This window comes from Streptosporangium sp. NPDC001681, assembly GCF_040298085.1.
Taxonomy (GTDB): domain Bacteria; phylum Actinomycetota; class Actinomycetes; order Streptosporangiales; family Streptosporangiaceae; genus Streptosporangium.
The window spans coordinates 1-56,373 of sequence record NZ_JBEOZN010000042.1 but is presented as its reverse complement, the minus strand read 5'-3'; the positions used below and the strand labels follow the sequence as shown (position 1 = coordinate 56,373).

General features: G+C 69.2%; 55 protein-coding genes (1 of these 55 only partly in view). 26 read left to right on the top strand and 29 right to left on the bottom strand.

The window, feature by feature from the left end:
- Nucleotides 1-1,148, top strand: partial view of an NADH-quinone oxidoreductase subunit D gene (locus ABT130_RS20615; protein ID WP_350925603.1) — the 3' portion only. The gene continues 34 nt to the left of window position 1, outside the view; 1,148 of the gene's 1,182 nt are visible here — the last part of the coding sequence; the start codon falls outside the window, past its left edge; it ends in the stop codon at nucleotides 1,146-1,148.
- Between the two features lie 17 nt (nucleotides 1,149-1,165).
- Complete coding sequence (locus ABT130_RS20610; protein ID WP_350957386.1) at nucleotides 1,166-2,332, top strand: acyltransferase family protein; 1,167 nt, start codon at nucleotides 1,166-1,168, stop codon at nucleotides 2,330-2,332.
- Nucleotides 2,333-2,341: 9 nt separating this feature from the next.
- On the opposite strand, the gene ABT130_RS20605 is transcribed toward ABT130_RS20610, so the two are convergent.
- The 11 genes from ABT130_RS20605 to dacB form a co-directional block, all read right to left on the bottom strand.
- Nucleotides 2,342-2,794, bottom strand: a complete 453-nt coding sequence (locus ABT130_RS20605; RefSeq protein ID WP_350925599.1) for a DUF3180 domain-containing protein — start codon at nucleotides 2,792-2,794, stop codon at nucleotides 2,342-2,344.
- Nucleotides 2,791-3,288, bottom strand: a complete 498-nt coding sequence (gene folK, locus ABT130_RS20600) for a 2-amino-4-hydroxy-6-hydroxymethyldihydropteridine diphosphokinase (protein WP_350957384.1) — start codon at nucleotides 3,286-3,288, stop codon at nucleotides 2,791-2,793. Before folK ends, ABT130_RS20605 begins: the two co-directional genes overlap by 4 nt.
- Nucleotides 3,285-3,647: a dihydroneopterin aldolase gene (gene folB / locus ABT130_RS20595; RefSeq protein ID WP_350925727.1), complete on the bottom strand. Its 363-nt coding sequence runs from the start codon at nucleotides 3,645-3,647 to the stop codon at nucleotides 3,285-3,287. Before folB ends, folK begins: the two co-directional genes overlap by 4 nt.
- 185 nt (nucleotides 3,648-3,832) lie before the next feature.
- Nucleotides 3,833-4,273 (bottom strand): nuclear transport factor 2 family protein, encoded by a 441-nt coding sequence (locus ABT130_RS20590; RefSeq protein WP_030905684.1) that lies wholly within the window; start codon nucleotides 4,271-4,273, stop codon nucleotides 3,833-3,835.
- A complete protein-coding gene (gene folP, locus ABT130_RS20585) occupies nucleotides 4,270-5,121 on the bottom strand; it encodes a dihydropteroate synthase (RefSeq protein ID WP_350925594.1) in 852 nt (283 codons plus the stop codon). Before folP ends, ABT130_RS20590 begins: the two co-directional genes overlap by 4 nt.
- A gap of 311 nt (nucleotides 5,122-5,432) precedes the next feature.
- Nucleotides 5,433-6,014: a GTP cyclohydrolase I FolE gene (gene folE / locus ABT130_RS20580; RefSeq protein ID WP_350925592.1), complete on the bottom strand. Its 582-nt coding sequence runs from the start codon at nucleotides 6,012-6,014 to the stop codon at nucleotides 5,433-5,435.
- Between the two features lie 2 nt (nucleotides 6,015-6,016).
- The gene (ftsH, locus tag ABT130_RS20575; protein WP_350925590.1) at nucleotides 6,017-8,026 is read right to left on the bottom strand and encodes an ATP-dependent zinc metalloprotease FtsH; all 2,010 of its coding nucleotides are present in this window, start codon (nucleotides 8,024-8,026) and stop codon (nucleotides 6,017-6,019) included.
- A 279-nt stretch (nucleotides 8,027-8,305) separates the two neighbouring features.
- Nucleotides 8,306-8,863, bottom strand: coding sequence for a hypoxanthine phosphoribosyltransferase (gene hpt / locus ABT130_RS20570; RefSeq protein WP_350925588.1), 558 nt, complete (start codon nucleotides 8,861-8,863; stop codon nucleotides 8,306-8,308).
- Between the two features lie 12 nt (nucleotides 8,864-8,875).
- A complete protein-coding gene (tilS, locus tag ABT130_RS20565; protein WP_350957382.1) occupies nucleotides 8,876-9,889 on the bottom strand; it encodes a tRNA lysidine(34) synthetase TilS in 1,014 nt (337 codons plus the stop codon).
- A 96-nt stretch (nucleotides 9,890-9,985) separates the two neighbouring features.
- Nucleotides 9,986-11,080 carry an Rv3626c family coenzyme F420 biosynthesis-associated protein gene (locus ABT130_RS20560; RefSeq protein WP_350957403.1) on the bottom strand — a complete coding sequence of 365 codons (1,095 nt, stop codon included), beginning with the start codon at nucleotides 11,078-11,080 and terminating at the stop codon, nucleotides 9,986-9,988.
- Nucleotides 11,081-11,131: 51 nt separating this feature from the next.
- The gene (dacB, locus tag ABT130_RS20555) at nucleotides 11,132-12,493 is read right to left on the bottom strand and encodes a D-alanyl-D-alanine carboxypeptidase/D-alanyl-D-alanine endopeptidase (protein WP_350957379.1); all 1,362 of its coding nucleotides are present in this window, start codon (nucleotides 12,491-12,493) and stop codon (nucleotides 11,132-11,134) included.
- Nucleotides 12,494-12,620: 127 nt separating this feature from the next.
- On the opposite strand from dacB, the gene ABT130_RS20550 reads away from it, so the two are divergent.
- Nucleotides 12,621-13,118 carry an inorganic diphosphatase gene (locus ABT130_RS20550; RefSeq protein ID WP_350925582.1) on the top strand — a complete coding sequence of 166 codons (498 nt, stop codon included), beginning with the start codon at nucleotides 12,621-12,623 and terminating at the stop codon, nucleotides 13,116-13,118.
- Nucleotides 13,119-13,180: 62 nt separating this feature from the next.
- Here the strand turns inward: ABT130_RS20550 and ABT130_RS20545 are convergent, their stop codons facing one another.
- The 6 genes from ABT130_RS20545 to ABT130_RS20520 all read right to left on the bottom strand — a co-directional run bounded on the left by ABT130_RS20545 (nucleotide 13,181) and on the right by ABT130_RS20520 (nucleotide 21,052).
- Nucleotides 13,181-14,470: a C40 family peptidase gene (locus ABT130_RS20545; RefSeq protein ID WP_350925580.1), complete on the bottom strand. Its 1,290-nt coding sequence runs from the start codon at nucleotides 14,468-14,470 to the stop codon at nucleotides 13,181-13,183.
- Nucleotides 14,471-14,687: 217 nt separating this feature from the next.
- On the bottom strand, nucleotides 14,688-16,514 hold the full coding sequence (locus ABT130_RS20540; protein ID WP_350957376.1) for an RNA polymerase sigma factor: 1,827 nt from the start codon (nucleotides 16,512-16,514) through the stop codon (nucleotides 14,688-14,690).
- Nucleotides 16,515-16,699: 185 nt separating this feature from the next.
- Nucleotides 16,700-17,518, bottom strand: a complete 819-nt coding sequence (locus ABT130_RS20535) for a hypothetical protein (protein WP_350925576.1) — start codon at nucleotides 17,516-17,518, stop codon at nucleotides 16,700-16,702.
- A 63-nt stretch (nucleotides 17,519-17,581) separates the two neighbouring features.
- Nucleotides 17,582-19,192 (bottom strand): ABC-F family ATP-binding cassette domain-containing protein, encoded by a 1,611-nt coding sequence (locus ABT130_RS20530; RefSeq protein WP_350957373.1) that lies wholly within the window; start codon nucleotides 19,190-19,192, stop codon nucleotides 17,582-17,584.
- Nucleotides 19,193-19,349: 157 nt separating this feature from the next.
- Entirely contained in the window at nucleotides 19,350-20,528 is a 1,179-nt protein-coding gene (locus ABT130_RS20525; RefSeq protein WP_350957370.1) for a hypothetical protein, read from the bottom strand.
- Nucleotides 20,525-21,052 (bottom strand): SigE family RNA polymerase sigma factor, encoded by a 528-nt coding sequence (locus ABT130_RS20520; RefSeq protein ID WP_350957401.1) that lies wholly within the window; start codon nucleotides 21,050-21,052, stop codon nucleotides 20,525-20,527. Before ABT130_RS20520 ends, ABT130_RS20525 begins: the two co-directional genes overlap by 4 nt.
- A gap of 543 nt (nucleotides 21,053-21,595) precedes the next feature.
- On the opposite strand from ABT130_RS20520, the gene ABT130_RS20515 reads away from it, so the two are divergent.
- The 5 genes from ABT130_RS20515 (at nucleotide 21,596) to ABT130_RS20495 (ending at nucleotide 28,590) form a co-directional block, all read left to right on the top strand.
- Nucleotides 21,596-22,183, top strand: coding sequence for an RNA polymerase sigma factor (locus ABT130_RS20515; protein WP_350957368.1), 588 nt, complete (start codon nucleotides 21,596-21,598; stop codon nucleotides 22,181-22,183).
- The gene (locus ABT130_RS20510) at nucleotides 22,180-23,124 is read left to right on the top strand and encodes a CU044_5270 family protein (RefSeq protein WP_350957365.1); all 945 of its coding nucleotides are present in this window, start codon (nucleotides 22,180-22,182) and stop codon (nucleotides 23,122-23,124) included. Before ABT130_RS20515 ends, ABT130_RS20510 begins: the two co-directional genes overlap by 4 nt.
- 279 nt (nucleotides 23,125-23,403) lie before the next feature.
- On the top strand, nucleotides 23,404-24,669 hold the full coding sequence (locus ABT130_RS20505) for a Fic family protein (protein ID WP_350957362.1): 1,266 nt from the start codon (nucleotides 23,404-23,406) through the stop codon (nucleotides 24,667-24,669).
- A 238-nt stretch (nucleotides 24,670-24,907) separates the two neighbouring features.
- Nucleotides 24,908-26,740 (top strand): ABC transporter ATP-binding protein, encoded by a 1,833-nt coding sequence (locus ABT130_RS20500; RefSeq protein ID WP_350957359.1) that lies wholly within the window; start codon nucleotides 24,908-24,910, stop codon nucleotides 26,738-26,740.
- Nucleotides 26,740-28,590, top strand: a complete 1,851-nt coding sequence (locus ABT130_RS20495; protein ID WP_350957356.1) for an ABC transporter ATP-binding protein — start codon at nucleotides 26,740-26,742, stop codon at nucleotides 28,588-28,590. Before ABT130_RS20500 ends, ABT130_RS20495 begins: the two co-directional genes overlap by 1 nt.
- Before the next feature lie 69 nt (nucleotides 28,591-28,659).
- Here ABT130_RS20495 and ABT130_RS20490 read toward each other — a convergent pair whose 3' ends face one another.
- On the bottom strand, nucleotides 28,660-29,589 hold the full coding sequence (locus ABT130_RS20490; protein WP_350957353.1) for a superoxide dismutase: 930 nt from the start codon (nucleotides 29,587-29,589) through the stop codon (nucleotides 28,660-28,662).
- Between the two features lie 284 nt (nucleotides 29,590-29,873).
- Here ABT130_RS20490 and ABT130_RS20485 point away from each other — a divergent pair, with 284 nt between their 5' ends.
- Nucleotides 29,874-30,365, top strand: a complete 492-nt coding sequence (locus ABT130_RS20485) for a hypothetical protein (RefSeq protein WP_350925560.1) — start codon at nucleotides 29,874-29,876, stop codon at nucleotides 30,363-30,365.
- Nucleotides 30,362-31,294: an oxidoreductase gene (locus tag ABT130_RS20480; RefSeq protein WP_350957351.1), complete on the top strand. Its 933-nt coding sequence runs from the start codon at nucleotides 30,362-30,364 to the stop codon at nucleotides 31,292-31,294. The genes ABT130_RS20485 and ABT130_RS20480 overlap by 4 nt, the downstream gene beginning before the upstream one ends.
- 27 nt (nucleotides 31,295-31,321) lie before the next feature.
- On the opposite strand, the gene ABT130_RS20475 is transcribed toward ABT130_RS20480, so the two are convergent.
- A complete protein-coding gene (locus ABT130_RS20475) occupies nucleotides 31,322-31,771 on the bottom strand; it encodes a MarR family winged helix-turn-helix transcriptional regulator (RefSeq protein ID WP_350957348.1) in 450 nt (149 codons plus the stop codon).
- Between the two features lie 69 nt (nucleotides 31,772-31,840).
- Between ABT130_RS20475 and ABT130_RS20470 the strand changes: the two genes are divergently transcribed.
- The 8 genes from ABT130_RS20470 (at nucleotide 31,841) to ABT130_RS20435 (ending at nucleotide 37,903) form a co-directional block, all read left to right on the top strand.
- Entirely contained in the window at nucleotides 31,841-32,311 is a 471-nt protein-coding gene (locus ABT130_RS20470) for a MarR family winged helix-turn-helix transcriptional regulator (protein WP_350925554.1), read from the top strand.
- 166 nt (nucleotides 32,312-32,477) lie between these two features.
- The gene (locus ABT130_RS20465; protein ID WP_350957345.1) at nucleotides 32,478-33,275 is read left to right on the top strand and encodes a tetratricopeptide repeat protein; all 798 of its coding nucleotides are present in this window, start codon (nucleotides 32,478-32,480) and stop codon (nucleotides 33,273-33,275) included.
- Between the two features lie 159 nt (nucleotides 33,276-33,434).
- Complete coding sequence (locus ABT130_RS20460; RefSeq protein ID WP_350957342.1) at nucleotides 33,435-34,007, top strand: hypothetical protein; 573 nt, start codon at nucleotides 33,435-33,437, stop codon at nucleotides 34,005-34,007.
- Between the two features lie 177 nt (nucleotides 34,008-34,184).
- The gene (locus ABT130_RS20455) at nucleotides 34,185-34,985 is read left to right on the top strand and encodes a GNAT family N-acetyltransferase (protein WP_350957340.1); all 801 of its coding nucleotides are present in this window, start codon (nucleotides 34,185-34,187) and stop codon (nucleotides 34,983-34,985) included.
- 293 nt (nucleotides 34,986-35,278) lie between these two features.
- Nucleotides 35,279-35,878, top strand: coding sequence for a DUF1707 SHOCT-like domain-containing protein (locus ABT130_RS20450; protein WP_350957337.1), 600 nt, complete (start codon nucleotides 35,279-35,281; stop codon nucleotides 35,876-35,878).
- A gap of 97 nt (nucleotides 35,879-35,975) precedes the next feature.
- A complete protein-coding gene (gene add / locus ABT130_RS20445; RefSeq protein WP_350957335.1) occupies nucleotides 35,976-36,953 on the top strand; it encodes an adenosine deaminase in 978 nt (325 codons plus the stop codon).
- Nucleotides 36,954-37,089: 136 nt separating this feature from the next.
- Complete coding sequence (locus ABT130_RS20440; RefSeq protein ID WP_350957333.1) at nucleotides 37,090-37,647, top strand: dihydrofolate reductase family protein; 558 nt, start codon at nucleotides 37,090-37,092, stop codon at nucleotides 37,645-37,647.
- Between the two features lie 121 nt (nucleotides 37,648-37,768).
- Complete coding sequence (locus tag ABT130_RS20435) at nucleotides 37,769-37,903, top strand: recombinase family protein (RefSeq protein ID WP_350957331.1); 135 nt, start codon at nucleotides 37,769-37,771, stop codon at nucleotides 37,901-37,903.
- Nucleotides 37,904-37,986: 83 nt separating this feature from the next.
- On the opposite strand, the gene ABT130_RS20430 is transcribed toward ABT130_RS20435, so the two are convergent.
- Both ABT130_RS20430 and ABT130_RS20425 read right to left on the bottom strand, forming a co-directional pair.
- A complete protein-coding gene (locus ABT130_RS20430) occupies nucleotides 37,987-38,481 on the bottom strand; it encodes a TIGR03618 family F420-dependent PPOX class oxidoreductase (protein ID WP_350957328.1) in 495 nt (164 codons plus the stop codon).
- Between the two features lie 188 nt (nucleotides 38,482-38,669).
- Nucleotides 38,670-39,320 (bottom strand): DUF6461 domain-containing protein, encoded by a 651-nt coding sequence (locus ABT130_RS20425; protein ID WP_350957325.1) that lies wholly within the window; start codon nucleotides 39,318-39,320, stop codon nucleotides 38,670-38,672.
- Nucleotides 39,321-39,462: 142 nt separating this feature from the next.
- On the opposite strand from ABT130_RS20425, the gene ABT130_RS20420 reads away from it, so the two are divergent.
- Complete coding sequence (locus ABT130_RS20420; RefSeq protein WP_350957322.1) at nucleotides 39,463-40,209, top strand: CPBP family intramembrane glutamic endopeptidase; 747 nt, start codon at nucleotides 39,463-39,465, stop codon at nucleotides 40,207-40,209.
- Here ABT130_RS20420 and ABT130_RS20415 read toward each other — a convergent pair.
- Complete coding sequence (locus ABT130_RS20415) at nucleotides 40,179-40,916, bottom strand: MerR family transcriptional regulator (RefSeq protein ID WP_350957320.1); 738 nt, start codon at nucleotides 40,914-40,916, stop codon at nucleotides 40,179-40,181. The genes ABT130_RS20420 and ABT130_RS20415 overlap by 31 nt on opposite strands.
- Nucleotides 40,917-41,280: 364 nt before the next feature.
- Between ABT130_RS20415 and ABT130_RS20410 the strand changes: the two genes are divergently transcribed.
- Nucleotides 41,281-42,528, top strand: a complete 1,248-nt coding sequence (locus ABT130_RS20410) for an alkyl sulfatase dimerization domain-containing protein (protein ID WP_350957317.1) — start codon at nucleotides 41,281-41,283, stop codon at nucleotides 42,526-42,528.
- An 87-nt stretch (nucleotides 42,529-42,615) separates the two neighbouring features.
- On the opposite strand, the gene ABT130_RS20405 is transcribed toward ABT130_RS20410, so the two are convergent.
- The 4 genes from ABT130_RS20405 to ABT130_RS20390 all read right to left on the bottom strand — a co-directional run bounded on the left by ABT130_RS20405 (nucleotide 42,616) and on the right by ABT130_RS20390 (nucleotide 46,782).
- Complete coding sequence (locus ABT130_RS20405) at nucleotides 42,616-44,127, bottom strand: flavin-containing monooxygenase (protein ID WP_350957314.1); 1,512 nt, start codon at nucleotides 44,125-44,127, stop codon at nucleotides 42,616-42,618.
- Nucleotides 44,128-44,192: 65 nt separating this feature from the next.
- Nucleotides 44,193-44,957 (bottom strand): amino acid ABC transporter ATP-binding protein, encoded by a 765-nt coding sequence (locus ABT130_RS20400; RefSeq protein ID WP_350925526.1) that lies wholly within the window; start codon nucleotides 44,955-44,957, stop codon nucleotides 44,193-44,195.
- Nucleotides 44,954-45,898 carry an amino acid ABC transporter permease gene (locus ABT130_RS20395; protein ID WP_350957311.1) on the bottom strand — a complete coding sequence of 315 codons (945 nt, stop codon included), beginning with the start codon at nucleotides 45,896-45,898 and terminating at the stop codon, nucleotides 44,954-44,956. Before ABT130_RS20395 ends, ABT130_RS20400 begins: the two co-directional genes overlap by 4 nt.
- Nucleotides 45,899-45,924: 26 nt before the next feature.
- Nucleotides 45,925-46,782, bottom strand: coding sequence for a transporter substrate-binding domain-containing protein (locus ABT130_RS20390; RefSeq protein WP_350957308.1), 858 nt, complete (start codon nucleotides 46,780-46,782; stop codon nucleotides 45,925-45,927).
- A 166-nt stretch (nucleotides 46,783-46,948) separates the two neighbouring features.
- Here ABT130_RS20390 and ABT130_RS20385 point away from each other — a divergent pair, with 166 nt between their 5' ends.
- Together ABT130_RS20385 and ABT130_RS20380 are read left to right on the top strand one after the other, a co-directional pair.
- The gene (locus ABT130_RS20385) at nucleotides 46,949-48,568 is read left to right on the top strand and encodes a PucR family transcriptional regulator (protein WP_350957305.1); all 1,620 of its coding nucleotides are present in this window, start codon (nucleotides 46,949-46,951) and stop codon (nucleotides 48,566-48,568) included.
- A gap of 380 nt (nucleotides 48,569-48,948) precedes the next feature.
- The gene (locus ABT130_RS20380; RefSeq protein ID WP_350957302.1) at nucleotides 48,949-49,530 is read left to right on the top strand and encodes a P-loop nucleotide/nucleoside kinase family protein; all 582 of its coding nucleotides are present in this window, start codon (nucleotides 48,949-48,951) and stop codon (nucleotides 49,528-49,530) included.
- Between the two features lie 363 nt (nucleotides 49,531-49,893).
- On the opposite strand, the gene ABT130_RS20375 is transcribed toward ABT130_RS20380, so the two are convergent.
- Nucleotides 49,894-50,592 (bottom strand): endonuclease/exonuclease/phosphatase family protein, encoded by a 699-nt coding sequence (locus ABT130_RS20375; protein ID WP_350957299.1) that lies wholly within the window; start codon nucleotides 50,590-50,592, stop codon nucleotides 49,894-49,896.
- A gap of 173 nt (nucleotides 50,593-50,765) precedes the next feature.
- Complete coding sequence (locus tag ABT130_RS20370) at nucleotides 50,766-51,638, bottom strand: alpha/beta fold hydrolase (RefSeq protein ID WP_350957296.1); 873 nt, start codon at nucleotides 51,636-51,638, stop codon at nucleotides 50,766-50,768.
- 585 nt (nucleotides 51,639-52,223) lie between these two features.
- On the opposite strand from ABT130_RS20370, the gene ABT130_RS20365 reads away from it, so the two are divergent.
- A complete protein-coding gene (locus ABT130_RS20365) occupies nucleotides 52,224-52,892 on the top strand; it encodes a GNAT family N-acetyltransferase (protein ID WP_350957293.1) in 669 nt (222 codons plus the stop codon).
- A gap of 149 nt (nucleotides 52,893-53,041) precedes the next feature.
- Here the strand turns inward: ABT130_RS20365 and ABT130_RS20360 are convergent, their stop codons facing one another.
- The gene (locus ABT130_RS20360; RefSeq protein WP_350957290.1) at nucleotides 53,042-54,061 is read right to left on the bottom strand and encodes a PLP-dependent cysteine synthase family protein; all 1,020 of its coding nucleotides are present in this window, start codon (nucleotides 54,059-54,061) and stop codon (nucleotides 53,042-53,044) included.
- A gap of 63 nt (nucleotides 54,062-54,124) precedes the next feature.
- Here ABT130_RS20360 and ABT130_RS20355 point away from each other — a divergent pair, with 63 nt between their 5' ends.
- From ABT130_RS20355 to ABT130_RS20345, 3 genes are all read left to right on the top strand, one after another.
- On the top strand, nucleotides 54,125-54,802 hold the full coding sequence (locus ABT130_RS20355; RefSeq protein WP_350957287.1) for a winged helix-turn-helix transcriptional regulator: 678 nt from the start codon (nucleotides 54,125-54,127) through the stop codon (nucleotides 54,800-54,802).
- Between the two features lie 326 nt (nucleotides 54,803-55,128).
- Entirely contained in the window at nucleotides 55,129-55,872 is a 744-nt protein-coding gene (locus ABT130_RS20350; RefSeq protein ID WP_350957284.1) for a dienelactone hydrolase family protein, read from the top strand.
- A gap of 14 nt (nucleotides 55,873-55,886) precedes the next feature.
- The gene (locus ABT130_RS20345; RefSeq protein ID WP_030905835.1) at nucleotides 55,887-56,159 is read left to right on the top strand and encodes a DUF6295 family protein; all 273 of its coding nucleotides are present in this window, start codon (nucleotides 55,887-55,889) and stop codon (nucleotides 56,157-56,159) included.
- Nucleotides 56,160-56,373 lie beyond the last annotated feature (214 nt).

Sequence of the window (56,373 nt, the reverse complement as noted above, 5' to 3'; positions counted from 1 at the left end):
TGGGGGCGGGTGCCGCCGCCGTGCGGGAAGCGCGCGGCAAGGAGCTCGCGACCGAGGACATGATCCTCAACATCGGGCCGCAGCATCCGTCCACGCACGGGGTGCTGCGGCTGCGGCTCACCCTGGACGGGGAGCGGATCAGCTCGGCCGAGCCGATCGTGGGCTACATGCACCGAGGCGCGGAGAAGCTGTTCGAGGTGCGTGACTACCGGCAGATCATCGTGCTGGCCAACCGGCACGACTGGCTGTCGGCGTTCGCCAACGAGCTGGGCGTCGTCCTCGCGGTGGAGCGGATGCTCGGCATGGAGGTGCCGGTCAGGGCGGTCTGGACACGCACGCTGATGGCCGAGCTCAACCGGGTGCTCAGCCACCTGATGTTCCTCGGCTCCTACCCGCTGGAACTCGGCGCGATCACCCCGGTGTTCTACGCGTTCCGGGAGCGCGAGACCCTCCAGGCCGTGATGGAGGAGATCGCCGGCGGGCGGATGCACTACATGTTCAACCGGGTCGGCGGCCTGAAGGAGGAGCTGCCCGAGGGGTGGCTGGGCCGGGTCGCGACGGCCGTGGCCGACGTGCGGCGACGGCTGCCGGACATCGAGAACCTGATCGCCGGAAACGAGATCTTCCTCGCCCGTACCCGCGGGGTGGGCGTGCTGGACCGCGAGACGGTCATGCAGTACGGCGTGAGCGGCCCGATCGCCCGCGCCTCCGGCGTCGACCTCGACCTGCGCAGGGACGAGCCCTACCTCGCCTACGGCGAGCTGCCGGTGAAGGTGGTCACCCGCTCCGCCGGAGACTGCCATGCCAGGTTCGAGGTGCTGCTGGAGCAGGTGAAGGTCTCCCTGGACCTGGCGGACGCCTGCGTGCGGCGGCTCCGCGAACTGCCCCAGGGGCCGATCAACCAGCGCCTGCCCAAGGTGCTGAAGGTCCCCGAGGGCCACACCTACGCCTGGACGGAGAACCCGCTCGGCCTCAACGGCTACTATCTGGTCTCGCGCGGGGAGAAGACACCGTGGCGGATGAAGCTCCGGTCCGCCTCCTTCAACAACGTCCAGGTGCTGCGCGAGATGCTCCCCGGCAACCTGGTCTCCGACATGGTCGCCATCCTGGGCTCGATGTTCTTCGTCGTCGGCGACATCGACAAGTGAGGCACGGTCAGGAGCACATGATCGAACCCGGCAGGGACCAGGAGAAGGCGACTCCCCCGATGACACCCGCGTCCCCCGCTGATCCCGGCGGTTCTCCGACCGGAGGCAGGCCACCGCGGGACCGGTACGTCGACTGGTTGCGCGCGTTCAGCCTGCTCGTCGTGGTGCTCTGGCACTGGGCTTTCACGATCCTCCAGTGGGGGCCGGACGGCCCCTCGCCGACGAGCCCGCTGGGCTTCACCTCGGGGCTGTGGATCCTGACCTGGCTGCTGCAGGTGTTGCCGCTCTTCTTCTACGTGGGCGGGTACGTCCACCTACTGTCCTGGAACCGCGCCCACGAGCACGGGATGGGCATCGGCACCTTCGTGTGGCGGCGCATCCGCGGCCTCGCGATCCCGACGCTGGCGCTGGCCGGAACCTGGATCGTGCTGGGCGTGGTCGTGACCTGGGCGTTCGGGATCAAGTGGATGAACCGGGTGGTCCTGCTCGTCATCAGCCCGCTCTGGTTCATCGGCGTCTACCTCATGCTGATCGCCCTGCTCCCGGTCGCGCTCTGGCTGCACCGGCGCTTCGACGTGCTGATCCTGATCTGGCTGGCCGGGGCCGCGCTCGTCGTCGACGTGCTGCGACTGCGCTATGGGTACGAGGCCGTGGGCTGGCTCAACATGATCATTGTCTGGGGGCTGGCCCACCAGGCCGGGTTCTTCTACGCGAGGGTGGTGGCGCTTCCCCGCCGCTTCGACGTCGCCATCCTGTGGACCGGGCTGTTCGCGCTCTTCGGCCTGGTCTACTCGGACATCTACCCGGGTTCGATGGTCGGCGTGCCCGGCGACAAGCTGTCCAACATGGCACCGCCCACCTTCGTCATCGTGGCGTTGTTGATCTTCCAGATCGGCCTGGTGGAGGTGCTGAGGCCGGCCATGGAGCGCCTGCTCGACCGTCCCAGGTGGCAGCGCGTGAACGAGACGGTCAACCGGTTCGCGCTCCCGCTCTTCCTCTTCCACACGACCGGCATGGCCATCTGGGTGGCGCTGACCTGGTGGCTGGCGGGCAGCGGGCCGGGCAGCCGGGGCCGGCCCGACCTGCTCTGGTGGCTGGAACGCCCCCTGGCCGTCGCCGGAGCACTGGTGTGCACCCTCCCGGTCATCATGCTCTTCGGCCGGAAGTGGGCCAGGGGGCGCTGACGCGTCCGCTCAGCGGTCGTCGTCCGCGGAGTCCTTGGGCACCTTGCAGCAGTACTCCAGGTACAGGGCCGCGCAGACCAGCAGCACGCACACCAGCATCGACCCGCCGGTGATGAAGAAGTCCTGACGGGGCACCCTCTGGTCGAGCAGTTCGGCGGTGTAGAGGGTGAATCCGGCGAAGAGTCCGGCGAAGACCGCCCCGGCGTACGCGGAGGCCTTGGCCAGGGCCGCCAGCCGGGCCACCGCCAGGGGATCGACGGGCTTGGTGTCGGGCCTGCGCTCGATCCTGGCCTTCGTCATCCACCCGCTGTAGGCCTCGCCGATCGCCAGCACGAGCACCGTCGGGATCGCCGTCCACGGCACGGTCGGCAGGGACACGTAGAGCGGCTTGAGCAGCGCCCAGGTGAGGATGGTGACCACGACGAAGAGCCCGACGAGGACGCCGGGACGGCTGGGCCTCACCCGGACCCCTGGAGGGCCAGCTCGGGGCGGGGCCGCACGTAGTCCTGGTCGAGACCGGCCAGCAGATCGGCCACCCGGCGCCCGGACAGGACGGCGTCCGGATCGGCCCGCACCCACGGGACCAGCACGAACGCCCGCTCGTGCGCCCTGGGATGCGGCAGGGTCAGGTCCGGGTCGTCCATGACGACGTCTCCCACGGTGATCAGATCGACGTCCAGGGTGCGCGCTCCCCAGCGCTCCACCCGGACCCGGCCGAAGGCGTTCTCCACACCTTGAGCACGATCGAGGAGGGCCAGGGGTTCCAGCACGCTCTCGGCGATCACCACCGCGTTGAGGTAGGCGCCCTGCTCCGGGCCGCCGACCGGGTCGGTCTCGTAGACCGGCGACACCGCGACGAGCGTGAGCCCCGGCTCGGCGAGGAGGGCGTCCAGCCCACCCCGCAGGGTGCCGAAACGGTCGCCCAGGTTGCTGCCGAGCGCCAGGACCACCCTCATGCCCGGCTCCGGGTGATCGTCACGATCACGTCGTCGAACGGCAGCGGGATCGGCGCGGCGGGCTTGTGCACGCTCACCTCCGCCGACCGGACGAGCTCGCGGGCCAGGCAGACATCGGCCAGGCGCTGAGCCAGGGTCTCGATCAGGTCGACCGGCTCGCCCGCCACGACCCTCGCCAGATCCTCGGCGAGCTCGCCGTAGTGAACCGTCCTGCCGAGGTCGTCGCCGGCCGCCGCGGGCGCCGTGTCGAGGAAGAGCGTGACGTCGACGACGAACTCCTGGCCGAGCTCCCGCTCCGCCGCCAGCACGCCGTGCCGCCCGCGCACCCGCAGCCCCTTCAGGCTGATCCGGTCCGCCACCCGGTCCGACGGCAGGCCGTACGCCGCACCTGCCGGATCCCCCGGTGGGTCCTGGAGTGAATCGCCGATCAGGTCGGCGACGCCGTCGTTGATCCGCAGGGGCTCCTGGTCGTGGGATCCGTCACCGGCCCGTACCCCGGCCGCCCTGGAACCGTTCCCGCCGGGCCGTTCGCCGGTGCGCTCGCTCACGCCACCTCCTCTTCCTCTTCGTCGTCGTCACCCTGCAGCACGGGCGAGCCGTGGTGCAGCCAGAGCCGCCACCCCGCGGACGTACGCACGAAGGTGTTGCTCGCCACCACCTTGCCCGCGGCGAAGCTGGAATCACCCTCGTCTCCCGCGGTGAGGATGTTCTCCTCACAGGTGAGGATGGCGACGTCGCCCAGGACCATGACCCGGACGTCGGTCAGCACGAACTGGATGTAGGGCGTGTTGGCCATGATGAGCGCCCATGAGCGCAGCACCTCCTGCCGGCCGTTCACGATCGGCCACCCGGGGTGCACGCAGCTCACCTGCTCGCCATCGATGTCCTCGGCCCAGATCTCGGTCATCTTGTCGAGGTCGGCGTCCTCGATGGCGGTGTAGAAGGCCTGGTTGACCGTCTCGACGGCGGTGGTGTCGACGCTCATGGTCTCGCTCTCTGAACTGCGGCAGCCACACGGACGGCGTCCGCGTTCGGGCGGACATCGTGCACGCGCACGCACCAGGCCCCCGCCTGGGCGACGAGGGCGGTCACGGCGAGCGTGGCGTCGTCACTGCGGCTGAAAGGACGAGGCGTGCCGTCCGGGGCGGCCAGCAGGCGCCCCAGGAACCGTTTCCGCGAGGCCCCGACGAGCAGCGGATAGCCCAGCTCGGCGAGCCGGTCGAGGCCCGCGATCAGAGCCCAGTTGTGGTCGGGGTTCTTGGAGAAACCCAACCCCGGGTCGAGCACGATCTGTTCCTCCGCCACCCCCTCGGCCAGCACGGACTCGACCCGCTTGGTGAGCTCCTGGCAGACCTCGGTCACCACGTCGCCGTACACGGCCCTGTCCTGCATGGCGTGGCTGTGCCCCCGCCAGTGCATCACCACGTACGGCACGCCGGAGGCGGCCACGACCCTGGGCATCGCCGGGTCGGCCAGCCCTCCGCTGACGTCGTTGACCAGCTTCGCCCCGGCCTCCACCGCCACCTGGGCCACCTCGGCCCGCATGGTGTCGACGCTGACGGCGACCCCCGCGCGGCTCAGCTCCCTGATGACCGGCTCGACCCTGGCCACCTCCTCCTCCAGCGGCACCCTCGCGGCGCCCGGCCTGGTGGACTCGCCCCCCACATCGACGATGTCGGCCCCCTGCTCGACCAACTCCAGGCCGTGACGCACGGCCTCCGCGGGGTCGAACCATCGGCCGCCGTCGGAGAAGGAGTCGGGAGTCACGTTGACCACGCCCATCACGAGACACCGGCCCACGTCCGGCAGCCCGGGCACACTCCACGTAGTCATGCGGACAAGCCTAGGCGTTGTGCACCGTCCGCCCGTCTCGCGGGTCCGGCTTGTGCCACCACGAATTCGTACACCCGTCACGGAGCGGACGGCCTTCGGTCGGGGTATCCGGCCTGCATGCGTCCTCCTCCGGGGGGACCCTGGGGCGTGTCCGCCGCGATCCGAAGATCACAGAGCACCCGGTCCTGCCGGGTATGGCGATATTAGCCGGATCAAGGTTGGCTTGGGGGATTTCTCTGGGCGGTAACGCGGAACCCCGTCCGTGCCGCCGAAGGGCGGTCCGGACGGGGTTCCGTGGATGCTCTGCGAGATCAGCGGATGATCAGGGCCATCGCCTCGGCGCGGGTCCTGTCGCTGTCGCGGAAGCTTCCGCGCACCGCCGAGGTGATCGTCTTGGCACCGGGCTTGCGGACGCCCCGCATGGTCATGCAGAGGTGCTCACACTCGATCACGACGATGACCCCGCGCGGCTCCAGCACGTCCATGAGCGCGTCGGCGATCTGGGAGGTCATCCGCTCCTGCACCTGGGGACGCCTGGCATAGACGTCGACCAGGCGGGCGAGCTTGGACAGGCCGGTGACCTGCCCCTTCTCGTTGGGGATGTAGCCGACGTGGGCCACGCCGTGGAACGGCACGAGGTGGTGCTCGCAGGTCGAGTAGACCTCGATGTCGCGAACCAGCACCATCTCGTCGTGGTCGACGTCGAAGACCGTGGTCAGGACGTCCTCGGGGGTCTGCCCCAGCCCGGCGAACTGCTCCGCGTAGGCACGGGCGACCCGGGCCGGGGTGTCCCGGAGACCGTCGCGGTCGGGATCCTCACCGATGGCGATGAGGATCTCGCGGACCGCACTCTCCAGCCGGACCGTGTCGACCGGAAGTGGCTTGACACTCACACTCAGTTCCCGTCCCTCTGCACGGAGTCGGGCTGGCCCGATCCGTTGGGAAGGATACCGTTACCCTCGGTCACCTGCTCACCGGGGGGAAGCGAGCCGTTGCCCGACTGCTCCTTGCGGGACAGGATCGGCGGGCGGTTGGAGGGCAGCCGCTTGCCGTAACCCGAGTAGGAGGGCCTCTTCTCCTTGACGACGACCGGGGCGAAGATCTGCAGGACCTGCTCGCGGGAGAGGGTCTCCTTCTCCATCAGCTCCAGCACCAGGTTGTCGAGCACGTCGCGGTATTCGACGAGGATCTCCCAGGCCTGGTCGTGGCCCGACTCGATGAGGCGGCGGACCTCCTCGTCGATCGTGGAGGCGATCTTCTCGGAGTAGTCGCGCTCATGACCCATCTCACGTCCGAGGAAGACCTCGGCGTTGCCGCTGCCGAACTTGCGGGCGCCGAGCTGCTCGCTCATGCCGTACTCGGTGACCATGCGGCGGGCGATGGAGGTGGCCTTCTCGATGTCGTTGGAGGCACCGGTGGTGGGCTCGTGGAAGACGAGCTCCTCAGCCGTGCGGCCACCGAGCAGCATCGCGAGCTGGTCCATCATCTCCGAGCGGGTCGCGAGGAACTTGTCCTCCATCGGCAGCGTCATCGTGTAGCCGAGGGCGCGTCCGCGGGACAGGATCGTGATCTTGTGGACCGGGTCGGAGTTGGGCAGCGCGTGCGCGACCAGGGCGTGACCGCCCTCGTGGTACGCGATGATCTTCTTTTCCTGGTCCGACATGACGCGGGACTTGCGCTCGGGACCGGCCATCACACGGTCGATGGACTCCTCAAGGAGCTCCATCGTGATCAGCTTCTGGTCGGCCCGCGCGGTGAGCAGCGCGGCCTCGTTGATCACGTTGGCCAGGTCGGCGCCGGTGAAACCGGGCGTCCTGCGGGCGATGATGTCGAGGTCGACGCCCTCGGCGAACGGCTTGCCGCGACCGTGCACCTTGAGGATGCCCTTGCGGCCCTCCAGGTCGGGGCGGTCGACGGTGACCTGGCGGTCGAAACGGCCGGGGCGCAGCAGCGCCGGGTCGAGGATGTCGGGCCGGTTGGTCGCGGCGATCAGGATCACGCCGCCCTTGACGTCGAAGCCGTCCATCTCGACGAGGAGCTGGTTCAGCGTCTGCTCGCGCTCGTCGTGACCACCACCGAGACCGGCGCCGCGGTGGCGGCCCACCGCGTCGATCTCGTCGATGAAGATGATCGCCGGGGCGTTCGCCTTGGCCTGCTCGAACAGGTCGCGGACTCGCGAGGCGCCGACGCCGACGAACATCTCCACGAAGTCGGAACCGGAGATGGAGTAGAACGGCACCCCGGCCTCACCGGCGACGGCCCTGGCGAGCAGGGTCTTACCGGTTCCCGGCGGGCCGTAGAGCAGCACACCCTTGGGGATCTTGGCGCCGATCGCCTGGAACTTGGCCGGGGCCTGCAGGAACTCCTTGATCTCCTGGAGTTCCTCGATGGCCTCGTCGGCACCCGCGACGTCGGCGAAGGTGGTCTTCGGAGTGTCCTTGGTGATGAGTTTGGCCTTCGACTTACCGAAGTTCATCACCCGGGAGCCGCCGCCCTGCATCTGGTTCATGATGAACAGGAAGATCAGCACGATGAAGACGATCGGCAGGAAGCTCACCAGGAGGCTGAGGAGGAAGTTCTCCTTGGGCACGTCGACGTTGTAGCCCTTGTCCAGCTTCTTCGCCCCGACCGCGGTCTGGAGCTGGTCGGCGAGCTGAACGCCCTGGCCGGTCACCCACGAGGAGTAGTAGCGCTTGCCGTCGGTCAGCGTGACCTCGATGCGCTGTTCCTTGTCGATGATCTTCGCGTTGGAGACCTTGCCCTCATCGATCCAGCTGATGATCTGAGAGGTGTCTCTCTTCTCGAAGTTGCCGTCGCCGCCCCACATGGTGGTGACGAGAAGCAGCAGAACGACGATGCCCAGGATCCACAGCAGTGGCCCACGTGTAAATCGCTTGAGATCCATCCGATGCGGAACCCCGGCGGGCCCGTCCCTTCCTGACCAGAGCCTGGCAACCCCGGGCGGACCCGGGGTTCGCGGTATCCCTAACCGCTCCAACTGACTGTCCGAAAGCGGCGGAGGCCACCTCTTCGGTCGTCCGAAGGTACACCGGCGTGGCGTGCGGGGTCACCGCGCGGACAGCACCGGCTTTCCCTACCAACGTACGTCAGGTAGGTCCGTGTTCCCCGCCGCTATGGGCAATGTCGCGTTTGTGAATGACACACTTCGCGCAGGGCGTACTTTTCACTCCGCTCCATACACGTGCGGCGCGAGAGTTCCGATGAAGGGGAGGTTGCGGTAGCGCTCGGCGTAGTCGAGGCCATAACCGATGACGAACTCGTTGGGAATGTCAAAACCGACGTACTTGACGTCGATCGGCACCTTGACCGCGTCCGGCTTGCGCAGCGCTGCGCAGATCTCCACCGAGGCGGGGTTGCGCGACTTCAGGTTGTGCACCAGCCACGACAGGGTCAGGCCCGAGTCGATGATGTCCTCGACGACCAGCACGTGACGGCCGGCGATGTCGGTGTCGAGATCCTTGAGCACCCGCACGACGCCCGACGACCTGGTGCCCGCTCCGTAGGACGACACCGCCATCCAGTCCATCTGCACCGGCACGTGCAGGGCCCTCGCCAGGTCCGCCATCACCATGACCGCGCCCTTGAGCACGCCCACGATCAGCAGATCCCTGCCCGCGTAGTCCTCGTCTATCCGGCTCGCGAGCTCCTTGATCTTGGCCTGGAGCTCTTCCTCGGGGATGAGGACCTTCGAGAGGTCCTTGCCCATGTCGGCTGCGTCCACCTGGGATTTTCCTTACGAAACGGGGCTGATTGACTGTCTGGCGAGTATCAGGGTGTCATACCGGCGGATCGCCCCCACCCCCCCGGGCACCTCTATCCGCCGCTGTCCCCGCCACTGTGTGACCAGACGGTCCACCTGCAGGACGTGCGAGGCCGCGAGAGTGCCGGGCGGCGCCCCCGCGTCGATCGCCGCTCTCCGCAGCACCCTGCGGCGCACGGCCGCGGGAAGGCGTTCCAGGTCCCGTACGGCCATCGTCACCACTCCGATATCGCTAAGAGCGCAATCGCGTACCGCGACGCGGGCGTAGACCTCGGCGGCCCAGGCGTCGAGCGCGTCGGCGTCGTCACGGCAGAGGTCGGCGGTCCTGGCAAGCGCCTCGGCGACGCCGGGGCCGAGTTCGTCCTCCAGGGCGGGGAGCAGCCGCTCGCGGACCCGGACCCGGGCGTAGCGGGCGTCGAGGTTGTGCGGGTCGTCCCACGGGGACAGGCCGAGCGCCGCGCAGGCCGCCACCGTCGTCGCGCGGCCGAGCTCCAGCAGCGGCCGCCGGTAGACACCGGTCCGCGCGGGCATCCCGGCCAGCGACCGGGTACCGCTCCCCCTGGCCAGCCTGAGCAGCACGGTCTCCGCCTGGTCGTCCCTGGTGTGCCCGAGCAGCACGACCGCCGCCCCGAGCCGCTCGGCGGCCTGTGACAGAGCCGCGTACCTGGCCGCTCTGGCCGCCGCCTCAGGACCTCCCGAGGTGCCGACGGAGACCGCGAGCGCCTCGGCGAGGTCGAGCCCCAGACCGGGCGCGAGCCGTACCACGTCGGCCGCGCGCTCCCCGGAGCCCGCCTGCAGGCCGTGGTCGACGGTCAGCAGACCGGCGCGGAGCCCGGCCCTGGGCGCGGTGAAACCCAGCGCGGCGGCCAGGGCCAGGGAGTCGGCGCCACCGCTGCACGCGGCCAGCACCAGCTCGCCCGGTTCCAGGTCGCCCAGCGCGTGCCGTACGGCACGGCGGACGTCTGCGACGGCGGGATGCGGACCCATGCTCGCCATTCTCCGGCCTCGGACGGGGGTGCGGCACCGCGCGAGGCGGCGCCGTCCCCCACGTGCCCCCCTGGGCTCTCCCGGGGGACGGACACCTCAGCCGGGAGTGCCGCTGGCCTCGGAGATGGCCGGGGCGTCGATCACCCTGGCGATCCACCGCTCGGGCTTGGAGATCTCTCCCTGGGTGGGAAGGGTCTCGGGCGAGGTCCAGACCTTGTTGAAGCCGTCGATGCCCACCTGGCCCACGACGGTGCGGACGAAGGCCGATCCCTCGGCGTACTGCTTCATCTTGAGGTCGAGGCCGAGCAGCTTGCGGATCGTGCGGTCGAAGCGGGAACCACCCTCGCGGCGGTGGTGGAACTTGGCCCGGATGTCGGCGACCGAGGGGACCACCGAGGGGCCGACCGCGTCCATGACGTAGTCGCCGTGCCCCTCGACCAGGGTCATCACCGCGGTGAGCCGGTCGAGGATCACTTTCTGCTCGGGCGTCTGGATCGCGTCGATCAGATTGCCCTCGCCGCCCCTGATGACGTCCGTGAACGTGCCGGCGGCCGAGCGGAGCCGCTCCAGCAGGGCGGGCAGGTCGATGTCGGAGGCCAGCAGGAAGTCCGTCGTCTGCGTCCTGACGTACTCGCGCAGCCAGTGGACCCCGGTGAACTGCACCCGGTGGGTCTCCTCGTGCAGGCAGACCCAGAGACGGAAGTCACTCGGGTTGACGTTGAGCTCGTGCTCGGCGTGGACGATGTTGGGTGCCACCAGGGTGAGGCGCCCCGTGGCCGCCTGGCCGGTCGGGTCCGGCGGCAGGAACAACTCGTACTGCCCGAGGACACGGGAGGCGAGAAAGGCCAGCACCGCGCCCACCTCGACCCCGGTGACGCGTGAGCCCACCGCGCCCACGATCGCCGGCGTCTGGCCACCGCGGGCGGCCATCCGCTCGGTGAGCGGCTCCAGCACCACCCGGAACCCGTCGACGTTGGCCTTGATCCAGCCGGGCCTGTCGACGACGGTCGCGGGCTGCGGCGCGGTCTCGGTGTCGATTCGGGTGAACTCGCGAACGTGCCCTTCGGCCTCGCGCGAGAGCCGCCGCAGATCAGCGACGGCCTGCCGGGCCTCCTCTCGGCTCACTTGCGGCCCGGGGCGCACCAGGCGCGTTCCGGTCGCTACGGCAAGATCCCAGTCGATCACCTGCATACCGTCCACCGTACGTGCTCCCTTCCCGGGCCGCGCACCCGGAACCCTTGATCAACTGGCGGCCACCGCCGCCGCGAGCCTGTCGAGGGCCGCCTCCGCCTTGCCCCAGCCGGGTGGGACGTCGTCCGCCATGAAGGCGAAGGTCACCAGGCGTCCGGCACGCGTGGTGGTCATACCCGCCAGCGTGTTGACCCCGTCCAGGGTGCCCGTCTTGGCACGGACGAGCCCGTAGGCGGAGCGCGTCTTGTCGAACCTGTGCCCAAGGGTGCCGCTGAAGCCGGCGACCGGCATGCCGCTGACGATCGGGTTCAGGCCGGGGTTGGCCGGGGAGGCCGCCACCGCGACCAGGCGGGCCAGGGCCTCGGGGGTGATGCGGTTCCTGGGGGACAACCCGCTGCCGTCGAAGACCCGCACGCCCTTGTCGGCGCCGAGCCTGGCCAGCACCTTGCCGACCGCCCGGGCGCCGCCGTCGAAGGAGGCGGGCTCGCCCTCCTTGATCGCCACGTGCCTGGCCAGCGCCTCGGAGAGGTCGTTGTCGCTGAGCGTGAGCGCCCGCTCGGCCAGGGCGTAGACCGGCGCGGATTCGACCCTGGCGATCTCCTTGGCACCGGCCGGCGCCGTGGACCGCCTGGCGGACTTGGAAACCGTGATGCCGTACTTCGACAGCAGCGACACGAACGCGCTGTGCGCCGCGCGGGAGGGGTCGGAGGTTCTCTGGTCGCCGCTGGAGATCCTGCCCTCGTCGACCATGAGCGCGGTGACGGGGGCCACGCTGCCCTCGGGCACGTAGCCGGGCTTCCACGACGCGGCGGTGCGCGGCCCCACGTAGAGGGAGTCGTCGTAGGCCACCGTCACCTTGGACGTCCCCGCCGCCGCCAGCGCCCTGGCGGTGCGCGAGGCGAGGGTGGCGAGCGAGGCGGGCCTGGGATAGACCTGGCCGGCCGCCGTTCTCGGGCTCGCCAGGGTGGGGTCGCCGCCGCCGACGAGGATGATCGAGCCCGGCGAGGAGCCCCGCACCACCCGGGTGCTCAGCGTGGTGTCGGGCCCCAGCGAGGCCAGCGCGGCGACAGCGGTGACGACCTTGGTGGTGGAGGCGGGAGTGATGCCCTTGCTCTCGTGGCTGCCGAACAGCGTGGCGCCCGTCTCCGCGTCGATGACCACGGCTCCGACGCTTCCGCCCAGAGCGGGGTCCCCCAACGCCTCGGTCAACCGCCCTGCCAAAGTACCCTTGGCGGGGAGAGGTCCGTTCCCCCCCGCGGCCAGCACCGGACCCGAGGTGATGACCGGGACGGGGGGCGGCGCCGCCGACGCGACACGCTCGGACTCACCTTTGACCAGCACACCGCTGGTGATCAGGTGTGCCCCGGCCGCGACGACGAAAATCTGCAGCAGGACGAGAGTGACCAAAGCCACCCACCGCTCACGCCGCATTACCATTACGTCGCCGACCTCTCATCGTCAGTAGCCAAAAGGCATAAAACGCCTACGAGACATTAACGCCCAACCGGGGGTGCCCGGGGGTCTGAGTGGAGGAAACGCGGTGGAGTTCGACGTTCTCGTTGAGATTCCCAAGGGGCAACGGAACAAGTACGAGGTGGACCACGAGTCAGGCCGCATCAGGCTCGACCGCATGCTCTTCACCTCCACGCAGTACCCCGCCGACTACGGCTTCATCGAAGACACGCTGGGCGAGGACGGTGATCCCCTCGACGCCCTGGTGCTGCTCCAGGAGCCGACCTTCCCCGGCTGCCTGATCAAGTGCCGCGCGGTCGGCATGTTCCGCATGACCGACGAGAAGGGCGGCGACGACAAGGTCCTCTGCGTCCCCGCCACCGACCCCCGGATGGAGCACATCCGCGACATCCACCACGTGCCGGAGTTCGACCGCCTGGAGATCCAGCACTTCTTCGAGGTCTACAAGGACCTGGAGCCCGGCAAGTCGGTCGAGGGCGCCAACTGGGTCGGCAGGGTGGAGGCCGAGGAGGAGATCGTCCGTTCCATCAAGCGCGCCCAGGACGAGGCCTCCGACAAGCACTGAGCCGCCACGGGTGACGGCTCAGTGCCGCTGAACCACCGCTGAGCCGTCACACCGGACAGGTCTCACGCGGGGCGGGTCGCGCCGATGAGGTCGCTGCGCCACATCGGCGCGACCCGGACCACGTCCCCCGTCTGCGGGGCGTGCACCATCAGCCCCCGGCCGACGTAGATCCCCACATGGTGGATGTCTCCGGGATTCCCCGTGACCTGCCCGTAGAAGAGCAGGTCGCCCCGGCGGAGCTCGCTGAGCCGCACGTGCGGGCCCGAGGTCCACTGGGTGCCGGTCCAGTGGTCCATGTCGATCCCGACCCGCTCCCAGGCCCGCATGGTCAGCCCCGAGCAGTCGTAGGCGGCCGGCCCGTCGGCCGCCCACACGTACGGCTTGTCGAGCTGGGTGAGCGCCCAGTCGGCGGCGATGTCGCCCCTGGCCGACTCGGCGGTCACGTTGAGCGCCCAGCGCGACACGGGCTCCCCCGAGGCCACTCCCATCCGAGCCGCCTCGCGGCGCATCGCGGCCGCCTGGTATCGGGCACGCTCGGCGTTCTCCCTGGCGATCCTGGCCTGCTCCAGGGCCACCTCGCGTTCCCTGGCGAGCTTCTCGGCCGTACTCCGCGCCTCGTCGGCCAGCTTCTCCAGCCGCGCCTGCTCCTCTTCGATCCGCCGGGTCTCGTCGACCTGTCTGGCGACGGCCTCCTCCGCGGCCTGCTTCGCCTCCTCGGCCTCCGCCTGCGCCTCCCGCTGCTCGGCGTACGCGTCCTCCGCCTGGGCCTGGAGGATGGCGAAGACCTCCTGGGACTCCCGCAGCTGCTTGAGCGTCTCGGCCTGCCCCCCACCCATGTGGGCCAGAATGCTGACCCTGCGCAGGTAGCCGTCGTCCGTGGGTCCGCCGTTGCCGGTCATCATGGCCATCATGGGCTGGGCGATGTCCAGCCCGCCGTAGCTCTGGGCGGTGATCGCGGCCACCGCCTCGCGGGCCTTGGCGACCTGGGAGCCGGCGGTCTTCGCCCGCTCGGCCGCCTGGGCGGAGAGCTCCTTGGCGCGAGCCGTCTTGACGAGCTCCCCGTTGTACGACTCGACGAGCCTCTCCGCGTCGGCGACGAGCTCCTCCAGCCTGGCCCGTGCCTCGGCGACCAGGACCGTGGTCTCGCCGAGCCTCTCACCACGCTCACGGGCCATGGCCCGTGCCTCGGCGACCTCGTCGGCCGACGGGCCCGTCACGCCGCCGGGCGCGGCGTCGTCGGCCGGTCCCGACCGGCCGGGCACGGCGCCGGCGGGGAGCCCCTGTCCGGCGATCAGGCAGCAGGCCAGGCCCGCCACTGCGGCGGCATGGCGGCGCCGTCTGACTGAATGCATGCGTCTCCCCCCGGAGTCCCCCTGAAACACCGCTTGCCGCGGTCTCACCGCGGAACGCGGCGCGTCGCCGCGTGCCAGGCGGCCTACCTCAACATTCCCATTCGTCACTCTACGCACACATGGCACTCACGCCACGTAGTCACCGCCCGCCACAATACCGCCGCTCGTGAGGGGCTCGGCCCGTACCGCCGAAGGGATGCCGAAAGCGTCTCGACGCTCAGACGGCCGGCGTCCTGCCGCCCGGAGGCCGCTCGGCGAGGGGCGTGACCGGCCCTTCCGGTGAGGTGGAAGGGCCGGAGAACGCGGGAGAGCCGGGCTGCGCGGGTGGAGCGGGATTCGATCCGGTGAATGCCGGCCGGGAGGCGTCCGGGGACCGCCGCTGAGCGGCCCTCGGCCGGCCGAGGTCTCCCCGCGGCCCGGAACGCGGAGGTCTCAGGTCTCCCCGCGACGGCCCGGGGCCGGCGGACGGAGCCTGCGGATCGGCGAGCGGCGGTATGGGACCGGCATACGGCGGCCGAGGATTCGCCCGTGGCGGCCGGGGGTCCGCCTGCGGAGGTCCCGGAGCCCCCTGAGGGGGCCGGGGGGTCACCCGGGGTGGCCTGTGCTCTCCTCGCGGGGGCCTCGGGCCGCCCCGCCAAGGCGCCGGGCTCGCCTGCGGGCCGCCCGGGTCCGTCGATCGCCGTGTGTCGCGGCAGGGGCGGAAGGACCGGTGTCCGTGGTGGTCACGGTGCGGGAGGCGGCTGTCCGGCGCACCGGCCCCGGGAGCCCCCGGCAACACCGGCCCGCCACCCGAAGGCCCGCCGGTCGAAGGCCCGTTGCCCGGTGGTGGGGGCGGGGTCTCCGCCGGGTGGCCGGTCGGGCCCGGCACCGGCACCCGACGGTCGATCTCGGGGCCGGGCCCGGTGACGCCGACCGGCTCCGTCACTCCGGGCGAGCCGGTCCACCCGACGGCCGTTTCCGCGCGGACGGGCGCCGGCGCCTGCGGCGCGTCCACCCGTCGGTGCTCCCCTGGCCGGCCGGGCTCCTCGGACCCGCGGTACTCCCCCGGCCTCTGGTGCTCATCCGGCCGCTGGGCGGCCGGAGGCTCCGCCGACGCCGAGAACACCTCCGAGGCGACACCGGGGCTCGCGTCTTCGGACCGGAGGGTGGTCTGGGTGAGGAGCAGAGCGAGCGCCACCGACGCGGCGACCGCGGCCGCCGTACCGGCCATCACGTAGGGCCGGCGACGACCTCCGCGCGCCGTACCGGCGGGAAACCCGGCACCGTCGAGGGGGCCGACCCGGTGGGCGACGTCGTGCCGGTAGGGGATCCGCGCGGGGTCGGTGAAGCAGTCCGTCACCCGCGCGCGCAGCGTCGGCGGCGGCGCGACCACCGGGAGCAGGTCGAAGACCTTGGCCGCGGAGACCTGCCTGACCCGGTGCGGGGCGCAGGTGTCGCACCGGTTCACGTGGCGGATCACCCGCTCGCGCGTCCGCGTGGTGAGCTCGCCGGTGAAGCCGGCCAGCATGCGGGCCCGGCTCGCGCAGTCGTGGGGCCCCTTGCGGACGAGGACCTCCGCGGTGACGACGTCGCGCAGCTGCTCCCTCGCCGACTCGTACCGCGCGGCCGCGACCTTGGTGGTGACGCCCAGGACCGCGGCGAGGTCGACGGGCCCGAATCCGTGCCGGCAGCTCAGGTCGAGGACCTCCCGGTCCTCGGGCGACAGGCTTCGGGTGGCGTTCCACGCCATCACCCGCAGGTCCGCCTCACCGGCGTCCGCCGGAACGGGGACCTGCGGGTCAGGCTCCCCGGCAGGATCGCGCCGTACGCACTCCCCCCGAGCGAGTGCGTACAGCCACGCCTCCAGCCGACGGGAGTCGGTGAGCGCGTGAATATGGGCCTCGGCCGCGACGAAGGTGTCGAGGAACGCCGGTTCCGCACCCGCCGAGGTGCCGAGCATTGAATGGCAGTATCGGTAGACGCTTTCCGCATACGAGTCGTAGAGGCCGGAAAGGGCCGCGGGTTCCCTCGCACGCAGTGCTTCGACCAGGACACCGTCAGTCATGCAACCGAAGGTAAACGGTTGACAACTATAAGTTCCAGCCATTTCTGCACAGTGACTCCAACTGTCTCCATGGAGTCAATGAATCCAGTAAATCACCCCTCGCGACCCGTAGTCATAAATGTTGAAGAATGGCCATTTAGCTGAATTAATCGCGCTTATCGGTATGTCATGGAGAGGATTCCCGATCACGGGTGGCCGGCATTCGCGAGCGGGGCCTGCCTGCCCCGGTCCTTGGCGAACGGGGGCATCTTCGGCTTGACCGTGTGCAGGGGCAGCGCGCCGCCGAGGGCGAGCTGTTCGAAGGGGCGGCTGCTCGACCCCCAGGTGCGCGCGGTCACCTCGGCGGAGGCGATGTCGCGGGTGTTCTGGACACTCTTGATCTGCAGGATGAACCGGCGGTTCTCACCCGCCTGGAGGTTGTCCACGAACGTGCTCCCACCGCCGAGCAGCTTGCCCCGCTTGTCGCGCAGCAGCGCGGTGACGGCCAGGCTGCGGGTCGGCATCACGTACGGGGTGCCGACGTAGCCGGTGACGAGATAGTTGCCGTCGGCGGTGCGGTCGGTCAGCACGCCGCGGACCGGGAAGGGCTGGAAGGCCGAGACGATCCGGCCGGCCAGGTGCCAGCGGGCCGGGCGGTACGCGATGCTCACGGCGGCGGGCTTGTCCTGGGTCACCACCTGGCCGGTGAAGGGCAGGGTTCCGGCGGGAGGCACCGCGTCCAGCGGCTGTTCCAGCCGGACCACCTCCTTGCCCTCGGCGTTCTTGGCCACCACGGTGGCCACGATGTGCTCGCCGAAGTGCCACGGGTTGGTGTTGGCCAGCACTCCTGCCCAGTTCACCACATACCCATCGTCACCCTTGACGATGGACGATGCCTGTTCCCTGACTGCGATCGGCTGGAGCGCGGCGGCCCGCTTCTGCTTCTCCTCCTCATCGGTGCATCCGGCACTTCCGATGAGGAGGAGGAGGGCGAGGGCGCCGACGATTCGGGTGCTGTGCGTCACCTAGCCGTGATAACCGGTGGCGGTACCCCTCCCACTCCGACGCGCCGGGAACGACCCGAGTCTTTACCTCTGGCGGACCACCCTGGTCTCATCCCATACCGGTTCGGATGATTCGTAGACCTTTCCATCGGCACCGAAGACCAGATAGCGGTCGAAGTCATCGGCGAACCAACGGTCGTGGGTGACGGCGACCACGGTCCCGTCGAAGGCGTCCAGCCCTTCCTGGAGAGCCTCGGCGCTGGCCAGGTCGAGGTTGTCCGTCGGCTCGTCCAGCAGCAGCAGGGTGGTGCCGGACAGTTCGAGCAGCAGGATCTGCAGCCGGGCCTGCTGGCCGCCGGAGAGGGTCTCGAAGCGCTGCTCGGCGATGGTTCCGGCCAGTTCGTATCGGGACAGCGCCTTCATCGCCTCGTTCTTGAGCCGGGCGTGCTCGGTCATGACGATCTCGCAGGGCGTCCGGCCGATGAGCTCTGGACGGGCGTGCGTCTGAGCGAAATGCCCGGGGACGACCCGGGCGCCGAGCCTGGCCACCCCGGTGTGCCTGACCTCCTCCCCGGCGATCAGGCGCAGGAAGTGCGACTTGCCCGAGCCGTTGGAACCCAGCACCGCGACCCGCTCGCCGTACCAGATCTCCAGATCGAACGGCTTCATCAGGTCGGTGAGCTCAAGCCGTTCGCAGATCACCGCCCGCTTGGCGGTCCGGCCGCCCTTCAGCCGCATGCTGATGAACTGCTCCTTGGGCGCCGCCTCCGGCGGCCCGGCCTCCTCGAACCTGCGCAACCGGGTCTGGGCCGAGTGGTAGGCGGCGGCCATGGTGTCCATGTACTTGGCCTTCTGCTTGAGCATCAGGACCAGCCGCTTGATCTTGGCGTGCTCCTCGTCCCAGCGCTTCTTCAGCTCGTCGAGGCGCTCGTTGCGCTCCCTGCGCGCCTGGGCGTAGCCGCCGAACCCCCCGCCGTGGACCCAGATGTTGCCGGACTCGACGGTGATGATCCGGTCCGCCGCGTTGGCCAGGAGCTGCCGGTCGTGGCTGACCAGCACCACCGTCTTGGGGGTCTCGCGGAGCGCCTGCTCCAGCCAGAGCTTGCCCGGCACGTCGAGGTAGTTGTCCGGCTCGTCGAGCAGCAGCGTCTGGTCGGGGCCGCGCAGCAGCGCCTCCAGCACCAGCCGCTTCTGCTCACCGCCCGACAGCGTGTTGACCTCGCGGTACTTGCAGTTGTCGTACGGCATGCCGAGCGCGGCCATCGTGCAGGTGTCCCAGAGCACCTCGATGTCGTAGCCGCCGGCGTCGCTGTAGTCGGTGATGGCCTGCGCGTAGCGCATCTGGGCCTTCTCGTCCTCGCGCTCCATCATCACGAGCTCGGCGGCCTCGAGTTTCGCCGCCGCCTCCCGCACCCGCTGAGGGGCGACGCTGACCAGCAGGTCGTGCACGGACCGGCCGTCCCGGATGCTGCCGATGAACTGCCTCATGATCCCCAGGCCGCCGGAGCTGGCGACGCTCCCGTCGACCGGCTGCAGGTCACCCGCGATCAGCCGCATCAGCGTCGTCTTACCCGCCCCGTTGGGCCCGACGAGCGCCGCCTTGACCCCCTCGCCGACCCGGAAGGACACATCGTCCAGCAACGGCCGCCCGTCCGGCAGAACGTACGTCAGATGGCCAACCTCAACGTGCCCCACGACAATTCCCTTTCCTAGGCCCTCGCGCAGGGTACCCGTCGTTTTCGCCCACGGGCATCCTCGTTTTCCCGGTACGGCGGTTGCGGGACCGCCTGAGATCAGGCGGTCCCGATACCACGCCACGCGGTTTGTGATCATGACTCGGGGCGGACCAGCGTTACCAGGCCGCCGAGATCTCCTGCGGCGCGGCATCCGGGAAACCCGGGTCCAAGGGCTCCGGATGGACGAGGACGGTCACCTGACCGTCGTCCAGCCTGCTCAGCGGGTAGAGGTTCCCCTTGAAGAGCAGGTGGCGCCCGGTGGCGTCGTAGCGGATCAGGTTCCACCAGGGGATGTTCCTGTCGGGGTGCTCCGCGCTGAAAAGCGTACGGATCCTCCGACCGTCCATGACGGAGTACTCCTCGATCGTGTAGCGGTGCGGTCCCCGGCCGTCGGACAGGTACTTACGGCCGACCAGCATCCTGTGACCGTCCGGGCTGATCGCCGCGGCCTCCGGGGCGTCCACCCCCTGAGCCACCGTCCGGCTGGTTCCGAGCGTGTCACCGGCGGCGGTCGTGTCAAGGACCCGGGCCTGAGACATGACCACGAAGCCCAGCGTGCGGCGGTCGGCCGCCCACGACAGGCTCCAGAGGTTTCCGGCGGCGCTCGTCGTCCAGGTGCGCGTCGTCCCGGCTGGCAGATCGACGACCGTGAGCCGGGCTCCGGGACAGAAGCGCAGCGTCTTGCCCTTGCCGCACACCTTGCCGTCGACGCTGTAGGCCAGTCGGGTGCCGTCGTCCGTGACGGCGAGGGAGGACGCGGTCGTACCGGTCACCGGGGGGATCACATCGCGTGCCAGTTCGGTGACCTTCCCCCGCTCGTCGATCCGTAGCCGGTAGAACCACGTGGTGCTCACCGTCGTCTGGCGGGACCGCACGCTCTGGGCCACGTAGAACGTTCTGCCCTCTCCGGTTCCGGCGAGCAGATATCCGCCGGGCACGCCCCGGGTGCTTCCCTCCGGGGATCGAGGCATCACAACCCGGTCGGTGATCTTACCGTTGTGGGCGTCGCGGACCATCAACCCGTCATTTCCGGCGGTCAGCAGGAAACGAGGGCCGGACAAACCTTCCAGCGCGGGCCGTACCGGACCCGACCCACGCAACCCAGCCGCGACGGCGACACTCACCACCACGACGGCCAGAGCGGCCAGCAGCGGAGCCATGCGAAGAGATCCGCGAAGGCGACGAACGGCCTTCGGCCGTACCGCCTGGTCGGAGGGGCGCAGGGTCTCGGCACCCACCAGTCCGGCCCCGGCGGTAAAGGCGTCGCGGAGCCGGTCTTCGATCTGCGAAGTCATCGCTCCTCCTCCAGTTTCACAGCGAGCGTCTTGAGCGCGCGGGATGTGGTCGACTTCACCGTTCCACGGCTGACACCCATGACCTCGGCGATGTCCCCCTCCGACAGGTCGAGGTAGTAGCGCAGCACCACCGCCTCACGCTGACGGCGCGGCAGAGCGCGCACGGCCAGAAACACCTCGCGACGGGTCTCCCCCAGCAGAGCCTCGGCCTCCGCGGACCAGAACGGCACTTTCCGATCACCACCGAAACGCCGGGCGATCGCCCGGCGCCGGTGGACCATGCGGCAACCGTTGAGCACGGCCGTCCGCAGATAGGGCAGCATCTGACCGTGGTCGGTCAATCGGCTCCATCGGCGGTGAACCGCCGCGAAAGCATCCTGCACGATGTCCTCGGCCGTTTCCTGGTCCCCCACCAGCAGAAAAGCGAAGCGGACGAGGCCGAGACGGTGGGTCATGAACAAATCGGTGACGATGACGTCGGCCGGATCGGCCACCGCATGGAGCTCCGGTGGCGGTTCCTCCATCACACTCCTGATCTCAGACTGCATGCCTATTCCATGCCTGTCCCGCGATCAGGTTGCCTCAGGACGGCGGATTGACATCCTTCCCGGCGAAGCGGGACGGAGCGCTACCCCTCATGAGCAGCCAAGGTCCCTCGCTTCCCGACCGCACCTGCGACATCGCCCCGTGGCCGGCATGCACCTGACAGCCCGGGCACATCCCCTCCCCAACGGGGGCCAGGTTCACCGTTCAAGGGGTCATGGCTCGCAGGTGGGCCGGCCAACCTCGACATGCGCCACTGCGCTTCCCTCTTTCCAGGTCCCCGCGCAGGCTACATGCCGGTTTCCAGCCGGTACGGCCCGGCGATCCGGTCGTCACGCCCATGGCGGGCAGGTCTCCCCGATGCTCGTGAGCCGGTGAACTCTCCCTGGGACACATCGCCGCCAGGCCGGACGGGATCCCGCGTGGGCCCCCGCCGCGTTCACGGACGAGCATCCCGTCTCTCTCCGGCGAGAACCCGTTCCGGCTCTCCGGGAGACAGCAGGCATGGAACCACGAGGACTGAAATGACCGCGCAGCCGGTGGAAACGGCCGAGACGGACGACGCCGAGCTGATCCGCCGCTCGCGTGATGATCCTGAGCAGTTCGCCGTGCTGTTCGACCGCTACGCCCACCAGATCCACCACTACGTCGCCCGGCGGCTGAGCACCCAGGCGGCCGACGACATCACGGCGGAGACGTTCCTGACGGCTTTCCGCCGTCGCGACTCCTACGACCTGGCCCGGCCGCTGGCCAGGCCCTGGTTGTACGGCATCGCGACCACCCTGGTCGCCAGGCACCGGCGCGACGAGGAGCGGTTCCTGCGGGCGCTGAGCCGTACGGGGGCGGACCCGCTGCCGGAGCCGATGGCAGACACGGTGATCAGCCGCGTCGCCGCGCAGGAAGAGGAGCGACGGATCGCGAAGGCGTTGGCGGGGCTGTCGCGCGGTGACCGTGACGTGCTGCTGCTGGTGGCGTGGGGTGACCTGTCCTACGAGGAGGTCGCGCAGGCGCTCGGCGTCCCGGTAGGGACCGTGCGCTCCCGGCTGCACCGCGCGCGCAAGAAGGCAAGGACCGCCTTCGGCGGCGACCCGACCCGGGAGGAGAAGCAGTGAAAGAGATCCAGCGGTTCCGCGCGTCCGTTCCGACGATCACCCGCGAGGCGGAGGAGTCGGCCCGTGCCCGCCTCCTGCACGAGATCCACGCCCTGCCCGCGCCCGCGCGGCGGCGCCTGCCCCGGCTGGCCTGGAGGGTCGCGCTCGCCGGTGCGCTCTCGGTGCTGATCGGTGTCGGTACGGTCCGATTGCAGGCGCCCCCGGCAACGCCCGTGGCCAGCGTCCAGGAGCTCAGCGAGCGCGCGGCCGAGGCGGCCGAAGTCCGCGGCGGGGTGAAGCCCTCGCCGGACCAGTGGCTGTACATCAGGGAGAAGCTGGCCGCGCCCGGCGACGGGTTCGGGGTGAATCTCGATGAGCGCACCACCAGTGAGATCTGGACCAGTGTGAACGGCGAGCAGATCGCCTGGTATCGGCCCGGCGGCGAACTGCTCGTTCAGGGCACCCATCCCGGAATCTCCGCAGCCGACCTGGCCGCGCCTCCCGTCACCCCACAGGAGCTGCTCAGCCGGATCGACAAGGTCACGGCGGAGTCCATGGCCAGGATGTTCAACAGCGATGGCAGCCCTCATGAGGAGTCCAGGGAGCAGCGGCTCTTCCAGGCGATCTACCAGCTCATGGGCGAGCAGGCACTCAGCCCGGAGGTACGCGCCGCCCTGTTCCGCGCACTGCCCCTGATCGAGGGAGTGGCCGTGCGTCCGGATGCCGTGGACGCCGAGGGCCGGCACGGGGTGGCCTTCAGCTACACCGACGACTGGGCACGCTACGAGCTCATCCTGAGCCCGGATGATTTCCGCTACCTGGGGACGTACGGGGTCACTGTCGCGGACCGCACGATCAAGTACACGGACTCGGACCCGGTCTTCGTAGCGGCGGGCACCTCTCTCGTGCTCAGCGCCCGACTGGAGGCCCACCTGGTCGACAAGGCCGGGCAACGGCCTTAGGACATCCTGGCCGATCGCCCCCCTTCCAGCGCAGGCAGGGGGTCATGTCCCGCACGTGGGCCGGCCGACCTCGACGTGCCCCACTGCGATTCCCTTCCTAGGTCCTCGCGGGGTACCCGCCAGCCGGTCTCTCGGACATTTCGATTTCCGCCGTCGCGGCACCGTACGTTCAGACCGGGCCGGAGCCCTCGCCGATCTCGAATCCAGAGAGTTCACATCTGGCGCCCATACGAACGGTTAACATCTAACCGTTCGTATGGATGGAGGGGGAGAACGCTTATGGCCGAGTACATCGCCATGTCCTGGCCAGGTACTCCGGGCGGTGCCACGCGAGCGGAACGCCAACCGTGCCACTACAAGGCGTACGTTCCCGATCCTCTGCTAGGCCGCCCCCTGAACCTGACGGCACAACGCGCAGCGGATGTGAGCGACGTCGAGCGCCGACTCGTGGAGTTGAACGCATCCCCACAAGCCCTGATCAGTCTTGAAGCGCTGGCCAGGCTTCTCCTACGAGCCGAAGCTGTGGCGAGTTCCTTCATCGAGGGCCTGCAGATCAATGTACGGCGTCTCGCCAAAGCCGATGTGGCATCACGTACCGGCATAGAGGCACACGATGACACGGCACACGCGGTCCTCGGGAACGTCCGGGCGATGGAATCGGCTCTCGAACTCGCGGACGCACCGGCCGTACATGTCACTGACATCCTGGAAGTCCACCAAAGGCTTCTCAACGGAACTCGGGACGCACGCTTCGGCGGCCTGATCAGAACCGAACAGAACTGGGTTGGCGGAACCGGCATGTCACCATGCGGCGCCGACTTCGTCCCCCCACCGCCCGACAGAGTTCACTCGCTCCTCGAAGACCTGTGCGCGTACATATCAGGAGACGACCATCCCGCCCTGGTCCAGGCGGCCATCGCACACGCACAGTTCGAGACGATCCACCCATTCGTTGACGGCAACGGCCGTACGGGACGGGCACTCATCCACCTGATCCTCCGTCGTCGAGGATTGGCTCCCCGCTTCGCCCCACCGATCAGTCTCATCCTGGCGTCACACACCGATGCCTACATCTCCGCACTCACCGCATACCGTTACGAGGGAGCCTCCGACTCTCCGCAAGCCCAGGAGGGCATGGGCACCTGTCTCGATCGATTCGTCGCGGACGCCGCCCGCGCCAGTATCGACACGGATCGTTTCGGTGCGACACTCGACGCCCTCGAAAGGGGCTGGCGAGAGAAGCTGGGGAGAGTGCGCACGGGGTCCTCCGTCGATCTTCTACTGCGAGTACTTCCCTCTGCTCCCGTGCTCACGGCCACCACCGCCGCCGACCTGATCGGGCGATCCGCCCAGCGAGCCAACGACGCGGTCAACCAGCTCGCGGCGGCAGGCGTGCTCAAACAGACCACCATCGGCAGGCGGAATCGCGCATTCGAGGTCCCCGACCTCATCAACGCCCTCACCGGATTCGAAAGAGCACTCGCCAGTCCGCTGGGTGACACCCGCCAAGCAGCCCCCGCACGGCCAGTCCCTTACCGACCATAGGGGTCATCGCCTGTAGGTGGGCTGCCCGACCTCGACGTGCCCCACGGCGATTTCCCTCCGAAGGTCCTCGCGCGGGGTGCCCGCCGATTTCACCTGACGGCATCCCGATATCCGGGTCGGCCCGCGTGTCCGCCCGTGACGGGCAGGGCGGGGCCGAGAAAATGCATGGGAAAGTGTCGGCGCCCGGTGATAGAAAGCAAGTTCGACTTTCATCCTTGACCTGCTTGGGAGCGAACCTGTGACCATCAGCAGTTCGGAGTTCTCCGTCTCCGGTCGCCCGCATGACAGGCGAGGTCCGGTGCGCTGGTTCTGGTCCCATGTTCGCCGCCATCCGCTCCAGCTGACCGGATTCCTCGGCGCATCGCTGATCATGGTCGTGCTCAACGCCACGGTTCCCGGGCTCACCGGCGCGGCCTTCGACACCGTGCTGGGCGAGAACGGCGGCGGGGCGCGGGAGCTGGGCCTGATCTCGCTGGGACTGCTGGCGATCGTGCTGGCCCGCGGCGCCTTCGACCTCATCGCACGCCTGGCCAGCGAGGTTCTGGCCAAGCGGCTGGAGCGGGACACCAGGGACGAGCTCTACGTCAGCCTGCTCGGCAAGAGCCAGACCTTCCACAACAGACAGCGGGTCGGCGACCTGATGGCGCGGGCGGCCAACGACATCCGGCAGCTCTCCATCATGATCTCCCCGGGCATCGACCTGATCGTCGACTCCAGCTTGACCGGCCTCGTGCCCCTGGTCTTCATCGCCGCGATCGACCCGCGGCTGCTGCTGGTGCCCGGCGTCTTCGCGGTCGTCTTCGTTCTCGCACTCCGGCACTACATGGGGCAGCTCAACCCGGTGGCGACCCGCATGCGCGAGCAGTTCGGCGATCTCAACGCCGGGCTGAACGAGGCGGTCCGCGGCATCGAGGTCATCAAGGTGTCCGCGCAGGAGGACCAGGAGCGGCTGCGGTTCCGGGCGCGCGCGCGACGCTATCGCGACTTCTTCGTCCGCAACGGCCTGGTCCAGGCCCGTTACCTGCCGACCCTGCTCTTCGCCTTCGCGATGGCCGGGGCGCTCTGGCACGGCCTCTACCTCCAGGCCGCGGGCGACATCACGATCGGCGAGCTGGTCGCCTTCATGAGCCTGGTGAACATGATCGGTTTCCCGACCAATATATCGATCTTCACCTTCTCACTGGTCCAGCTCGGCATCGTGTCCGCCCGCCGGATCCTGAGCATCATGAACACCGAGACCGAATTCGGGCGACGCGCCGACGGCCACGCCGCACCGATCAGCGGGGCGATCCGCTTCGAGAACGTGACGTTCGGCTACGGGGAGGACGATCCGGTGTTGCGCGGGGTGACGTTCACCGTGCAGCCGGGCGAGACCGTGGCGATCGTCGGCGAGACCGGCTCGGGCAAGAGCACCCTGACGAAGCTGGTCCCCCGGATCTACGACGTCACCGCCGGCCGGATCCTGGTGGACGACGTGGACGTGCGCGAGTGGGACCTCGACTCGCTGCGCTCCCAGATCTCCACCATCGAGCAGGACATCGTGCTGTTCTCCAGGTCGGTGGCCGAGAACATCGCCTTCGGGCTTGGCCAGCAGGTGGAGCGGAGCGCCGTCGTGAAGGCGGCGGAGGAGGCCCAGGCCGCCGAGTTCATCGGCGAGCTCGACGACGGCTACGACACGGTCATCGGTGAGCGCGGCATCACCCTCTCCGGTGGCCAGCGCCAGCGCCTGGCCATCGCACGGGCACTGCTGACGGATCCGGCGATCCTCGTGCTCGACGACTCGACGAGTGCGATCGACTCCGCCACGGAGGACAGGATCCAGCAGGCCGTCGACCGCGTTCTCGACGGGCGCACCACGCTCCTGATCACCCACCGGCTCTCCCAGATCCGCTGGGCCGACAAGGTTCTGCTGCTCCGCCGAGGCGAGCTGGTCGACTACGGCACGCACGACGAACTGCTCGCCCGCAGTCGCCTCTACCGGCGGATCTTCGCCCACTACGACGAGGTCGACCTGGCGGGCACCACCGACCCGGGCGTGGTCCTCGCGGGCGAGCAGGGAGGGCAGGGCTGATGGGCTTCATCATGGACGGCCTCGACGCCGAGGACTACGATCGCACCTACAACGATCGTGATCTACTCCGCCGGATCCTGTCCTACTTCCGGCCGAAGCTGGGCTCGATGGTCCTGGTCGCGATCATGATCGTGCTCTTCTCACTGACCCAGGCGGCCATGCCGTTGCTGGTCAGCTGGGGCGTGGACGGGATCGAGGACGGCACGATCGCCGATGTGGGCCGGCAGCTCACCGTCGGCCTGCTGCTCGCCGGGGTGCTCGGCTGGCTGTTCAACTTCATCCGCCAGTGGTACAGCGCGAAGGTCACCGGAGACGTCGTCCTGCGTCTCCGCGAGGACGCGTTCGACGCCGTACTCAAGCGTGACCTGTCGTTCTACGACGAGAACCCGTCGGGCAAGATCGTCAGCCGGGTCACCTCCGACACCGATGACTTCGCGACCGTCTCCACCCTGACGATGGACCTGATCAGCCAGGTGTTGATGGTGGGCTTCGTCACGATCCTGCTCTTCCTGCGCAGCGTCGAGCTCGCCCTGCTGACCCTTCTCGTGGTGCCGGTCGTGGTGGGCATCGCGCTGCTGTTCCGGCGGGTCGCCCGCAGCAGCAGCCGCAGGGCGCAACGCTCGCTGAGCCGGGTGAACGCCACCCTGCAGGAGACCATGGGCGGAATCACCGTCGCCAAGAACTTCCGCCAGGAGCAGCGGGTCTACGACGAGTTCCGGCCCATCAACGAGCAGAGCTACCAGGTGACGCTCAGGCAGGGTTTCGTCTTCTCCGGCATCTTCCCGGTGCTCTTTCTCGTCGCCGGACTGGCCACGGTCGCGCTCGTCCAACTGGGCGGTACCACGGTGCTCGCCGGCGGTCTGTCCGCCGGCGACTGGTACCTCTTCCTCCAGGGGGTCGCCCTCTTCTGGTTCCCGCTGACCTCCATCGCCGCGTTCTGGTCCCAGTTCCAGCAGGGCCTGTCCGCGTCAGAGCGGGTCTTCGCCCTGATCGACGCGCCACCCCGGGTCGTGCAGACCGACCCTCAGCCGGTCGGCAGGCTGGCGGGCCGCATCGAGTTCCGCGACGTCCGGTTCGGTTACGAAGCCGACAGCACCGTCCTGCGGGACTTCAACCTCACCATCGAGGCGGGCGAGAGCGTCGCGCTGGTCGGTCACACCGGTGCGGGCAAGTCGACGCTCAGCAAGCTGATCACCCGGTTCTACGAGTTCCAGGACGGCCGGTTGAGCATCGACGATCGTGACATCCGCACGCTGGATCTGGCCGGGTACCGGCGGCAGATCGGCGCGGTTCCACAGGTTCCGTTCCTGTTCAGCGGCACTGTCGCCGACAACATCAGATACCCGAGGCCGGAGGCGAGCGACGAGGAGGTGCTCGCCTCCGCCACGGCGGTCGGCGGCGGCGACTGGATCGACGCCCTGCCCGACGGCCTGCGGACCGACGTCGGCGAACACGGCCGCGCCCTGTCCATGGGCCAGCGCCAGCTCGTCGCGCTGGCCCGCCTGCTCATCCAGGATCCGGCGATCGTGGTCCTGGACGAGGCCACCGCCAGTGTCGATCCGCTGACCGAGGCCCAGATCCAGGAGGGCCTGGACCGGGTGCTGGCCGACCGCACCTCCATCGTCATCGCACACCGGTTGTCCACGATCGAGCACGTCGATCGCATCATCGTGCTGGATCACGGCCGGATCGTCGAGGAGGGCGACCACAGCACGCTGCTGGCTCGCGGTGGTCACTACTGCCAGGTCTACAACACCTACTTCAGGCACCAGTCCCCCGACTACCGTCCCGGTTCCGGGTTCGTCTCCGTCACCGGCCCCGTCACCGGCCCTGTCACCGGCTCCGCGTGATCGAGGCTGCTCGAACCGGGGCCTGGGCACCGGCCGGGGATCCACGATTCGAGCAGCCCGCCAGGACGGTCAGCGTGCCCGCGCCGCGCGGATCCCGACCACGTCGTAGGGGGTGTTCGGCTCGGGTGGCGTCGTGAAGCGGGCGTTCGGCAGGTAGAGCCGATCGCCGAACCTCGCCACCGTGGTCGGCACGTCGAAACGCTGGTCGGTGAGCCGGTCGACGACCCGCCCCGAGGAGCCGTCCCGGCTCATCCGTACCGCGGTCACGACGTTGAGCCGGTTCTGCACGACGTACAGGGTGCGGCCGACCAGCAGCAGGCCGTCGCCGTTGCCGAGGGATTCACCGCCCAGGTCCACCGATGTGGTCACGCCCGTCACCGGGTCGGCCTTGAACAGCCGTCCGGTGTTGGACTGCACGATGAGCAGCGATCTACCGTCGGGGGTCTCGGCGATGCCGTTGGCGTTGATACCCGGGCCGTACTCGATGGCACCGGTCAGCGGCACCGTGTCGGCCGTGGCCGGCAGGGTGCCGCCCGCGCCCAACCTGAGCCGGTAGAGAACGGGATTGGTGGAATCGGTGAACCAGGCCGCCTTCCGGGCCAGTACGACGTCGTTGACGAAGGCGGCTCCGCTCGCGAGCGAGTAGCTCTTGAGCAGCCTGCCGGTACGGGTGTCGATCACGCGTGCGTCGCCGCCGGTGCCGCCGGCGACGAACAGCCGTCCCGTCGCGTCGGTCTTCAGCCCGAGCGACGGGGTGCCCGGCCCGTCGCTGAGCACGCTTCCCCTGCCCGTACGCAGGTCGGCCCGGTAGATCGCGCCGGTCGCCCGCGAGCCGAAGAAGGCCACCGGTCCGGGTCCGATCGCGATGCCCTCGGGCTGGAATCCCGCGGGCAGCGGGAAGCCCGCGGGAGGAGTCGTGGTGGTGTCGGCCTGTGCGGGAGCGCCTAACAGGCCGACGAGCATGGCGCACAGTGCGGTCGTGAGGATCACAGGTCTCATGAATCTCACTATTCCTCCCCATACCGTTCCGGGAAAGGCGGCTCACAGAACGCGATCTCGCACCGCGGCGCAGAAGATCGTGAACTTCGGACCGCCGGGAGACCGGTCGTAGCAGGCTCACGTCGTTGGGGTACGGAGCCCCGCCCGGATCGGCCGCCCCCGACGTACGCCACCGCGAGCACCTGCTCCATTCGAAGATCCAGAGAAGTGCTTGACGTATGACGTCAAGTATTTGATAGTTGGCGACAAGTACTTGACGTCATACGTCAAGCAAAGGAGGGGCAGTGACCGCCTGGACCGAAGCGCACGAGATGCTCGCGGGCGATCTGAGGAGGATCGTCGGCAGCAGGCTGCTCGATCCGCTGGACATCCTCTTCGGCACCGGCGAACTGCTCGGGGAGCGTCTGGTGACGGAGTCCCGGGCGTGGGCCGAGGTGTTGCTGGGGGAGGACGACCAGGCCGCCGCGTACACCGCGATCCGCCTGGTCAGCGCCCTGTATCCCAGTGACGCCCCCTTTGATCCACCGGCCGGATGGTGGGCGACCCCCTTTGGCCGGGCCGTGGCCCGGCGTGCGGGACATCCGGCCGCCGTCGCGGTGCCCTCCTCGGCGGCGGCGGCCATGCTCGGCATCACCCGCCAGGGCGTTCACGACCTCGCCAGTCGCGGCAAGCTCGAACGCCATCCCGACGGCGGCATCACCACCGCCTCCATCCGTGCCCGGCTCTCCGGTCGAGCCACAGCCGCACAGCACCCAGCACGAAGGGATCACACATGACCACCGACCGCACCACCACCGCCCCCGGCGGCCCGCTGCGCCTCGCCGAAGGAGCGACCGTCAGCCGGCTCGGCTACGGGGCGATGCAGTTGCCGGGCCCCGGTGTCTGGGGGCCGCCGAAGGACCCGGCGGCCGCCCTGGCCGTGCTGCGCCGAGCCGTCGAACTCGGCGTCAGGCACATCGACACCAGCGACTTCTACGGCCCGCACGTGGCCAACGACCTCATCCGCGAGGCACTCCACCCCTACCCCGACGACCTCGTGATCGCCACCAAGGTCGGCGTGGTCAGGGACGAGTGGCAGTCGTGGAACGCCGCCGCCACGCCGGCCGAGCTGCGCGAGCAGATCGAGGAGAACCTGTCCCGGCTCGGCAGGGCCCGCCTCGACCTGGTCTATCTGCGAGTCGGCGGCGACGGCCTGCTCTTCCCCGACGAAACCCCCTTCGCCGACTCCTTCGGCACGCTCGCCGACCTGCACCGGCGCGGTCTCATCCGGCATCTCGGGCTCAGCGGGGTCACCGCCGCCCAGCTCGCCGAGGCCCGCGAGATCGCCCCCGTGGTCGCGGTACAGAACCGGTTCCACCTCTTCGACCGGGACAGCGAGGACGTCCTCACCGCCTGCGAGGAGCACGGCATCGCCTTCGTTCCCTACTTTCCCCTCGCGGCGGGAATGCTCAGGCCGGGCCTGGACACCTCACAGGCCCCACCGGGCATGGCGCCCACCGCGGAGCAGCAGCGGACGCTCGACGAGGTGGCCGGACGGCATGGCGCGACCCGCACCCAGGTGGCGCTCGCCTGGCTGCTGGCCCGTTCCCCGGTCATCCTCGCGATCCCCGGCACCGGCTCCGTGGCACACCTGGAGGAGAACGTCGCCGCGGCCGACCTGCGGCTGACCGAGAGCGACATCGCCCGGCTGGACGAACTCGCCTGATCGGCGGACCCACCGCGGAAAGAGGAGTCAGCCTTCCCGGTGGCGTCGGCCCAGCTCCGCGACGAAGGCCGTGAGCAGGCGGGCGAACTCCCGCCTTTCGTGCTCGGACCAGCCGCGCATCGCCGCGTCGAAGACCTCACGGCGGAAGCGGTGGACCCGCTCGGCGTGCCCGGCGCCCAGTTCGGTGAGCTCCAGCGTGCTGCGGCGGCCGTCAGCCGGGTCGGCCACCCTGCGCAGCAGCCCCGCCTCGACTGCCCTGGCCACCAGTCGGCTGGCGCGGGGCTGGTCGACGCCCAGCCGACCGGCGACGGAGGTCACCGTCGCGGCCTCCGGCCCTTCCTCCACAGCGTCGATCACCCCGAAGAGTGCGGGGTCGAGCTCGACGTCACCCGCGAGGCGCTGGAGGGCGCGGCGGGTCTGGCTGCGCCGGATCGCCACCATCGCCCGCTCGACGGCGGCCACCTGAGGGTCTTCCATGCCCCAATGATACATGTACTAATACATGTTATTGTCAAAGTACATGTATCGGCCCAGGAAGGCGGCACCGTGAACATCTCCGAGATCACCGGCCAGAGACGTCCCATCGGCTACTGGATCAAGCACCTGCACGGCCTCGTCGAGGGCTCCCTCGACGGCCTCCTCGCCGGCCAGGGCCTGACCCGCCGCCACTGGCAGGTGCTGAACGTCATCGCCACCGACTCCCCCACCCTCGCCGACCTCGACATCGCCCTCGCCCCCTTCCTTGACGACCGGCGGCCCTCCCTGCGCCCGGTGGCGGACGACCTGCGCGAGCGGGGCTGGTTGGAGGGAGCGGAGCGGCCGACCCTCACCGCCGCCGGGATCCGGGCGCACGAGGAGTTACGACGGCAGGTGAACGCCGATCGTGCCCGCCTCACGGAGGGGATCAGCGCCGAGGAGTACCTGGCCACGATCGACGTCCTGACCCGGATGTCGGCCAACCTGACGGGCCCGGCGGAGCCCGCAAAATCACCCACCAATCCCAGAAATATCACCTAAAATATATTAGACAACACTAAAATATCTATTATTGCCCCGCCGAAGGGGGGCAGAAAACCGATCTCCGCGAGATGGCAGAATTACTTATGTCACCTTAATATCGTCTATTTTCGCCGTCCGCAGGCTCCATACGGAGTGATGATGTTGCGACGAGTGGCAATGAGTGATGAGCCGCGATGAGAGCGGCGGTCAGCTCCGGCGGCCGCCCGACATCTCCAACCGGACCGCTGCTCTCCCCAATGGGGCGGGACAGCCCGGAGACCACAACCGCGCCGCCGGCGCCGGACGCGTCCGCGACGGCCGGCGGCCGGTCGAGCCGCAGGAGACGGGCAGGGCCGAAGAGGCGATCGCCGCCTACCGGCACGCCGCGGAAGCCGGGAACACCGACGCCTGCTGGCAGCTGGTCGAGTTGTTCCAGCGGGTGGGCCGGACCGAGGAGGCGATCACCTGGCTGCGGACCCGGGCGGAGACCGGCGACATCGACGCCCTGTGGAAGGCGGTCGAGTTACTCCAGGAGTCCGAGCGGGCCGAGGAGGCGATCACCTGGCTGCGGACCCGCGCCGAGACAGGCGACCCCCACGCCCTCAGGCGGCTCACCGTCCTGCTGTACCAGCTGGATCGGGCCGAGGAGGCGATCACCTGGCTGCGGGCCCGCGCCGAGGCGGGTTACCCCGACGCCCTGGCGCACGCGGTCGACCTGATGCACGAGACGGGCCGCACCCAGGAGGCGATCACCTGGCTGCGGACCCGGGCGGAGACCGGCGACGCGCACGCCCTGATATGGGCGGTCCTGCTGCTCTGCGAGGCCGGTCACGCGGAGAGAGCGGTCCTTGCCTACCTGAGCACCGCCGAACTGGGCCGCCCCGACGTTCTGGCCCAGGCGATCGGCCTGCTGAGACGGCTCGGCCACACCGACGAGGCCGAACGGCTCCGACGGTGCGGGATCACCCCCGGCAGGACGTGACCCGTATCGGCTCAGCGCTCGATTCCTCGGCCGAGGACCGGCTTCACTTCCACGACAGATGTTCCGTCCAGCGCCTCCAGGTTACATACGTGCGATGATTTCCATCAGGTGCCAGAGAGATCCAACCGGCGCACAAGCGCACTGGATCACCCTCACGCCATGAACATCGCAAGAATCTCCCTCATGACGCTCGCGGTCGGCGTTCTCGCGGGATGTACCTTCACCGTCGAAGCGGATCAGGAGGACGCCTCATCGGCCCAGAACCCGCCGAAACCCCCGGGAACCTTCGCGACGCCCTTCCCCACCGCGATCGGGGCACTGGACCTGGTATCGGTGACCCCCGCCGAGGAACGCTTCAAGCTCCCGGACGGGCCGCACCACAAGATCTCCGGCACCCAGCTCACCACGTTCTACCAGGACACCCCGCGCCTGAAATCCTTCTACGCCACCGGGGCGCAGGCCGAGGTGACCGATCCCAAGGCCGCCGTGGACTGGCTGACCGCTCAGGACCGCGAGAGGGAGAACCCGCAGACGGACTGGGTCTACGTGGGAACCGGTCCGCTCCGCGGCGCGGCCTCCTGCCGGAACACCGACGACGGGACCTACTGCTACTGGGCCGACGCCGACACGGTGGGTTTCCTTGAGATCCCGCGCGGCCTCGCCGGGAAGATCACGGAGAGCTTCGCCATGATCAGGAGCGCGCTGGAAGGAGAGCCCGCCAAGAGCCGGTGACCGAGGAGCCATTCCGGTCTGTGGGCCGGCAGGCAGGCCTGCTGCGTCGTCTCCGTGCTCTCACTGGGCTCGCGCAGCAGCCGGGCACGCATGACCAGCCCGGCCTGGCTCAACAGGCCGGCGATCTGGAAAACCTGGGTTCTGGTGAGGCGATGAGGGCGCCGGTACGGTTTGACCATGGCTGTGCGGTCGTTGGGATACCAGAGTGATCTGATGTTGCTCGGGCTGCAAGGCGGCGTCGTCGACCGGCGCGACGGCTACCTGGCTGTCCGGACGCCCGCCAACCCGACCTATCACTGGGGGAACTTCATCCTGCTGGACACTCCGCCGGCCCCCGGAACGGTGGCCTCGTGGGTGAACACCTTCCACCGCGAGTTCCCGGACGCCGGCCACGTCGCCCTCGGTGTCGACGGTGTCACCGGCGACGCCGGTGAGCCGGAGGAACTGGCGGCGGCGAGCCTCGATGTCGAGCGGAGCACCGTGATGACGGCCAGTGCGGTGCACCCGCCGCCGCACCCCAACCGTGACGCTCACTTCCGCGTCCTGGACGGCGACGAGGACTGGTCCGCCGCGCTGGCACTGCAGGAGGCCACCAACCCCGGTCCCGACATCGAGGGATACCGGGTGTTCGCCCAGCGCAATCTGGCGGCGATGCGCCGACTGCAGGAACGCGGGTGCGGCGCGTGGTTCGGAGCCTTCGTGAACGACCGCATGGTCTCCGGGCTCGGCCTGTTCACCGATGGTTCGGGGCTCGCGCGCTACCAGGCCGTCGACACTCACCCGGCACATCGAAACCAGGGCCTTTCCGGAACCCTCGTGTACACGGCCGGCCGGCACGCTCTGGAACATCTGAACGCGCACACGCTCGTCATGGTGGCCGATCCGAGCTACGTCGCGATCCGCGTGTACCGCTCGGTCGGATTCACCGACGCCGAGACACAGGTCCAGCTGGAGCCGTCAACGACTGCTCCGGCCTGAGGATCGCCGATTCCAGCCCCGCTCCGGAGCGGGGCTGATCCTTTCCCCATGGGCGGCCGAAGGACCGATCACACTGGTCAGCCACCGCATCTGGGGGTGGCCGGCCCGGCAGCCGTGGCCGACCAGATCCTGACCGGTCCGGCACGGTCAGATCGCGCGACGAGAGGGCCGCCTGCCTGGCCTGCGTTGCTGTGAACGCGTGACCGGCGGCTACCGCCTCATCCTCGGTCCACGCGACTTACAGTGATCGGCAGTGGCCGCGTTTGTACCCACATCTCCGTATCATCGACTACATGACCGCTGAGTACCCGGAATCCTTCCGTCGTGGTGAACTGCGCGTCTCCCATGCCGAGCGCGAAGCGGTGGTGACACGGCTGAACGAGGCGGCGGCTGAGGGCCGTATCGAACTGACCGAGCTCGACGAGAGGCTGGAACGGGCGCTGACCGCCAGAACCTACGCCGATCTGACGCCCCTCACCGCCGACCTGCCGCCCGTGGTTCCGCCGGACCCGGGACAGCCACTGGTCCTCAAGGGAGGCCTTCACGGCGCGGCGCGCGTCGGGCGCTGGCAGGTACCCGCGAAAGTAAGCGCGTACGGCGGCATGGCCGGCGTCAAGATCGATTTCACCCAGGCCGACTGCCGGCTGCCCGAGGTCGAGGTGGAAGCACACGGCCAGATGGCCGGGGTCACGATCATCCTCCCTGACGGCTGGGCCGTGGAGACCGGCGGGATGGATCCCGGCCTCGGCGGTCTGAGGGACAAGACCACTCCCGACCGACTGCCGGGCACACCACTGATCCGCCTCACCGGCACCGGCGGCCCGGCAGGCGTGGTCGTCCGCCATCCCAACGCCCTCGAACGCCGCAAGCTGAAACGCGCTCAGCTGCGGTGAGCGACAAACGGCTGGAGTGGCCCGCACGGAGTTCGAATCTTCAGCCGGGTCGCCGTGGATGGTCGAAGATCATCAAGGGTCGTTAGCATGATCTGACGTGAGAGATCTCCGACTGCTGCCCAAGGCCCACCTGCACGTGCACCTGGAGAGCACCGTACGTCCCGAGACCGTGCGGGAGCTGGGCGGCCCGCCGGAGCCCGAGGGCCCGTTCGCGAACTTCCGCGCGTTCGCCGACCAGCGGGCCAAAGTACGCGAGTCGCTGCGCACGCCCGAGCACTTCCGCCGGATCGCGGTGGAGTTCTGCGAGGACGAGGCCGCTCAGGGCACTCGTTACGCCGAGGTGACCTTCACCGCCGCCTCACACGGGGAGCGGGTCGGAGCGCCCGAGATGCCGCTGGAGGCGGTGCTCGACGGGCTGGCCGAAGGCTGCGCCAGGTTCGGGATCCGGAGCCGGGTGCTGCTCGACCACTCCAGGCGGCGTCCGGTGGAGCGGCTGTGGCGGACGTACGAGCTGGCCGTCCGCTACGACGAGGTGATCGGCATAGGGCTGGCGGGCGACGAGAGCCATCCGCTGACGCCTTTCGCCGAGGTGCTCGACGCGGCCAGGGAGGCCGGGCTGCACCTGGTGCACCACGCGGGGGAGACGGCCGGCGCGGCCAGCATCCGCGAGGCGCTGGACGTCGGGCACGCCGAGCGGCTCGGGCACGGCATCCGGGTGCTCGACGACGACGCGCTGGTGGCACGGGTACGCGAGAGCGGAATCCCGCTGGAGGTCTGCCCCACCTCCAACGTCCTGCTCGGGCTCGTTGCCTCGCTGGCCGAACACCCCCTGCCTCGGCTACGCGCGGCCAGGCTGGCGGTCACGGTCAACACCGACGGCGAGACGGCGCTGGCCGACGAGTACGCGCGGTTGCGTGAGGTCCACGGATACGGCGACGACGTCATGGCCGAGTTGGCTCGTGCTTCGATCGAGGCCTCGTTCGCCCCTTGGGAGCTCAAGGCGGCGCTTCTCGCCGAAGTCGATGCCTGGCTGACCACGGCATCGCCCCTGGGGGGCGAAACCCGGCCGGTCTGACGGTGGCGGAGCGCCGCTCGCGCGCCCGACCCCGGCGACCTTCCGAACGAGCGAGCGTCCGGCCGATGAGTCTCACGTGTCGTTTGAGTCTCACGATTGTGGTCTCATTTACGAACCCGGCAGGAAGGACGAGTTAGTGCATCGCATCATCTACTCGGTCGCATCGTCTCTTGATGGCTACCACACTGACGCCCAGGGCGACTACTCCTGGGCGGTCCCTGACGAAGAGGTCATCGCGGCGCTCAACGCTGACGCCGGCGAGGTGAGCACCTACCTTTACGGGCGGCGGATGTATGAGGCGATGGCAGGGTGGGAGACCGATCCGGCGGTTGCCGCCCAGTCGCCTGAGTCCTCAGCGTTCGCGACCACGTGGCAGGCCGCACAGAAGGTCGTCTTCTCGGCCGGCCTGCCCGAGGTCTGGACCAAGCGCACTCGGCTGGAGCGAAAACTGACGGCCGAGGCGATCGAGAGGGCCCGGGCCGAGGCATCCGGGGACTTGACAGTAGAGGGTCCGACCTTGGCCCACAGCGCGCTTCGGCTTGGGCTCGTCGACGTGGTCGAGCTGTTGCTCTGTCCCATCATCGTCGGCGCGGGGACACCGGTCCTGCCAGACGGGCTTCGAACCGCTCTCTCCCTGAAGCGAGAACGCCGATTCGGCAACGGCATGGTGCAGATCACCTACGACGTCCGATAGCCGATTCCTCAACGAGACACCGAGATCATCCGCCGCCTGGCATGGCGACCTGCGGAAACTTTGTCTCGTTAGACCAGTCCGCGAAATTGTCCGGTGAGGGGGTAAACGGCACGCTTCCCAGGTGGGAGAACTGATCGGCTACGCCAGATGCTCAACCGTGCTGCAAGACCTCACCATCCAGCGCCAGGCGCTGACTGGGCTCGGTATCCCGGATGACCGGATCTACCTGGACAAGGGGCTGACGGGCACCAGCTGAACCCTGCTGGACCAGGGCCTCGGCATAGTGACTTGATGTCCGGTTCGGATCCGCTGCGGGCAGGTGGAGCGGGTCAACGTGCGCTATTCACTGGAGGGGACGTCCAAGGCGATCCCGTACAGGCGAGACACGCAAAGCCTGATCACCAGGCGCCGATCCGCGACCATGTTCTCAAGGAACGCGGCCTCGTCCTCCGGATGGTCGAAGAGCGGCTGCATACCCAGAAGCTCCCGTCCGGCCGCATCCCCGGGCACAGCGCTGACCGCCGAGAGCTCCGCCTCACCCTCGGCCACGACGTAGGACATGAAGTCGCTGCTGGACACATACAGGGCGGTCCGGGGGTCTCTGCGCAGGTGACGTACCTTGAGCCGATCCTCCGTCGTGCTGATTCGCGCGATGCGTTCTTTGGCATCCCACACGTAGGCCACGGTGGAGAGCTGAGGATGACCGTTGCGCTTGTTCGTCGCCAGCGCACCTATCTGGTGAGCGCCGAACAGCTGCGCGAGCGCGTCATCCGAGAGAACCAGAGCCCCGGGCCCCCGGCCCGGCCCATAGGTGGCCTTCTCCGCCTCAGCCATATTTCCCATCTCCATATCTCGCCTTGGTGGATGAATTTATACCGAGGACAGCTCGCCGACGGTCCAGTTCCGAGTCAAGTGCCTGGCTTGTACGGGATCCCCGCGCCGGCTCAGGGAGGCTTTTTCATTCCGATGGCCAGCCCCCCGTGGAACCCGCAAAAGCTCGCAGCGGAGTGATCCACCACCGCTCACCTCGGTCTGGAAACGACTCCGCACAGGTAGGTGGACTCCTCCAGCAGCTGCGGCGTCAGCGTGATCCCGGTGAGGCGCTCGGCCAGGAGGAACGCCGGCCCTTCGTGGGGCTCGGCGATCGGGTAGATGGGGGAGTCGATCCGCTCCAGGGTCTCTGCGAGTTCGTCCGGCATCTCCTCTGAGTAGCTTTCATGGTGCGGGAACATGAACTGGATCTTCCCGTCTTCGATCCAGTGGGAATAGCCTTCCTGGTACGCGAACTCGAACCGGATCTTTCCGTCTTCGATCCAGTAGAAGTAGTCCATCCCCTTGACCTCAAGGTAGAAGTGGGAGACGAGGCGGGTGCCCGCCGACAGCGGCATGGTGATCTCTTCGGTGATGCCGAGCCCGCCGAGGGCCTCGACGATGAGCACCCAGTCGCCGACGGCGACGGCACCGAAGAACAGGTTCTTCCCGTCGTAGCTGGAGTAGGCGGTCTTCGTCAGCTCATCAAGCGTCATGCGAGAGCAGTCTTCAACCCGGACGCCGAGCCGGGTCACCAGTTCCTCAGGCGTCAGGCCGCGGACGTAGGTGAAACAGTAGGCATCCGCCAGCTCGGGGAAGCGCTCGCGGGAGAACCAGGAGTAGTCATCAGGAGTCGCGATCATCTCGGCATGTTCGCAGCACCCACCGACACAATGAGCTCTCCTCATCCTGAGTAGTGGCCCGCTTTGACTTCGCCCCGAGGGCAGAGTCGAGGCTCGGGTCACCCAGGCGGATCGCCCGTCCGGGCGACGAGACGGAGCCTCGATGAGCGAGCAACGCACACCCCGCACCGGCACGGAGGATTCCCCCGGAACGGCGCCTTCCACCGAGGCCGGATCGGCCGGAATCCGCGTGACCCGTCCCGGATGGCCTGAGCTCGGGATCGCCACTCTTGCCGCGCTGGTGTTCTACGCCGTGGGGTCGCTCGTGGTGTTCACCCTCCCGGGGGGTGTCGTCGTCTCGGGTCTCGCGCAGTTCGCGCTCTCGGGTCTCGCGCCGCTGTGCGCTTTCGCGGTGGCGGTTCTGCTGCGGATCCGAGACGTACGCGCCTTCGGGTTCCGCAGGGTCCACCCGAAATGGCTATTGCTGGCAGTGCTGATCGCCGCCGTCCTCGTCGCGGCCCTGACCCTCGTGACGTTCCCTCTGCTGGAGCCGGTCTTCCCAGGCTCCGACGACGTGCAGGCCGACTACCGCGCTGCGGGAAGCTCCAGCGTCCTCGCCTTCGCCGGCATCATCCTGCTCGGCGGCATCCTGACACCCATCGGCGAGGAGGTGCTCTTCCGTGGCGTGCTCGCCAACGTCCTCTTCCGTTGGGGCACCCCCGTCGCCGTCATCCTGAGCTCGGCCGTATTCGCCGTCGCGCACGGTGTCAACGGGGTCATGGTGAACGCTTTCATCGTGGGCGTCTTTGCCTCACTGATGCTGCGCTACACGAGGTCGATCTGGCCGGCCATCGTCATCCACCTGGTGTTCAACTCCACCTACCTCTTCCTCGAGGCATTCCCCGCGTGACCGGGTGCTTCCTCGCCGGCCTGCGCCAACGTGGCGAGCCGGACCAGCACGCGCAGCTGCACCGGTCGATACAGCTCCAGGAACGCCTCCGCGATCGCGTCCTGGGCGAGGTGGGCCGGCACAGGCCCACCCCGTCCGGCCGGCATCACGGCGGGGAATGCCGAACCGGAGCCGAGAAGAGCCCGGTGCAAGCGCTGCGCGAGATCCTCGATGTCGGCATCGGATGCGTCTTCGGGCAGGGCGTCGAGCTCCTCGTCGGTGGTGTCGCGCTGTTCCAGCACTTCGTGCAGACCTGCGACCGCGTCGTCGCCGAGCACGCGCGCCGCGATGGCGACGACACCGCGGTCGGCTTCGGCGACGCCGTCGATCACCTCGGCGAGATCGGCCGGCACCTGCCAGCTGACGCCGTGCGAGCGCAGCAGCGCCAGGCGCTCGCGGTTGCGCTGGAGCCGGGCGATCGCCGCGTCGAGCTCGTCGATGAGTTCGTCGGCCCCGCCGTCGCCGACCTCGGCGATCCGCGACAGCGGCATGCCCAGCTCGGCCAGGGTCGTGATCTGGATCAGCCGGAGCAGGTGGGGAACCTGGTACTGCTTGTATCCGTTGAAGCCGCGGTCCGGCTCATCCAGCAGTCCGATGGCGTGGTAGTAGCGCACCGCCTTTTGGGTGGTGCCGGCCAAGTCGGCGATCTCTCGCGTGCTCCACGCCATGGCCCTCTCCTCGCAACGATTCCACAGTCGCACATCAGTCAATACCTCTGCCCCAGGGGCAGGGCAAGTCGCCGGTTCCGCCCATCGTGGATCCGTGCACGAGCGAAAGGACCGATCACATGACCCAGCAGGACGAGACGAGCAGAACCCTGATGTTCGCGAGGAAGAACAGGATGGTCGGTTCCTACGGGATGTTCGCCTGACGGTGTCGGCCCCCTGGGCGATCACCGATCACCCGCCACCGTCCTCGTCGCGGCCCTGACCCTCGACCCGCACCTCGACCGGCAGGAGGCGAAGCGGGTGCGCTCATGATGGTGGTAGGGGTCGTCGCCCCCGAGCGGGACAAGGAAAGGCCGGCTGCCTTATGAACATCGTCGAGTACGCCGACACCGTGTGGCGGGGCGAGGCCCCCGACAGCATCGTGCACGTGGGGCTCACCGGGCAGGACTTCGTGGAGGTCGTCGACGGGGTCGGCTTCCGCAGCGGTTTCGGCAACGTGATCGCGCTCCGGCAGGGCGGGGAGGTGACGCTGTTCGACACCGGCAACCCGTTCGACGCCGACCGGCTCCACGCCGACCTGCGGGCCTGGACCGACGAGCCGGTGAGCACGGCGATCTACTCCCACGGGCACATCGACCACGTCTCGGGGGTCGGGCCGCTCGACACGGAGGCCGAGGCGGCGGGGCGGCCCCGGCCGATGGTGGTGGGGCACGAGGCGATCACCGCCCGGTTCGGGCGCTACGTGCTGACAGCGGGCTACAACGCCGTCATCAACCGGCGGCAGTTCCAGGCGCCCGACCTGACCTGGCCCACCGAGTACCGCTATCCCGACGTGACCTACCGCGACGAGCTGACGGCCGGCCACGTCGAGCTCTTCCACGCCAAGGGCGAGACCGACGACGCGAGCGTGGGCTGGATCCCCTCCCGGCGCATCCTGCTCCCCGGCGACCTGTTCATCTGGGTGACCCCCAACTGCGGCAACCCGCAGAAGGCACAGCGCTACCCGCGCGAGTGGGCGATCGCGCTGCGCCGGATGGCCACGCTGCGGCCGGAGATCATGCTGCCCGGTCACGGTGCCCCGATCTTCGGCGCCGACCGGGTCGAGCAGGCGCTGACCGAGACCGCCGAGTGGCTGGAGTCCATGGTCGAGCGCACCCTGGAGATGCTCAACGAGGGCGCCCGGCTGGACGACATCGTGCGCGCGGTACAGCCGCCCGCTCATCTGGCGGAGCGGCCCTACCTGCGCCCGCACTACGACGAGCCGGAGTTCGTGGTCCGCAACATCTGGCGGCTGTACGGCGGCTGGTACGACGGCAACCCCGCCCGCCTCAAGCCCGCCCCCGACGCCGAGCTGGCCTCGGCGATCGCGAAGCTGGCCGGGGGCGCGGAAAAGCTGGCCGACGCCGCGCTCCGGGCGCTGGCGGGCGGAGACCAGCGGCTGGCGGGACACCTGGCGGAGATGGCCGTACAGGCCGCGCCCGACGACGCGGCGCTGCACCGGGTCCGGGCCGAGGTGTACGCGACCAGAGCGGAGTCGGAGGCGTCCCTGATGTCGAAGGGCGTGTTCACCTGGGCGGCCGAGGAGTCCCGCAGGGCCGCCGGAGAACTCTGACCGAGTCCGGTCCCGGAGGATAGAACATGTTACGGCTCCGATGGAGGTGGAGGAACAGATCTTCCGGGCCGAGCCCGTCGGGCGGGCTCACGGCACGGAGACGTGCCTGTCGTCCGGCGACGCCGGTGCCATCGGAGCGCGGAAGAACCGCGCGGCGCGGGCGTGCTGGGTCCGGGCCAGCAACCAGTAGACCGAGGCGCCGTCCGGCCACTGGGTGACCACCCGGCCGCTCGCCGAGCGGAAGTAGTTCGGTGCCTGGGCGAACGAGCTGGCGTCCAGCCGGCGCTTCAACCACCGGTTCAACCGCCTGACCGCCTCGGGCCGGACCTCGACGGCCGAGGCCCCTCGGCGGCGCATCTCCCGCAGCGACCGGACCACGAACTTCGCCTGCTGCTCGAAGTTGAACACCGGAGCGTAGTAGTTGGTGTTGGGGCCGTACATCATGAAGAGGTTCGGCATCTCGTCCACCATGATCCCGAGGAACGCCATGGGGTCGTCGCCCCACTTCTCCCGCAGGTCACGCCCGCCGCGTCCGCGTACCTCCAGACCGCAGAGGAACTCGGCCGCGCGGAAGCCCGTCGCGGTGATCACGACGTCGAGCTCGTGCTCCCGGCCCGCGGCGTCCACCACCCCGGTCTCGGTCATCCGCTCCACCGCGTGGGGAACGAGGGTGACGTCGTCGCGGAGCAGGGTCGGGTAGAAGGTGGAGCTGTGGATCGCCCGCTTGCCCAGGTAGGCCGAGTTCGGTGTCAGCGCCGCCTTGAGGTCGGGGTGGTCGCCGAACACCTCTTCGAGGTAGTCCTGGCAGACCTTGACCGCCCGGGTGTCGACGGTCCCGCCGGGCCGGATGATCCGGCCACCGAGCCACTTGCGCTCCAGCTCCAGGAAGAGCCGCCACCGGATGAGCCGCCGCGTCACCGGGTGGCGCCGCCGGGCGCGTTCCTCCTCGGTGAACGGGAGCGAGACCTTCGGATCCACCCAGGCCGGCTGGCGCTGGAACACCGTCAGGTGCCCGGCGCGGCCACCGAGCTCCGCGACGATCTGGGCGGACGTCGAGCCGGTGCCGACGACTCCCACCCGGCGTCCGTCGAGCGCCACGTCGGGGCGCCACCGCGCGGTGTGGAAGATGTCGCCGGTGAACAGCTCGCGGCCGGGCCAGGCGGGCTCGTTCGGGACGTTCAGCAGCCCGACCGCGGTCACCACGGCGGTGAAACGCCGCACCTCCCCGGTGTCGAGGTGCACGGCCCACTGCTGGCCGTCCTCCTCCCAGACCAGCCGCCGGACGGTGCGGCCGAACCGGAAGTGCGCCCTGAGGTCGAATCGGTCGGCCACGTGCTCAAGGTAGGACTGCAGCTCCGCCTGGCCGGGGTAGGACCGTGACCAGTCGTACGGGGCGAATGAGAACGAGTACATCGGGGCCGGCGTGTCGACCTCGGCGCCGGGGAAACGATTGACCCGCCAGGTGCCGCCGGGCCCGTCCTCGGTCTCGAACACGGTGAACGAATACCCGTGCCGCTTCAGCTGGTGGGCCGCCGCGAGTCCGGCGAACCCACCGCCGATCACGGCCACAGAGGGCATGGCTCCGCCCGTCGATGGCATGACTGCTTCTCTCTGTCGAGTTCGTGCCGGGGCACGATGGTGTGCGGCGCTCGCGGGCGCCGGGGCTAGAGGACCTTGCTGAGGAAGTCGCGGGTGCTCGGATGCTCGGCCTCACCGGACAGCCGGCTGGACGGACCCTCCTCGACGATGCGGCCGTCCTCCATGAACACGAACCGGTCGCAGACCTCGCGGGCGAATCCGATCTCGTGGGTGACGATGATGGTGGTCATCCCGTCGAGCACCAGGCCGCGGATGACCTGCAGCACCTCGTTGACCATCTCGGGGTCGAGCGCCGAGGTCGGTTCGTCGAAGAGCAGCACCTGGGGCTTCATGGCCAGGGCGCGGGCGATCGCGACGCGTTGCTGCTGACCGCCGGAGAGCTGGGCCGGGTAGGCGTCGGCCTTCTCGGCCAGGCCGACCCGGTCGAGCAGCTCGTGCGCGTCACGGCGCGCCTCGTCGGCCGGGCGGCGCAGCACCCGGATGGGCGCCTCGACCACGTTCTCCAGCACGGTCTTGTGCGAGAACAGGTTGAACTGCTGGAACACCATGCCGAGGCGCTGGCGCTGCCTGGCCTCCCGCTTCGCCGACAGCCGGTGGATCTTGCCGCCGCGCTCCTCGTAGCCGAGCAGTTCGCCGTCCAGCATGACCACTCCCGAGTCGGTGCGCTCAAGCAGGTTGAGGCAGCGTAGGAAGGTGCTCTTGCCGCTGCCGGAGCGGCCGAGCAGGCAGACCGCCTCCCCCTGGTGGACGTCCAGCGACACGTCGTGCAGGACCGTGTGCTGGCCGAAGGACTTGCGCACGTGCAGCGCGCTGATCAGCGGTGTCGTCATGGCTGGGCCCTCACTCGTCCGACGCGGCGCGTCGTCGTGGCGGTGCTCCGGCCGAGCACGCGCTCCAGGTAGTACTGGCCGACCGACAGCACGCTGACGAGGATCATGTACCAGATGGTCGCCACCATGAGCAGCGGGACGACCTCGAACGTGCGGTTGTAGATCTGCTGGACGCTGTAGAGCAGGTCCGAGACCGAGATGAAGGCGACGAGCGAGGTGGCCTTCATCAGGTTGATGAGGTCGTTGCTCACCGGCGGCACCGCGATCTTCATCGCCTGGGGGAAGACGATGCGGCGGAAGATGTCGAACGGCGTCATGCCCAGGGCGAGCGCCGCCTCGCGCTGCCCCTTGGGGACCGCCAGCAGCGAGGAGCGGATGATCTCCGAGGTGTAGGCGGCCTGCTGGAGGCCGAAGGCCAGCACCGCCGACCAGTAGGCGGTCATCAGGTTGCGCGTCTGCAGCGCGAACAGGTCGCCGCCGAAGGGGTTGGGCAGGCTGAACGTCGGATAGATCAGCGAGATGTTGAACCAGAGGATGAGCAGGACCAGCAACGGGATGGACCGGAAGAACCAGACGTAGGTCCCGCTGACCGCGCGCAGCACCGGATTCGCCGAGAGCCGCATGTTCGCGATGACCACCGAGACCACCAGGGCCAGCCCCATCGACAGGGCGGTCAGCGTGATGGTGTTGAGCAGGCCGTTCAGCACCCGCTCGGAGAAGAAGTAGTCGGCCACGGTGGCCCACTCGAAGGCGGGGTTGCGGGCGACGCTGACCGCGAGACCGGCGACCGCGACCACCATCAGCACCGCGATGGTCAGCCGGCCGAGGTGGAGCGGGCGCCCGTGCGGGAGCCGCGAGATCTCCTCCATCCGCCGGCGCCAGTCCGCCGCCGCCCCGCCTGGCCCGTCCGGCCCGGCCTGGCCGGTGGGTACGGCGCTCACGCCGGCCCCACCTGTCCGGATCTCACTCATGCGTTCGGTGCTGGGTTGATCACCGAGGTGGTGATCGCCATGTTCTCGGTGCCGTACCTGGCGAGGATCTCGGCGTAGGTGCCCTTCTTGATCAGCGCCTCGGTGGCCTGCTGCAACTTGGCCGCCATACCGTCACCCTTCATCGAGGCGAACCCGATGTCGATCGCCTGGTACGTCGGCCCGGTGATCTTCCACACGCCGGGTTCGGTGCGCGTCTGGTAGCCCAGGCCGCTGGCGGTGGCCGTGGAGGTGTCGGCCCGGCCGCTCTTGACCGCGAGGTCGGCGGTCGCCTGGTCGGCGAAGGTCTGCACGTCGATGGGCTTCTTCCCGGCGGCCTCGCACTTCCCGGACTGGTCCTGGAGGGCCGAGACCGGGCTCGAACCCGCGGTCACCGCGACGGAGAGCCCGCACAGGTCGTCGAGTGAGTCACCGATGGCGACGCCGTCGGCCTTGACCCGGAAGCCGTAGCTCTCGACGAGGGTGGTGGCGAAGTCGAACTTCTCCAGCCGCTCGGCCGTGACGTCGGCGCCCGGCACCCAGGCGTAGGTGCCGCGCTGCAGGCCCAGGAGTGAGTTCTCGAACGACGCCTGCTCGTTCTTGACGGTCACCCCCATCTCCTCGCCGAGCGCGGTGGACAGATCCGGCAGCAGGCCGACGAGCTTGCCGCCCTCGTCCAGGAAGCTGTACGGCGGGACGCCGATCTGCTGGGGGATGGTGTAGACCTGCGAGCCGGAGCCGGCGTCGGGGCCGGACGCGGAATCGCTTGAGGAACTGCCACACGCTGAGAGGACGGCGGCGCCGAGCACGCCTGCGGCGACAACGCGGAGGGCGCGCCGGGTGCGAACCAACGTCATGTCGGTCCTCCTGATTCCTGGGTTCCGGCCGGTCGGCCGTGGTGAGTGCTGTCACCCTAAAATGCCGAACGACCCAAGGGCTTTGTACGGCTCTCTATATTTTTGTCCAGTTCACTGGATACTCGGACAGGTAGGTTTCATCCAAATCACAAAGTGCCGGAGTCCTGTGAAAACTAGGTACCCACGCTGGTCATCCACCCTGGCCGAGCTCCTCGACGCGGTACGCGACCCCTTCGTGTCGGCGGTCCACGCCCCCGAGGGGCTGGATGTTCCCATCGGCGGCTGCGTCGTCCTCGACCTGTCCGACGGGACGGACCTGCCCGATGACCACGAGCTGGACGGCGCCGTCGTGCTGCTCCTCGGCACCGGCGGGCCGGCGGCGGTCGAGGCGGTCGCCGACCTCGCCCGCCGCCGGGCCGGGGCGCTCGTCGTGAAACTCGGGGACGTCGATCCGTGGTCGCTGCGCGACGTGCCGGTCCCGGTCCTCGGGGTCACCGACCGGGCGCCGTGGTGGCGCCTGGTCGCCGCGGTCGAACGCTTCGGCCAGGAGTCCGAGGAGCGGTTCCCGCAGGGAGCCGGCCCCGCGCTCGGCGAGCACAACGACCTCTTCGGACTCGCCAAGGCGCTCGGCATGATGACCGGCACGCTGATCTCCATCGAGGACGTGCAGGGGCGGGTGCTCGCCTTCTCGCCCTACAGCGACCAGGCCGACGACATCCGGCGCCGCACCATCCTCGGGCGCGAACCCCCGGCCGGGCACATGGCGGAGCTCCAGGCCATGCGGGTCTACGACCGGCTGCGGCGTCCCCGTACCACGGTGACGCTGAACGAGAAGATCGGGTTCCGGCGCAGGCTCGGGGTCGGCATGCACGACCCTCGGTCCGGCGAGTACCTGGGCACCATCTGGGCGCAGGAGACGGGCCGGCCCTTCTCCCGGCAGACCGAGGAACACCTGGTCGCGGCATCGGTCTTCGCCGCGCGGCTCGTCGGCCAGAGCCGCCTCATCCACAGCATGGGCACCGAGTTCGTGCAGCGCATGCTCGCCCCCAATCCGCAGCGCGACGACGCCGGGTTCGTCCGGCAGCTGAGCCTCGACGCCCCCGAGGAGTTCGCCGTGGTGGCCTTCGAAGCGGTCGGCGACGCCGGCGCGCGACAGTGGCTCTCCTCCACCGAGGCGGTGACGATGCTGACGGTGCACGCCCACTCCGTCCGCGACGAGTCGATGGTGGCCCCGGTCGGGCTGCGCCTGTACGCCGTCCTCCCCGGCCGGGTCGAGGTGGACCGCTACCTGAACTGGGCCCGGCGCACCCTGACGGCGTTCGAGCGGCACCGGGGGTCCACCTTCCGGGCGGCGATCGCCTCGTCCCTGTCGGTGCCGACCGTGGCCGCGGCCCGCGCGGAGGTCGACCGGGTGTGCGAGACCGTCGCGTACACGCCCGACCGGCCGGTGATCAGTCTCGACGGCCAGCTCACGGCGGTGCTGCTCTCCGAGGCGCTCACCACGCTGGGGGTGACGGATCTGCTGAGCGACGAGCGGTTCCGCCGTCTGGTCGAGTACGACCGGAGCCACCACAGCTGTCTCATCGAGACCGTCGCCGCCTACCTCGGCACGTTCGGCGATGTGGGCGCCACGGCACGGACACTGCTCGTGCACCCCAACACCATCCGCTACCGGCTGGCCCGGCTGGAGCAGGTGGGCGGCTACCGGCTCGACGACCCCGATGACCGGGTGGTGCTGGACCTGCAACTCCGGCTGTGGAACCGCGAGGGGCCGGGCACCACCTGATCCGGTCCCCGGTGACTTCCGATCCAAGGCCCTGCAAGCGGAGCGAGACCGCCATGGCGACGTTGCCGGAAAGCTCAGCCGTGGTGTGACGGTTCGGGAGGCAGGGAGGCAGGGATCCGGTCGGCGGTGGTTGGGTACACCGCATGGCCTGAACGCACCGTACAGCCCAAGAAGTCCTGACAGAAGGAATTTGTTCGTTGTGTGAGAAAGGGGGAGCAGCTGCTGGAACACCGGCCCGCACCGGCACCCGGCCGAATACGCCAAACTCTCATACGAACCCGGATTCATCGCTTTCCGCCTCGTCAAGCGCCCTCACCCCAAGCCCCCGACGCTGACCGGGAAATAGTCGGAACAGCCGTGCTGAACTGCGAGAATGCACTATGACATTGCCGACGCTAGCCGTCGTGAGCGGTCCACCTGGAACGGGCAAGACGACGCTCGCGCACGAGCTCGCCCACCATCTCGGATGCCCCGCGATCATCCGGGACGAAATCAAACAAGGGATGGTCCTGGCCACCCCGGGGTTCACGCCCGGCCCGCAGGACCCGCTGAATCTTCCCACGTTGGCCGCGTTCTTCACCGTGCTGCAGGTACTACTCAAAGCCGGCGTGACAGTGGTCGCCGAGGCTGCTTTCCAGGACCGGTTGTGGCGCCCGAACCTGGAACCGCTCGCCGATCTCGCACACATCCGAGTCATCCGCTGCACGGTCCCTGCAGCGATCGCCCACGCTCGGATCGCCCAACGCGCCGAGCACAGCAACCACCGGGCGGCGCACGCTGACCAAGACCTACTCGAAGCGATCGCGGCAGGGCAACACTCACTCGAGTCCTTTGTGCCGATCTCGCTGGACGTCCCAACGCTGACGGTCGACACCGCGGACGGCTACAGCCCCGATATCCAGCACATCGCCGCCTTTGCCAGGACATCCGCACAGAACGGTTCCCCGGCCAACGCAAGATGACCTCGATGACTCAGCAGGTGCAGCAATAGGCCCCCGCACGTGGGAGCTGTCGATCACCGCCTTGGACTTCTAAGCGCACGGCCCAAGCGCATCGCGCGGCCGTCGGCGCCGGCCCGCAGGGGGCGCGGAAAACCTCTGACCGCGCGGAATCCGAGCGGTCCTTGCTAACAGGACGACACTCATGTCCATGGCTCTCCACTGAGAGTCAACTGAGAACCGTCGTTCGGATACCACTTCTCAGTTGGCCTCAGTGATGAACCGTCCTACGGCAGACCCGAGCGTGCGATGCTCTCCGTCACCGAACGACAGGAGGCCTGCCGTCGGCCCGGCCCTCACCACCGCGGCAGTGACTCCCGGCGCTGTTCACAGGGTCACCCTCGCATGCAGGAGGTTGTGGTCCGACAGGCCGTCCGCGTCTTCGACGACCGCGCCGCTGACCTCGCCTCCGCGTACGACCACGTGGTCGATGCGCTGTGGCTTCGTGCCCGATGTGCGAGGTCGTGTCGGTAGCGCGTCCGGCGGGAGGTCCGCGATGGTGAACGTGGGGCCAAGGCCGGCGACCACGGTGGCCCGGTCGGTGTTGAAGTCACCGAGCAGAACGACCCGCCCCGGCGAGGTGGCGGCCAGCTTCGCAAGGCGTTCCAGCTGACGTGCGCGCCGTTGATCGGAGCTCACGTGGACGGCGATCACGAGAATCCCGGCGGTCCGGATGGCGAGCAATCCCTTGCCCGGATCTTCCTCGAAGGGTTCGGCGGCGATCTGCCGGGCCGGTCCGTCCACCGACAGCACGAGGTATTCACGCGGATCACCGAGCGGGCAGGTGCCGCTGCGTGGTGCCGGGACACGCGGGTAAGGCAGAACGTGGACCGTTCGGCCGGGCAGGGCACAACGTAGGCTGGCCAACTGGTCCCCGCTGACCTCCTGCAAGGCGATGACCTGGTCGGCGCGGCCGGCGAGCCGTGCCGTGACGGCGGCGATCCGCTCCGACTCGTTCGGCCAACGCCCCGGTATATCCGAACCCCAGTTCTCCGCATGGATGCGGTGCAGAACGTTCCAGGTCATCACAGTGATCATGAGTCGCCACACTACTGAGGCATACCGCGCGTGCTACCTAATAGCTCCGCACGGATTCCCGATGGTTGCCAAACCGGCTGGGCGATTCGGTCCCCGGTGGCTTCCGGCCCGAGGCCCCGGGGGGCGGAGCGAGATCGCCGTGGCGGCGTTGACCGGAGAGCTCAGCCGTGGTGTGACGGTTCGGAGGTCAGGAAGTCGCGGATCCTGTCGGCGATGGCGGGGTAGTCGTCGGCGAACCAGATGAAATGGCTGCCTGCCCGGCTCTCGACGAGCTCGGCGCGAGACAGGCGTGCCATCAGGGATTCGGCGTGCGCGAACGGTACGGCACCGTCGTTGCGGGTGGCGACGACCAGGGCCGGTTGGGTGACCTGCGCGGTCTCCTCGGCAGAGGCGCGCAGATCGTTGCGGAAACCGTGGCCCGAGCGCATCAGTGAGAAGAGCGCGATCAGGGTCGCCCGGTCCCCAGGGGTGAGTGCGGCAAGGACCTCGCGCGCCGGTCGCGTGGACAGATCACCCAGCATCATCCGCAGCCCGAGGCCGGGGGCCAGGCGTAGCAGCGCGTGCACGGCACCCCAGGTCGCCCTCTCGGTGGCCGGGGTGAAGGCGATGTTCGCGGCCAGCCGGGTGCGGCGATCCGGCCACGGCAGGAAACCCAGTGCGCTCTGCAGGATGAGCCGCTCGACCAGGTCAGGGTGCCGGGCGGCCATCGACACCGCGGTCCGCCCACCGGCCGACACCCCGACGACCGCGGCCACCCGCTCGATGCCCAGGTGACCGCAGAGGTCGCGGACCACATCGGCGAAAGCGGCCGGTGTCGCACCGGTCGCCGGCGAGGTCCGGCCGTAACCGGGCCTGGAGGGCACGAGCACGCTGTGGCCGCACTCGGCGAAGATCTCCTCCCCAAGCGCGAGCCCGGCACGCATGTGCCCGCCGTGCAAGACCACCACGGCGACCTCGCCTCGCCGCTCCAGGCGGTACTCCACCGCTCCCGCGTCGAGCCGGGCGACGGTCGTGGGTCGTTCGACAGTGGGCATCGACGCATCCTGGCATGCCTTTCTCCGGGGGGCTGTATCAAATCCCGCCCCTCAACCTCTCTGAGGGGGAGGATCCGACACAGCCGGATGGCACTGCCGGATCGGATCGTGCCTCCGACCTGTGAGGACAGCAGAGCTCCGGACAACGCCGACCATTGATCGCCGCTCCCTGAGCGGGAGTAGGTCAGATCGGTCCAGCCGCTCATCATGACGACGGCCCGGATCCGCGAGTCGAACGCCGAGCCGAGCAGGCTGATGCCGGCCCCGTACGAGATGCCGGCCGCGCCGATGCGGGCGGGATCGGCGGCGGTGTCGTAGCCGAAGGCTGCGAACTCCGGTGGGAGCAGTTCGGCTCTCCACGCGCCGCCGGCGTGCAGATGGCCGTGCGCGCGCCGGCCGGCGGCATGGAGGAAGGACGCGGTCGAAGCCAACGTGCCGGAGCTATGACGCGCTCACGCCCCGGTCGGTGAAACAGGGCCGGCGCCCTCGCCTGCCCTGACGGGGACGACTTAGCGGGGGCAGACTTATTGCGACTTACTTGCAATAAACTGCCGGAGGCAGGAAGCCACCCCTCAGGAGGACGTCATGAGCGTGATCGATCAGGAGCAGCCCACGGCCACACCCGAGGTGGTCCGGGCCTGGGTCGGCGGCTGGGCCGTTTCCCGCTCGGTGCGGCCCCCGGTCGAGGTGACCGGTGGATTCCGGCTGGATGTCGGGCTGCCCGGACATCGCGTCCGCTACGTGCTCTTCGACGTCGACCAGGTGGCCGAGCTGGCCCTGACCAGGACTGCCCCCGGCACCTGGATCAAGACCTCCGCGCCCGCCGAGCGGGTGGTGCCCCTGCTCACCCCTGCCTGGACCGTCGGCGAGCCGGAGTACCTGATGACCGTGCCGCTGCGCCGGGCCACCGCGCTCACTCCGGACGGCTACACGCTGCACACCGCGACGGACGGCGGGATCACGACCGTACGGATACACGACGCCGACGGATCGACGGCCGCGCGCGGGCAGATAGGAGTGGCCGGCCCGGCAGCCGTGGCCGACCAGATCCTGACCGATCCGGCACACCGCCGCCGGGGCCTGGGCAGCGTCGTGATGACCGCGCTCGGCGACGCCGCCGCCGAGCAGGGCGCCACGACCGGAGTCCTGGGCGCCTCGCGGGACGGCCTCGCGCTCTACCGCGCCCTGGGATGGACCCTGTGCGAAGTGCTCACGCCCGCGTACACCCCCGAACCGGACCCGGCGGACGCGTAACGAGAGCCCCACTTGAACCGGATACCGCATTGCGCGAGTCCACCCTCAACGGCACCGATCACGCCGGCCACCGCGAGGCGGGCGGCATGATCCGCCGTTCCGCTGCCTGGCGGAACCGCAACACCGACGACTCCGCCTGCGCCGGATCGTCACGAGGGCGAACCTGGCCTGACACGGTACTGACGTCGGTACATGTCGGTGCTGAGATACTTCAGCCCCGAGTCCACCAGCAGGGTGACGACCCTGGCGGTCGGTCCAAGGCGTTGTCCGGCCTGGATCGCGGCCAGGACGTTCGCCCCTGACGATGTTCCGGCGAACAGGCCCTCCTCCCGAGCCAGACGCCCGGCCATCTCCTCCGCGTCGGCGGTGGAGATCGGAACGATCTCGTCTACCAGGGTGGGGTCCCACATGGGCGGGAGGTAACCGATGCCGATGCCTTCGATGCGGTGGGCGCCGGGCCGGCCTCCGGACAGCACGGCGGACTCGGCCGGTTCGACGGCAATGACCCGAAGCCCCGGACGGCGGCGCCGGAGAGGGGCCGCCGCCCCGCGCAGCGAGGCCGCCGTACCGATCGACTGAACGAACGCGTCGATCCGCCCGCCCGACTGCTCCCAGATCTCCTCGCCCATCGGGTGATAGCCGGCGACGCTGTCGACGTTGTTGAGCTGATCGGTCCAGTAGGTGCCCGGCCGGCGGCCGAGCTCCCCGGCTTTCTCGATCATGCTCAGGATAAGCGCCTTCGTGATCGAACCCCCCTCGCTGGGAATGACGGTGAGTTCCGCGCCGAACGCCGCCATCTGAAGGAGTTTGTCCGCACTGAACGCATCCGAACTGACGATCCGCAGCCGATATCCCTTCGCCGCGCAGACCAGGGCAAGGGAGGCACCCGTGCTGCCGCCCGTGTACTCGACAACGGTGTCGCCGGGCCTCAGCCGCCCGTCGCCTTCGGCTCTGGCGATCATCGCCTGCGCCATGCGGTCTTTCATGCTGCCTGTCGGGTTCTGGCCTTCGACCTTGACGAAGATCTCCGCACACCCAGACGGCACGACCCTGCGCAGCCTCACCAGCGGCGTGTTTCCGATCGTCTGCAGTACGTCGCCGCTGTGGCCCCTGATGCCGCCGGTCCTTTTGATGCCCTCGCTCATGACCTCGATCGTCGAGCCGACCACGCCGCCACCACCAGTTCAACTTCTGAACCAGCGCCTGCGGCGCATGGTGCGTACCATGCACCGGTGAACGGATACGGGCAGTTCTGCGCGGTGGCGCGCGCTCTGGAACTTCTGGGCGAGCGGTGGACACTGCTGATCGTGCGGGAGTTGCTGCTGGGCGCTTCAACCTTCACCGGCATCCGCCGCGGCCTGCCTCGCATCCCGCGAGCGACGCTGTCCGCACGACTACGCGCACTGCGCGCCGCCGGCATCCTCGACGACGACTACCGGCTCACCGAGGCGGGCGCCGCGCTGGCTCCGGTGGTGCGGGAACTGGCCCGATGGGCGGTCGCCACCGACAGCGCCGCCCTGACCGAGGACGATCTCGACACCGCCGCACTGACCTGGGACATGCAACGCCGGGTGGACGCCGCCGCCCTGCCTGAGCACACGGTCGTGCTCGCGATCGAGTTCACCGACCGCAGGCCGGCCGACAGCAGATACTGGCTGCACCTGTCCCGGACGAGCGTCAACCTGTGCCGGCAGGACACCGGGGCACCCGTCGACGTCTGGCTCACCGCCCCGACGGCAGCGGCGACCCGGTGGTGGCTCGGTGACCTGTCCTGGGCACGGCTGCTGCGGCAGCAAGGAGTACGCGTGCACGGTGACCCGGCCCTGCGGCGCCAGATGCACCGCTGGTTCAAACGCTACCTGTTCACCCCGGAAGCCCTCGGCCTGAATCCAGGCTCTCCTGGCCACTGATCGTTGTCGAGTCCGATCACCCGAACGGGCCGGGTGGGCGGACCCGTCGCCGGGACGTAGCCCATCCTCCACGCGAGCCGTACGAGCCGGGCATCTAGCATCTGTCTTGAGCCTTGAAACAGATGTGGCAGTAGAGACGGGTGATGATCGCGTCCGGCGGGCCCGCGGCTGGTCACCGCCATCGCCGACGAGCTCGCCGATGAGGAGACGTCTCGACTGCGCGACGCGGCGAGGCCGCTGAACAAGACCATATATAGGAGCAAGGCAGTGGCACCTGACGGATCCGGCTCCGCAGCCGCTCCTGTGGGGTATCGGGAGGCAAGAACATGAACGACGCGATGTGGGCCGGGACGGTCACGGTCACCGGGCACGAGCAGGCCGAGCTGGAGGCGTACCTGGCCCGGCCACTCGGCGAGGAGCCGCGCGGCGGTGTGGTGGTGATCCACCACCTGCCCGGGTACGACGACGCGACCAAGGAGATCGTCCGCAGGTTCGCGGCGCGCGGGTACGCGGCGATCTGCCCGAACCTGTACTCCCGCGAGGGCGCCGGGGTCAGCCCCGACGACCAGGCCGCCGCCGTACGGGCCAAGGGCGGGGTCCCGGACGAGCAGCTCGTCGGGGACGTCGCCGGAGCCGCGGCGTACCTCAACTCCCTCGACCACGCCAACGGCAGGATCGGTGTGATCGGATTCTGCTCGGGCGGGCGGCAGACGTTCCTGGTGGCCTGCTCGCTCCAGATCGACGCGGCGGTGGACTGTTACGGCGCCTTCGTGGTGAACACCCCGCCCGCGGAGTTCCCGCTCCAGCACAAGCCGCTGATCTCCAAGGCCGCCGACCTGTCCTGCCCGCTGCTGGGGTTGTTCGGCGCCGAGGACAAATACCCGGGGCCGGAGGAGGTCGCGGCGCTGGACGCCGAGCTGGAGAGGCTGGGCAAGGAGCACGAGTTCCACTCCTTCGAGGGGGCGGGGCACGCCTTCTTCGCCACCGACCGGCCCGCGTACCGGCCCGCCGCCGCGGTGGAGGGCTGGAAGAAGATCTTCAATTTCTATGGCCGTCACCTCAGCGCCTGACCGGAGCGATCAGCATGTGCACCTATCTCACCGAGAAGATCGAACTCGACGGCGCGGGCAAGGGCGGCAACGGCTGGTTCACGCTCAGCCAGGGCGCGGTCTACGTCGACCACCCCTACCACGCCTGCCACGAGCACACGGTGAACATCGACTTCACCAACCCGGCCGAGGGCCCCTCGGCACGGGTCGCGGTCGAGCTCACCGAGGAGTCGGCGCTGGCACTGATCGACGCCATCCAGAAGGCCCTGGCCGCGGCGCCTCCGGGGCTCGCCTCCGGCCGCCGCTGAGGTGTGTTTCGCGAGTCCTGCCGCGGCCGGGATCGGTCAGGGGCCGACCCGGTACGTCACGTGGGTGGCCTCCGGGGTGTCCACCGTGTCCAGATGTTCCAGCCGGGGGGGGGGGCCCCCCGGCAGCGGGCGGGGGGGGGCCCCCCCCCCCCCGGCCCCCTGTAGGCGCCCCAGTTAGAACCCGCAAGCGAGGGGGGACACAGACCTAAAAAAA

Bases quoted from the DNA above. Each gene is read 5' to 3' on its own strand.
- ABT130_RS20455 (WP_350957340.1), top strand. From the start codon at position 34,185: ATGGCTGTGCGGTCGTTGGGATACCAGAGTGATCTGATGTTGCTCGGG.
- ABT130_RS20405 (WP_350957314.1), bottom strand. From the start codon at position 44,127: ATGCCATCGACGGGCGGAGCCATGCCCTCTGTGGCCGTGATCGGCGGT.
- ABT130_RS20480 (WP_350957351.1), top strand. From the start codon at position 30,362: ATGACCACCGACCGCACCACCACCGCCCCCGGCGGCCCGCTGCGCCTC.
- ABT130_RS20545 (WP_350925580.1), bottom strand. From the start codon at position 14,470: ATGCATTCAGTCAGACGGCGCCGCCATGCCGCCGCAGTGGCGGGCCTG.
- ABT130_RS20370 (WP_350957296.1), bottom strand. From the start codon at position 51,638: ATGCCCACTGTCGAACGACCCACGACCGTCGCCCGGCTCGACGCGGGA.
- ABT130_RS20345 (WP_030905835.1), top strand. From the start codon at position 55,887: ATGTGCACCTATCTCACCGAGAAGATCGAACTCGACGGCGCGGGCAAG.
- ABT130_RS20425 (WP_350957325.1), bottom strand. From the start codon at position 39,320: ATGATCGCGACTCCTGATGACTACTCCTGGTTCTCCCGCGAGCGCTTC.
- ABT130_RS20525 (WP_350957370.1), bottom strand. From the start codon at position 20,528: ATGACTTCGCAGATCGAAGACCGGCTCCGCGACGCCTTTACCGCCGGG.
- ABT130_RS20465 (WP_350957345.1), top strand. From the start codon at position 32,478: ATGAGCCGCGATGAGAGCGGCGGTCAGCTCCGGCGGCCGCCCGACATC.
- ABT130_RS20365 (WP_350957293.1), top strand. From the start codon at position 52,224: ATGAGCGTGATCGATCAGGAGCAGCCCACGGCCACACCCGAGGTGGTC.
- ABT130_RS20415 (WP_350957320.1), bottom strand. From the start codon at position 40,916: ATGGCGTGGAGCACGCGAGAGATCGCCGACTTGGCCGGCACCACCCAA.
- ABT130_RS20560 (WP_350957403.1), bottom strand. From the start codon at position 11,080: ATGCAGGTGATCGACTGGGATCTTGCCGTAGCGACCGGAACGCGCCTG.
- ABT130_RS20380 (WP_350957302.1), top strand. From the start codon at position 48,949: ATGACATTGCCGACGCTAGCCGTCGTGAGCGGTCCACCTGGAACGGGC.
- ABT130_RS20495 (WP_350957356.1), top strand. From the start codon at position 26,740: ATGGGCTTCATCATGGACGGCCTCGACGCCGAGGACTACGATCGCACC.
- ABT130_RS20400 (WP_350925526.1), bottom strand. From the start codon at position 44,957: ATGACGACACCGCTGATCAGCGCGCTGCACGTGCGCAAGTCCTTCGGC.
- ABT130_RS20515 (WP_350957368.1), top strand. From the start codon at position 21,596: ATGACCGCGCAGCCGGTGGAAACGGCCGAGACGGACGACGCCGAGCTG.
- ABT130_RS20590 (WP_030905684.1), bottom strand. From the start codon at position 4,273: ATGAGCGTCGACACCACCGCCGTCGAGACGGTCAACCAGGCCTTCTAC.
- ABT130_RS20350 (WP_350957284.1), top strand. From the start codon at position 55,129: ATGAACGACGCGATGTGGGCCGGGACGGTCACGGTCACCGGGCACGAG.
- ABT130_RS20410 (WP_350957317.1), top strand. From the start codon at position 41,281: ATGAACATCGTCGAGTACGCCGACACCGTGTGGCGGGGCGAGGCCCCC.
- ABT130_RS20490 (WP_350957353.1), bottom strand. From the start codon at position 29,589: ATGAGACCTGTGATCCTCACGACCGCACTGTGCGCCATGCTCGTCGGC.
- ABT130_RS20505 (WP_350957362.1), top strand. From the start codon at position 23,404: ATGGCCGAGTACATCGCCATGTCCTGGCCAGGTACTCCGGGCGGTGCC.
- folP (WP_350925594.1), bottom strand. From the start codon at position 5,121: ATGACTACGTGGAGTGTGCCCGGGCTGCCGGACGTGGGCCGGTGTCTC.
- ABT130_RS20420 (WP_350957322.1), top strand. From the start codon at position 39,463: ATGAGCGAGCAACGCACACCCCGCACCGGCACGGAGGATTCCCCCGGA.
- ABT130_RS20475 (WP_350957348.1), bottom strand. From the start codon at position 31,771: ATGGAAGACCCTCAGGTGGCCGCCGTCGAGCGGGCGATGGTGGCGATC.
- ABT130_RS20450 (WP_350957337.1), top strand. From the start codon at position 35,279: ATGACCGCTGAGTACCCGGAATCCTTCCGTCGTGGTGAACTGCGCGTC.
- ABT130_RS20390 (WP_350957308.1), bottom strand. From the start codon at position 46,782: ATGACGTTGGTTCGCACCCGGCGCGCCCTCCGCGTTGTCGCCGCAGGC.
- ABT130_RS20460 (WP_350957342.1), top strand. From the start codon at position 33,435: ATGAACATCGCAAGAATCTCCCTCATGACGCTCGCGGTCGGCGTTCTC.
- ABT130_RS20610 (WP_350957386.1), top strand. From the start codon at position 1,166: ATGATCGAACCCGGCAGGGACCAGGAGAAGGCGACTCCCCCGATGACA.
- tilS (WP_350957382.1), bottom strand. From the start codon at position 9,889: ATGGGTCCGCATCCCGCCGTCGCAGACGTCCGCCGTGCCGTACGGCAC.
- folK (WP_350957384.1), bottom strand. From the start codon at position 3,288: ATGAGGGTGGTCCTGGCGCTCGGCAGCAACCTGGGCGACCGTTTCGGC.
- ftsH (WP_350925590.1), bottom strand. From the start codon at position 8,026: ATGGATCTCAAGCGATTTACACGTGGGCCACTGCTGTGGATCCTGGGC.
- ABT130_RS20520 (WP_350957401.1), bottom strand. From the start codon at position 21,052: ATGGAGGAACCGCCACCGGAGCTCCATGCGGTGGCCGATCCGGCCGAC.
- ABT130_RS20430 (WP_350957328.1), bottom strand. From the start codon at position 38,481: ATGGCTGAGGCGGAGAAGGCCACCTATGGGCCGGGCCGGGGGCCCGGG.
- ABT130_RS20540 (WP_350957376.1), bottom strand. From the start codon at position 16,514: ATGACTGACGGTGTCCTGGTCGAAGCACTGCGTGCGAGGGAACCCGCG.
- ABT130_RS20375 (WP_350957299.1), bottom strand. From the start codon at position 50,592: ATGACCTGGAACGTTCTGCACCGCATCCATGCGGAGAACTGGGGTTCG.